Below are 53502 nucleotides of genomic sequence, written 5' to 3'. Positions count from 1 at the left end.
AATCGTCCGGCAACAGGCCTTCCGGCATGTTCTGGTAGGAGACGGGGCGCAGGAAACGCCGGATCGACATCGTGCCGACGCTCGTCGCGCCGAAATTCGTCGAGGCTGGGTAGGGGCCGCCATGCACCATGGAATCCACCACTTCGACGCCGGTCGGGAAGCCGTTGACCAGCACGCGGCCGGCCTTGCGCTCCAGGACCGGGCGCAGCCGCTTGGCATCCTCAAGGTCGCCCGCATCCATATGGATGGTCGCCGTCAGCTGGCCTTCGAACGTGCGGGCCAGCGCTTCCATCTCGTCGAGCGAACCGACGCGCACGACGAGGCCGAGCGGCCCGAAAACTTCCTCCGAAAGCGCATGGTCGGCGAGGAACTGGTTGCCGGAGATCTCGAAGAGGTTCGGCAGCGCGGTACGGCCGGTGGATTCGCTCGAAAACAGCGACTTCACCGTGTTGCGGCTTTCGAAACGCGCTTGGCCGTCGTGATAGGCCTTGGCGATTCCGTCGGTCAGCATGGTCTGCGGGCCGACCTTGCCGAGCGCCTCAACAGCGGCGGCAATGAAGCGGTCGGCGTCGGGGCCGTCCGTCACGATGGCGATGCCCGGATTGGTGCAGAACTGGCCGGCACCCATGGTGAGCGAGCCCGCCCAGCCCTGGCCGAGCCCTTCGGCGCGTGCCTTCAGCGCTTCCGGCAGCAGGAACATCGGATTGACCGAGCCGAGTTCGCCGAAGAACGGGATCGGCTCGGGCCGCGCGGCGCAGAGGTTGAACAGCGCCCGCCCGCCGGCGAGCGACCCGGTGAAGCCGACGGCCTTGATCAGCGGATGCTGCACCACGGCCTCGCCGACCTGACGGTTGCCGCCCTGGATGAGCGAGAAGACACCCGGATGCACGCCGGTCTTGCGGATCGCGGCTTCCACCGCTTCGGCGACGATCTCGCCCGTGCCCGGATGGGCGGAGTGACCCTTCACCACGACGGGGCAGCCGGCGGCAAGCGCTGCGGCGGTGTCGCCACCGGCGGTCGAGAAGGCGAGCGGGAAGTTCGAGGCGCCGAACACGGCGACCGGGCCGATCGGCCGCTGGATCAGGCGGATTTCCGTGCGCGGCATCGGCTCGCGATTGGGAAGGGCGGCGTCGAAGCGGCGGTCAAGGTAGTCGCCCTTCTCGATATGGTCGGCGAAGAGGCGCAGCTGGCCGGTCGTGCGGCCGCGTTCGCCCTGCAGGCGGGCTTCCGGTAGGCCGGTTTCCTGGCTGCCGATTTCGGTGATCGCGTCGGCGCGCGCCTCGATCTCGTCGGCAATGGCGCGAAGAAAACCGGCGCGTGTCGCGCGCGACGCATAACCGTAGCTGAGGAAGGCTTCTTCGGCCGCCTGCGCGGCACGATCGACCAGCGCCACGGTGCCGGTCGCGAAGCTGTGCGACGGCCCATGGGCGGGCGAGGAGGTGAAGGTGCTGTCGCCATCCAGCCATTCGCCGGCGACGAGGTGTTTACCGTTGGGAGTGAAAGCCATTTGACGTACCTTTCTCGGAGAATAGGGATTCGCCCCACGAGACTTCGGACGGGCGAATTGCACTTGTCGAAATCTTGTATACTCTATGTATGCAAATACTCAATCACCAACTGCCGCAGCCGGCATCAGCCTTGAGAGACGAACGATGACGCAAACCTCCACCTTGACGATTGCCGACCTCTACACGCGCGTCGAAGCGATCTTCCGCAAGGCCGGATTGAACGACGTGCAGGCCGGTGCGCTCGCCCGGGTGATCGTGGCCGGCGAGCGCGATGCCTGCAAATCGCACGGCATCTATCGCATCGAGGGCGCGCTGCGCACGGTGAAGGCAGGCAAGGTCAATCCGCATGCGGTGCCGGAGCTGGAGTTGAACGAGGGCACGGCCATCGTGAAGGTCAATGCGAATGGCGGCTTTGCCAACCCGGCCTTCGAGCTCGGCGTTCCGGCGCTTGCCGAGCGCGCCCGCAAGCTCGGCCTCGCCTCGCTCGTCATCAACGACTGCACGCACTTCTCTGCGCTTTGGCCGGAAGTCGAAGCGGTGACCAACGAGGGCCTGGCCGGCCTCGTCATGTGCCCGAGCTATGCGACCGTGGCGCCGACCGGCGGCAACAAGCCGCTGTTCGGCACCAACCCCTTCGCCTTCGGCTGGCCGCGTCCGAACCAGTCGCCCTATGTCTTCGACTTCGCCACCTCGGTCGCCGCCCGCGGCGAGATCGAGCTGCACCGCCGTGCCGGCAAAAAACTGCCGGAGGGTTGGGCGATCGACGCCGACGGCAACCCGACGACGGACCCGGAAGCGGCGCTCGCCGGCGCCATGCTGCCGTTCGGCGGCCATAAGGGGTCTGCCATCAGCACCATGATCGAGCTTCTCGCCGGCGTCATGATCGGCGACCTCACAAGCCCTGAAGCGCTCGCCCAGCTCGGCACGACGACGCTCGCGCCGGCCCATGGCGAGCTGATTATCGCCCTGTCGCCGGAAGCCTTCTCCGCCGGTCGCCCGGGCGATCCCTTCGCTCGCGCCGAAGTGCTGTTCGAGGCGATCGTCGGCCAGGGTGCGCGCCTGCCCTCGCAGCGCCGTTTCGTCGCCCGCAAAAAATCCGAGACGGACGGCGTCACGCTGACGGCCGCCGAGATCGAGCAGCTGGATCGTCTTGAGCAAAAGGGCCTCGACGCCGTGGCGTGATGGGCTTGGACCGCGACGGCCTTGCTGTCGCGGTTCTCACCCCTTTTGCAGGGCGAGATGGGCGCCGAGCCCGATGAGCACGGTCCCGCCCGCCTTGCGCACCAGCGCCTGCACCCCGCTCGACCGCTTCAGCCGCGCGAGGATCACATCCGCAAGCAGCACGCTGACCACGTCTGCGAAGGTGAAGATCAGGTTGACCACCGCGCCGAGAATGGCGAGCTGCGCCCAGATCGGCAGCCCGGCGGCGCTATCGACGAACTGCGGCAGGAAGGCGAGGAAGAAGATCGCCGTCTTCGGGTTGAGGATCTCGACCGTGACGCTCTCCACAAAAGCCCGCCGCCCGCCCTTCGCGACCGCACCGTTCTCCTCGCGCGTCTCCGTCGCGCGGAACAGCGAAATGCCGAGCCAGATCAGGTAGGCCGCACCCGCAAGCTTGACGCCGGTATAGGCGACCGGAACTGCATGAAACAGCGCGGAAAGCCCGGCAGCGGCCGCAATGATATGGGCGTAGGCACCGAGATGGATGCCGAACACCGCCATCAGTCCGGCCTTGCGCCCACCCGCCATCGTCCGGGCCGCGGCATAGAGCATCGCCGGGCCGGGAATGAAGGCAAAGATCGCCGTGGTGACGGCAAAGGCGAGCAGCACGTCCAGGGAAGGCATTTGGTGATCCTCTCGTTCGGTTCGGACGCGACCGTCGCAGAAGAGGGCCATTGCGGCAATCCCAAACGAACACCGCCCGCAGCGTTGGCTGCGGGCGGCAAGCAAGTCATGAAGGAACGGCCTGGATCAGGCGGCCTTGTAGGTCTGGACGGCGCCCGGCAGCTTGCTCCATTCGGCATACCAGGTGTCGAACAGCTTGAGCTGGGTTTCGACATAGCCGCGCTGGCTGTCGGAGAGCGCGTCGTCCTCATTGAAGTGCAGCGTGTATTCCGCGTCGCCCTTCAGCACCATCATGTGCTTGAAGTAGAGCACGAGGTCCGGGCCTTCGTCGAAGGAAGAGAGCACGCCGAGTGCCGATTCCAGCTCCAGCGCGCGGCTGCGGGCATCCGCATCGCCCTTGGCGGCGGCCTGGGCGAGGTTGCACATGTGGAGCACTTCCTTCGGCAGCACGCAGCCGATGCCGGTGATCGCGCCGACGGCGCCGCAATTGACGAAGCCGTGGAACACGCAGGTATCGACGCCGATCATCAGCGAGACGTCGTCATCGCGGCTGGTGATGTTTTCCGCCGCATAACGCATGTCGGCAGCGCCGCCGAATTCCTTGAAGCCGACGAGGTTCTTGTGGTCCTGGCGCAGCGCGAAGAACAGGTCGGCGCGGGTGGCGAAGCCGTAATAGGGGCTGTTGTAGATGACGGCCGGCAGGTCGGGAGCGGCCGACAGGATCGCCTTGAAATGGTTCTTCTGGGCGGTGACGACGGTGCCGCGCGACAGCACGCGCGGAATGACCATCAGGCCATGCGCACCGACCTTCTGGGCATGCGCGGCATGCGCCACGGCGGAGGCGGTGTTGACCGCGCCGGTGCCGACGATGACCGGGATGCCGGCCTTCACCAGGCGCTCGACGCCTTCCATGCGCTGCGCATCGGTTAGCAGCGGCCAGTCACCCATCGAGCCGCAATAGACGACGGCGGACATGCCCTTTTCGATGAGTTCCTTGCCCTTGCGCACCAGCGCGTCGAAGTCCGGGCTGCGGTCATCCTTGCAGGGCGTCATCAGGGCGGGGATCACGCCGGAAAAAATCTTGGCCTTCATGTCGGTCTCCTCTCGGGCTGTTCGGTCGGTCTGGCGGGCCGGCGCAAGGCCTCCCCCGTTTCATGATGAGGGTATAGCATCTTGTATTTTATTTGTCGACAAGAAAAATACAGGAAGATCACAAGGCGATGTCGAGCCTGTCGTTACGGCTGAACAGCTTCTGCACCTGCGCCACGATCTGCTCGGCATGCGCCTTGCCTAGCCGGTCGGCCGCCTCGACGTCGCGCGCCTCGATCGCGGCGATGATCTCCGCGTGTTCATCGACGAATCGCTGCGGAAACTGCTCTTCGTAGGACTGGTAGTAGAGCCTGAGAATCCGCCGCGCCTCGTCCAGAAGCCGGCGAAACAATCCGGTAAAATAGGGGTTGCGGCCCGCTTCGGCGATCGCGGCATGGAAGGCGACGTTGGTGGCGATCATCGCCAGCGTGTCGCGCGCCGCAACCGCCGCCGCATAATCCTCGTGAAAACCCCGAATGATCGGCAGGTCCTCCGGCCGGTGGCTCTGCGCCGCCAGCCGCGTCGTCACCCGGTACATCAGCACCAACGCGTCGAAGAGCGTGTTGAGGTTGAGGAAGTCGATATTCGAGACCATGGTGGAACGGTTCGGCAGGGTCTCGATCAGCCCTTCGCCGGCAAGCCGCACCAGCGCCTCACGGATCGGCGTGCGCGACATCTTGAACCGCTCGGCAAGCTGCACCTCGTCGACCGGGCTGCCGGGCGCGATCTTCAGGTCGAGGATCTCGTCGCGCAGAAGGTCGTAGACCATCTTTACGCCGGAGCCTCGCTTGCGTTCGGGCAGGGAATCGGTATCACTCATCGAAAAATCCTCTTGTCGACATAAGAAATACAATTCTCTGTCGGCTCTATCAATCGTTTTAAGGGAGCCCTTTGGCGAAAGCGCCGTCAAGCCGTCAGAAGGAATAGTTCGGCGCTTTGTCGCCGGGGTGCGGGCCGTAAATCGGCTCGCAGGGTGAAAACGTTCGAAAATCGGAGAAAGTGCCATGCGCAGCAGCAAGGTCATCCATATCGTCTCCTGCCACGCCGAGGGCGAGGTGGGCGATGTCATCGTCGGCGGCGTCGCGCCGCCGCCCGGCGCCACGCTCTGGGAGCAGCGCAACTTCATCGCCGAGGACAAGACGTTGCGCAATTTCGTGCTGAACGAACCGCGCGGCGGCGTCTTCCGCCACATCAACCTCCTAGTGCCGCCGAAGGACCCGCGCGCCACCATGGGCTTCATCATCATGGAGCCGGAAGATACGCCGCCGATGTCCGGCTCGAATTCGATCTGCGTCTCCACCGTGCTGCTGGACAGCGGCATCGTGCCGATGGTCGAGCCGGAGACGCACATGGTGCTCGAAGCGCCGGGCGGGCTGGTCAACGTCGTCGCCACCTGCCGCAACGGCAAGGCTGAGCGCATCACTGTCACCAACGTGCCCTCCTTCGCCGACAGGCTGGATGCCAAGCTGGAGGTCGAAGGCCTCGGCACGCTCACCGTCGACACCGCCTATGGCGGCGACAGTTTTGTGTTCTCCGACGCCCGCGCGCTCGGTTTTGCGATCACGCCGGACGAGGCGCGCGAGCTTGCCGAAACCGGCATCCGCATCACCAAGGCGGCCAACGAACAGCTCGGCTTCACCCATCCGGAAAATCCGGAATGGAACCACATCTCCTTCTGCCAACTCACGCTGCCGGTCGAGGAGCGCGACGGCGCGCTGCACGGCCGCAACACCGTCGTCATCCAGCCGGCAAAGCTCGACCGCTCGCCGACCGGCACGGGCTGCTCGGCGCGCATGGCCGTGCTGCATGCCCGCGGCCAGATCAAGGTCGGCCAACGCTTCTCCGGCTACTCGATCCTCGATTCGCGCTTCGATTGCCGCATCGTCGGCGAAACGACGGTCGGCGGCCGCCCCGCCATCGTGCCGGAAATTTCTGGTCGTGCCTGGATCACCGGCACGAGCCAGGTCATGCTCGATCCCGACGATCCGTGGCCGGCCGGTTATCGCCTGGCCGATACCTGGCCGCGCAAGCAATAATCCTTCTCTACCGGCGGCACCGCGCAAGCGTACGCCGCCGGAATTGCTTTGACCTTTTCCCGAAATCGCGATAATGACCAAGTCATCTGATGACTTGGTGATTTAAGATGCGCTCCCTCAGCAAGACCAACCTCGCCGACACCGCCGTCGAGGCGATCCGCACGGAAATCCTCCGCCAGCGCTGGACGATCGGCGAAAAGCTGCCGAACGAGGCGGCGCTGTCGGCCATGCTGTCGGTGAGCCGCGGCACGGTGCGTGAGGCGGTGCGCGTGCTCGTCTCGCAGGGCTATCTGGAGACGCGGCAGGGCTCCGGCACCTATGTGCTCTCAACCGCCGACACGAGCCGCCCGCTCACCATGGCACGGCGCGCCGGCCTGCGCGACCAGTTCGAGGCCCGCCTGGCGCTCGATGCGCAAGCCGCGCGGCTTGCAGCACTTCGCCAGACGCCGGTGGCGATCGCCGGGCTTCGCACCCTGCTCACTGAGCGCGGCAACTACGAGGGCGGCGAAAAGACGGCTTTCATCGCCCGCGATCTCGCCTTCCATCAGGCGGTGATCGCCGCATCGGGAAACAGCGTGCTGGTCGGCATGTTCGATTTCTTCTCGGCGCTGATCACCGAGACAATCGAGGCGACGCTCGGCGAGGACCTGCCGGAGCCGGACATGGCAGCCCATGCCGCGATCGTCGATGCCATCGAGAGCGGCGATCCGGATGCGGCGGATGCCGCCGTGCGCCGCTTCATGGCGCCCGTGCTTTCCGCCCTCGACCGGTTGCTGATGTCATGAGAAATCCCGACCCGACCGATCCCGGCGCCATCGACCTGATCGACGCTGAAGCCGACAGCGTGCCGGCGCCAGCACCGCACCGGCCGCCGACGCCCATAGCCCGCTTCCTGCTCGGCGCCAGCCTCGTGCTCATCGCCTTCAACCTGCGGCCCGTCTTCTCCAGCGCCTCGGCGCTGCTGCCGGAAATCCGGGACCATCTCGGCCTTTCCGCCACCGGCGCCAGCCTGCTGACGACGCTGCCGGTCGTCTGCCTCGGCCTGTTTTCGCCGCTGGCGCCGCGGCTTGCCCAGCGCATCGGCACGGAGCGCACGCTGCTCGCCGTGGTCTTCCTGCTGGCGCTCGGCACGGCGCTGCGTGGCCTTTCTTCCCTTCCGCTGCTGTTCCTCGGCACGGCGCTTGCCGGCGCCTGCATCGCGGTCGGTAATGTCCTGCTGCCCGGCCTCGTCAAACGCGATTTTCCGGACAAGGCGGCGCTGATGACGGGGTGCTACACCATGGCGCTCTGCGCCGGTGCGGCGGGTGCCGCCGGCCTGACGCTGCCGATCGAGCATGCGCTCGGCGGCTCGCTCGATGGTGCGCTGGCGATCTGGGCGGTGCCGGCGGTGATCGTCGGCCTGCTCTGGCTGCCGCAGGTGCTGTCCACGCGCATGCAGGCCAAGCGCGCGGGCTTCCGCGTCGAAGGCCTGTGGCGCGATCGGGTGGCCTGGCAGGTCACGCTGTTCATGGGCCTGCAATCGGCACTCGCCTATTGCGTCTTCGGCTGGCTGGTGCCGATCCTGCGCGAACGCGGGCTCGATGGCGTCACGGCCGGCGCCATCGTCTCCATGTCGGTGATGGTGCAGGCCGGCGCCTGCCTGGTCGCGCCGCACTTGGCCGTGCGAGGAAAAGACCAGCGGCTGATCAATGTCGCGCTCTGCGGCATCGCCGTCGTCGCCCTTCTCGGGCTGCTCTTCGCGCCGCTGTGGACGGTGTGGTTCTGGGCGGTGCTGCAGGGCATCGGGCAGGGCGGGCTGATCGCGGTGGCGATGACCGTCATCGTGCTGCGCACCCGCGATCCGCATGTCGCGGCGCATCTGTCCGGCATGGCGCAATGCGTGGGCTACCTGCTCGCCGCCATCGGGCCGCTCGTCGTCGGCCTCATTCGCGGCTGGACCGGCAGTTTTGCCTGGAGCGCGGTGCTCTTCGTGTTGCTCGGCCTCGGCGCCGCGGTGAACGGCTGGTTTGCCGGGCGCGCGCTTTATGTCAATGCGCGCACGGTGGAAACCGCGGGCTGAACGATGCCCGTCTCGGTCACGATGATGTCCATCGCAATGTCGTGCGGCTGCGGATAGATCGTCGCCAGCCGCGCCGCGCTGTAGCCGACGCCGATGACCCGCGGCCGTGCCGCCATGGCCGCCAACGTGCGGTCGAAGAAGCCGCCGCCATAACCGAGCCGGTAGCCGGCGGCATCGTAGCCGACGACCGGCGCGAGCACGATGTCCGGCAGGCAGGGGCGCGATTCAGCCGGTATGGGAATGTTCCAGACGCCGCGCGACAGCGCCTCGCCCGATTGCCAGAGGTGGAATTCCAATGGCCGCCCCTTCTCGACGACCACCGGCAGCGCCGTCCTGCCGCCGCGCTTCACCACTTCGTCAAGCAGGGGCCGAAGGTCCGGCTCGCCGCGAAAGGGCCAGTAGGCGCTGAGGATGCGGCCACTGACATCGCCGATTTCCGCCAGCACGCCGGCGGCGATCGCTTCTCCATGGGATGCCCGCACCTCCGCAGGCACCGCGAGCCGCGCCGCGATCAGCCGTTCGCGTTCATTTTTGCGCCAGCGATTGACATCGGTCCAGGTCTGCCGGTCTGGCACGCCCAGATAGGCCGGATCGACCTCGTGCATGAAGCAGGCCGGCGAGGCAAAGGTGGCGGGAACGTCGTCGTCATCCATGAAGTCGGCCTCCGTCGGGTGGCTTGCCGTCAGAATGCCCCCCGTCTCCTTATCTGGCAAACGAATTCGCCTCGCGCAGCACTTCGGCCAGCACCGCCGCATGGTTGAATTCCCGGTTGCGCGAGCCATAGAGCAGCGTGACCATGCCCACTGCCATGCGTGCGCGCAAAAGGTCCACGGCCGGGTTTTCCCGCAGCTCCGCGCGATAAATCTGCTGGAATTCCGCCCAGCGCTCCGGCCTGTGGTCGAACCATTTGCGTAGCTGCGATGTCGGTGTGAGGTCCTTCAGCCAGTCGTCGAACGCGGCCTTCTCCTTCGACAGGCCGCGCGGCCAGAGGCGATCGACGAGGATGCGCGCGCCGTCCGCCGGGTCGGGCGCGTCATAGATGCGCTTGATCTGCACGGGCATCGGCCTGCCTCCTGTCCTGCCCCCCATTTGAGAGCAGAAAGCGGCCCGTGCTTCAAGCCGGGCCACGGGGGCGGCGTTCGGCCGCGGCGGCTTGACTTTGCCGGCGGGCTCACGCCATCATGGCCGCATGACGATGACGCACTCCATAGCCCGGTTTCTGAAGCGGTTGTTTCCGCTCGCAGGACACTAGCCCCTCGGCTTGGACGCGTCGCGCCCCGGCCGTGGGGCGATAGCGGTTTCGTCGCGTGACGAGAACCGCGCCAGAAGAGCGCGACACATTCTCCTATTTTCCCTTTCCGCGCGCCTGCCGGGCGCCGCGAAACCGTGTCGTGAGGTTTTTATGATCACCAGGACCAAGGACAGGCGCCTGCCTGCCATCACCATCGCCCGCTCCGAACATGCCCGCCTGTCGAACCTCGCCGACATGCTGGCCGAGCGTGATCCCCATGCCGCCGAGCAACTCGCCGCCGAACTCGACCGCGCGAAGATCGTCGACGACGCGCGTATGGCGCCCGGCGTGATGCGCATGGGCTCCATCGCAGAATTCCAGATCGACGACGAGGCGCCGCAGAGCGCCGAACTGGTGTTCCCGAAGGATGCCGACATTTCCCTGCAGCGCATTTCCGTGCTGACGCCGGTTGGCGCGGCCCTTCTCGGCCTTTCCGCCGGCCAGTCGATCCAGTGGGCGGCGCGCGACGGCCGGGTGCGGCGCCTCAGCGTCATCGCCGTTCATGCTGCGGACGAAGCGCGCGCCTGCTGAAGGGTTTTGCCGGCCATGAAATTCCTCTCCTTCTCTGAAGTCGGGCGCATCGGAGGTTGCCTCGTCGCAGGATCGTGACCCCCTGCGCCGCACCCGCGGCCAGGGGGCTTCTCCACCATGGATTTCGGATGCCCCGCCAAACGTGCGGGCAGGATGGAGAATGGCGATGGGACAGGATCCCGCGATGCTCACGGCAAGAGACGGATATGTATTGGACAGGATGCTTCGGGAATGGCCGTCGCTCACGCCGGAATGGCTGGCGCTCCTGAAGCGGAAAATATCGGCCGGCTGGCTGCCCCTGGAGGCGCCCGCACCCGCCGATCTGGCGATGATTGATGCGCGCGTGTCGTTCCGCTGCGCCAGCGGGCTTACGGATACGCGTAGCCTCTGCCTTCCCGGCACCTATGCACCGGGCAGCGCCTTCCTGCCGATCACCACCTTCTATGGCCTTGCCCTTCTCGGCCTGCGTGAAGGCCAATCCATGGCCTTCGACCGGCCGGAGGGACGCCGCGACTGGATCGTGCTGGAGAAGGTGCTCTTCCAGCCGCTTGGCGTGGACCCTGCGCCCTTGGCGCCCAGGCACCCTTTCCGGCTGATCGCCGGCGGCCTCGTCGAGCGCGCCTTCACGGCGGCCAACGAAAACGGCCCGGGGAGGGGGCCGGGGCCGTCTGCTGCCTAAGGCGGGCGAAGACCCCTCAGATCACGCCGCGCGCGGCGTTTGTCAGATGCCCTGTCCGTGGCCGCCCATCAGGCCATTCGGGCCGGTCTGGGAGAGGCTTTTGGCGAGCGTGGCCAGAAGATCGGTCTGGGAGATGATGCCTACGACGTGGCTGTTATCATCGACGATGATGACGGCGTGGATGCGGCCGTCCGTCAGGCGCGGCAACAGGCCGATCGCCGGGTCGGAAGCGCTTGCGGTCGCGGCCTCGGAGACGGGAAGATGCGCGGCGGGCGCCATGGCGGCGAGTTCGCGCAGGCCCACGGTGCCGAGCAGGCGCCGCTCGCCATCGAGCACGGGCAGGGTGCGGATGTCGTGGTCGAGCAGCAGCGCGCGGGCCTCCTCGGTGGTCGCGTCGGCGGCGACCGTCACCACGTCGCGCGACATGATGTCGGCGGCGGTCAGTTCGCCGCGCTGGCGCAGCAGCGCCTGCATCTCGACCTGCCGGAGCAGCGTATCGAGGTCGGCCCGGCTGATGTCGAGCGTCTCGTTCAGGCTGGCAATGGCGGTGTCGATGTCCTCGCTATTGAAGCCGACGCGCAAGGCGGCCGGCGGATCGGCGGTCTTGTGCGTGTTGACGGGCGCGATCGCCTGGCGATGCGGGTACTGCCGCCCGGCCAGCCGGTGGAACATCATGCCGAGCGCCACGAGGATCAGCGAGTTGATGGCGATCGGCACGAGCGGAAACCAGAAGCCGGCGCGCGTGACGGCAGCACCCCCGATGACGGCCGTGAGGGCCGCGGCCCCGCCCGGCGGATGCAGGCAGCGGGTCAGCGACATGACCAGGATGGCGAGCGCCACGGCAAGGCCGATGGCGATGGTCGGGTCGGTCACGAGCATGGTGACGGTGACACCGACGAAGGCGGAGATCGTATTGCCGCCGACGATCGACCAGGGCTGGGCAAGCGGGCTTGCAGGCACCGCGAAGAGCAGCACGGCGGAGGCACCGATAGGCGCGACGATCAGCGGAAGATGCGGCCCCTGGCCCATGAAGAGGCCGCAGACGAGGCCGGTGAGGCAGATGCCGATCAGCGCTCCGAGGCAGCCGATCAGGCGTTCCTTGAGCGTGGCGCCGGCGAGAATGGGAAAGAAGAGCCGGAACTTGGACAGAATGCCCGGTTTCTGGGCATCGTGCTGGGGAGGGGCCACGATGATCCTGATCTTGAAAAGGCAGATGACTATTTTCTTGGCTTATGTGCCGATCACGCCGGGGACGCAAGGGAGATTTTGTCTCGCCCTGGAGGAGGACGAGAGCGGCGAATCGCAGGCAACAAAAAAGCCCGGCAAAGCCGGGCTTTTTGCAACATCCGGAAAATCCGGAGGCACACTGTCAGCAGCGGTTACGCCATCAAGAACCAGTCGGCATCGACGTCGGCCAGTGCGATTCCGTCGAGCAGGATCGATCCGCCACCCGATAGCTCGAGCACTGCGAAGCCGGCGGCGTTTTCTGTGAGCGTATAAGTCTGCCCACCAAAGTCGATGATATCGCGCCCACCTTCGAAATCGTGGATGACGTCGTTGCCCTCGGCCTTGCCGAAGATGAACATGTCCGCTCCTGCGCCGCCCGACAGTTCGTCATTGCCCAGGCCGCCGGTGAGGACATCGCGTCCGATGCCGCCGAAGAGGGCGTCGTTGCCGTCGTCGCCGAAGAGCCTGTCATTTCCTTCGCCGCCATAGATGGCATCTTTGCCGGCTCCGCCATGAACCGAGTCGTTCCCCGCACCGCCACCCAGGCGATCGTTGCCGTTGGCACCGTTGACCAGGTCATTGCCGTTGCCGCCCCATGCGACGTCGTCCCCTTCGCCACCGTCGATGGAATCGTTACCCTCGCCGCCAAAGATCAGATCCTTGCCACCGCCGCCGCGCAGATCGTCCACCCCGGCGCCGCCGCCAATCGTGTCGTCGCCAGTCCCGCCATTGACAAAATCGCTGCCGCCGCCAGCAAAGACGCGGTCATTGCCGCCCTTGGTGTCCAGCCAATCCGCGCCGTTCGTGCCGGGCATGAAGTCGTCGCCGTCGGTGCCAAAATCCGTCTCCGGGCGGGACGGCTTATGGTAATCCCAGCTGAAACCGAGCTTTATAAACTCCTCTGCACTTGGCGCATCAGAGAGATTGTTGAAGCCAGTCCCCACGTCGTTAAAATCGTAAAAGAAGAAATTCGCTTATAACGTGCCGATTAGCGAAGGGCTGCTTTGATCCAAATGACAGCGTCCCATCGCTGATTACGATTTGACGCGAGTGGGATGCGAACGATCTCGACCGGAACGAGGTGATTGCCGGCATTGCGGCCGCACCTCAAACGCCACGCTGATTCACCGGCATACCTCAGAGGCGTTCACGGAAACCCGAGGCGCCTGGCAACTGCTGAAACGTAAACCGGCGCCAGGTCGATTTGACCTGGCGCCGGAAAACAAAGCAATGAATGCTTGGGAATTTGGTGCCCAGAAGAGGACTCGAACCTCCACACCCTTTCGAGTACCAGCACCTGAAGCTGGCGCGTCTACCAATTCCGCCATCTGGGCGACGGAGAGCCATGTAGAAGGCCCGCACTCTTGTGTCAACAGGCTTTTTGAAGTTTTTGCAACAGCTTGGCGAAAACCGTCATTCGCGGCCGAGTGCCCATTCGCGAATGCGCGCCAGCCCGGCCGCGAGCAACCGGGCGGCGGCGGCCTCATCCTTGGCCTCCACATAGCAGCGCATTTCCGGCGCATTGCCAGAGGGGCGGAAGTGGATGACGCTGGCATCGTCCAGCGTCACGCGCAGCCCGTCGATATCGCTTGTCTTCATTGGCACGCCGATGGGGGCGAGGAAGGCGGAGAGCGCGCCGGCGCTTGATCGCAGCTCCGCCATCAGGGCGGCGCTGGTTTCGACGGGAAAGTGCTCTAGCCGGTCGCTGGCGGCCGCGGGCAGCGCGAAGCCGGCGGCGATCTGCGAGAGGGGCCGGTTTTCCGCAGCGGCGAGCGAGAGCACGGCGAGCACCGGCATCAGGCTGTCGCGGGTCGGCAACGGGGCGAGGGCATAGCCGTTCACGGTGAAGGGGGTGGCGGTCAGCGTGCCGCCATTCGCCTCGAAGCCGACGACGGCGGTTTCGCCGCTTGCGACCGCGTCGTTCATCGCGGCGATCACGAAGGGGGAGCCGACCCTGGTGCGCAGCACCTTGCCGGCGACGGCCGCCTCGATGCCGGAATTCGAGGTGACCGGCGTGGCCACAGCGGTCGCGCCGAGTAAGCGGCTGGCGATGAGGCCGACGAGATCGCCGCGGATCGGCGTGCCGGTCTCGTCGGTCACGAGCGGCCGGTCGCCATCGCCGTCGGCCGAAATGATGGCGTGCAGGCCGTGATGCACCGCCCAGCCTTGCAGGAGCGCGACGGTCTCGGCGGAAACCGCCTCCGTATCGACCGGGATGAAGGTCTCCGACCGGCCCAGCGCCACGACATCGGCGCCGTAGTGGATGAGCACCGTTGCGAAGAGGTCGCGGGCCACCGTCGAATGCTGGTAGACGCCGACCCGGAGGCCGGCGAGGCTGCCTTCCGGCAGCAGCGCGCGGTTGCGCGCGTCGTAGAGCGCCATGGCCTCGGCGTGCAAGTCGTCCGCTGCCTCCTGAACGGCGTCGAAAACCGCGTTTTCCGCGCGGATTGCCTCGGCGGCGGCGGTGATCGCGGCTTCGTCCGCCTTGTCGATCTCGCCGTCCGGCCGGTAGAATTTGATGCCGTTGCGGTCGGCGGGAATGTGCGAACCCGTCACCATCAGGCAGGCGGCCTTTCGCGCCAGGCCGGTCAGCGCGAGTGCCGGCGTCGGCAGCGCGCCGCAGTCGCGCGGGCGAAAGCTGGCCTTGCGAATCGCTGCGATCGCGATTGCCGAAATCGCCGGGCTGGAGGCGCGAAAATCGCGGCCGATGAGGATCTCGTCACCCTCTTGGGCGATGCCGGCGGCCAGCAGGTGGTGGGCAAAGGCGGTGGCATAGAGCGCGGTGGCAGGCCCTTCGAGATCGACCGACAGGCCACGCAGGCCGCTGGTTCCGAATTTCAGGCTCATGCGGTCACCTCGTGTCTCTTGCGGGCCGGTCCTCTCAAGGCGCGGCGCGACCATGAATAAAACAAAATGCGTGAACGTAATGCAAAGCAGGGACGTGACAGGGAAGTATCCCGCCAGGAACAGTGAGGATCAACATGTTGAAGATTCGAAATCTCGTTTTCGGTTGCGCGATGGGGATTGCCTCCGCGATCGCGCCCATGGGGGCGGCTCAGGCCGTGCCTCTCGCCGTACCGAAGGTTGAGACGAAAAGTGACGTCACGCAGGCGCAGGTGCAGTTCTGCTACGGCTACGGCTGCGAACGTCGTTACAATCGTCGCCACTATCGCCCGTATTACGGTGAGCGACGCTATTATCGTCCGCGCTACGAGCGGCCGCGTTATTATGGTGGGCGCGGGGCGCATGTCGAATGGTGCTCCAACCGCTACCGCACCTACGACCCTTATACCAACCGCTACCATGCCGGCGGCGGCGTCTACCGCCTGTGCTATTCGCCTTATCGGTAAGCGACAAGCGACCTTGGGTCATCCAACGAACGGCGGGCTTCTTGCCCGCCGTTTGTCTTTCAGCCGGGCGTGCTGTCGGCCACGCGGTCAGTATGGCCGAGATCGCGGTCGGGTTCGATGACGTCGCGCACGCGCTGCTTCAGCTCCTTCGGCCCGGGAAAACCGCCGTCGCGCTTGCGCTCCCAGACGAGCGCATCGCCGACGCGGATCTCGAAATTGCCGCCGGTTCCGGGAATGAGCGCCACCTCGCCGAGCGATCCGGAAAAGGTCGACAAAAGCTCCTGCGCCATCCAGCCGGCGCGAAGCAGCCAGTTGCACTGGGTACAGTAGAGAATGGAAACGCGCGGCTTTTCCCCGGTCATGGTCACCTCCTGTCGATAGGGCAAAGCATATAGCAGGGCGGCCCGCTTGGCACGCGATCCGTTCACAACAATGTCAACTCAATTTATCAGGTTTTACCGCCGGACATCTTGTCGCAGCAACGGTCCTGTCGGAGAGGTGTTGCACTGCAACATACAGACAGGACATCCCATGACGGACTTTTCCACCTCCCGCCCGCGCCTCATCATCCCCTCGCTCGGCAGCATCTATTCGGCGCTTGGCGAAAGCGCGGAAACGATCCTGCGCGTGGCGGCCGGCCTGCTTCTTGTCACGCATGGCTACGGCAAGATCCTGAACCCCTTCGGCGCGAGCGGCATGGTGGAAAGCCTCGGCTTCTATCCCGGTGCCTTCTGGTCACCACTGCTGGCCGCCACCGAATTCTTCGGCGGCATCCTGATCGCCATCGGCCTCTTCACGCGCCCCGCCGCCTTCGCGGCGATGATCGTGCTGGCCGTCACCGTCTATTTCCACGGCATCGTGCAGGCCGAAGGCCTGATGGGCGCGGAAAAGTCCATCCTCTGGGCGCTGATCATGTTCTATTTCGTCATCCGCGGCGCAAACAGCCACTCAGTCGACGCCAAGCTCGGCCGTCAGTTCTGATCCGTCTCCTAGAGTATGTCTGGTTCAGTCTGAACCAGACATACTCTAGATTCTTTTGTTTCCGTTTGTCTTTTCCGAAAAACCGGCTTCCACTTTTCCCTGACAAACGCTAGCGCGGCTGTGGCCTTTCCCGCAGCCGCGCCTTGACGAGCGCGACCAGCGTCTCGCCGTCATAGGGCTTGCGGGCGACGGGAATGACCTCGAAGCCCGCGACGCCATCGCGGTGGATCTCGCCCACGGTGGTGAACAGCAGCGGAACGCGCGCCTCGATCAGCCGTTCGATACGCGCCGTGATCCGCGTCGCGTCAAGCGGCACGTCGAGCAGGCACAGGTCGATATCCGCCAGCGCCGCCGCATCCCACTGGTCGAGCTGTTCCGGCCGCAGCAGTGAAATGCGGCAATCGAGCGCCGCCTTGATCAGATATTCCGCGTCGAGCGCAATCAGGAATTCGCGTTCGGCGATCAAGATGTGCGGAAGAGATGGTTCCATGGCGCCGCACTCCTCATCCATGCGAACAGCCGGAATCACCGGCGGTTTTGGAGGCGGAATGTGAGCTGAGGACGGTGCACTGTCATTTAAAAAAGACATAGTGTTTCGCTGCACGGAACAAGTGTGCACGCTTCACGTTCAGCAAGCCAGCCCGGCGCTCCGGGCTGCGAACGGAAGGGGCAAAACAATATGGCGAGCAGCACGGCGGGCAACCATCCCTCGAAATGGCGCACGCCCTGCCATCAGTGTCCCTTGCGAGACCTGTCAGGCTTTCGCGATTTTTCCGCCAAGGAACTCGACTTCGTCTCGCAGTTCAAAAGCGGCGAACTGTCGAGCGAGCGCGGCGCCACTATCCTCGTCGAGGGCATGCACAGCGCCCATCTCTTTACCGTGCTATCCGGCTGGGCCTTTCGTTACAAGCTGCTGCCGGATGGCCGCCGGCAGATCATGAACTATGTGCTGCCCGGCGACTTGCTTGGCCTGCAAGGCAGCCTGATGGGCGAGATGGACCATTCCGTCGAGGCGCTGACGCCGGTGACGCTCTGTGTCTTTGAACGCTCCAAGCTGGAGCGCCTGTTCGAGCGCCATGCGTCGCTCGGCTACGACCTGACCTGGATCGCCGCGCACGAGGAGCGCATCCTCGACGAGCATCTGCTCAGTGTCGGCCGGCGCACAGCGCTGGAGCGCACGGCCTATCTCCTGTCCTTCATCCACCAGCGGGCACATTCGGCCGGCGTCAATGGCGGCCGGCGTGTTATTCCGATCACCCAGCAGCATGTCGCCGATACGCTCGGCCTGTCGCTGGTGCACACCAACAAGACGCTGCGCAAGCTTTCAGAGCGCAAGCTGATGCGCTGGCAGGACAAGGGCTGCGAAATCCTCGACGGGGACGGCCTTCAGGCTCTCGCCGGCTGGGAAGGGCTGAAAGAAGGTGCGCGCCCCTTTATCTAGCGCTTTTATAGGCGCAATTCCGGACGCAAAACCGCTTCACACTTTTGCTGGAAATTGCTCAGGCCACGTCCCAGTGCAGCGGGAACATCGGGTCGAATACCGTCACCGGCCCCGCCCCCGTCTCGATCTTTGCCGGGAAGGCGACGGGTTCGGCCCGCTTCACCAGCCGGATTGTCTCCTCGTTGACCGGCAGGCCGTACCAGGCCGGGCCGTTCAGCGAGGCGAAGGCTTCGAGCGTGTTGAGTGCGCCGTCCTGTTCGAACACATGGGCGAGGCAGCTCATCGTGTTGATCGAGGTGTAGATGCCGGCACAGCCGCAGGCGCATTCCTTCAGCGGATCGACATGCGGCGCCGAATCGGTGCCGAGGAAGAAGCGGGCATCGCCGGAGGTGGCGGCCGCGCGCAGCGCCAGCCGGTGCTCCTCGCGCTTGGCGACAGGCAGGCAATAATAATGCGGGCGGATGCCGCCGACCAGGATGGCGTTGCGGTTGATGATCAGGTGATGCGTGGTGATCGAGCCGGCGAGGTTCGCGTTCGCGGCCTTGATATAGTCGACGCCGTTTTTCGTCGTGACGTGCTCCATGGTCACGCGCAATTCCGGCAGGCGGCTGCGCAACGGGTCCAGAACCGTCTCGATGAACACGGCCTCACGGTCGAAGATATCGACCTCCGGCGTCGTGACCTCGCCGTGAACGCAGAGCGTCAGGCCGATTTTCGCCATGCGCTCCAGTACGGGCATGGCCTTGTCCATATCGCGCACGCCGCCATGGGAATTGGTCGTCGCACCGGCCGGATAGAGTTTCACGGCGCGGATCAGGCCGCTTTCGTAGCCGGCTTCCACGTCGTCGGGATTGGTGTGCTCGGTGAGATAGAGCGTCATCAGCGGCTCGAACCGGTCGCCCTTGGGAAGGGCGGCGAGGATTCGGTCGCGATAGGCAGCGGCATCCGCGGTGGTGACGACCGGCGGCACCAGGTTCGGCATGATGATCGCGCGGGCGAAATGGCGGCTCGTGTCGCCGATCACGCCTTCCAGCATGGCGCCGTCGCGCAGGTGCAGGTGCCAGTCGTCCGGCCGGCGGATGGTCAGTTCAGTGGTCATCGGTCATCTCCCGCGTGTTGCGGCTGCGATAGCATCCGCGGGCGACAACGACAATCGCCTCAGAAGGTGTCGATGGTGAGATCGGCTGGGCGCGAGTTCTCCAGGATGCGCTTTCCGTTCGGCAGGTCGTTGCCGTAGAGCTTCCAGCCGATCTGGTCCTCCGGCAGCGCATAGCCCATCCAGCGCCGGCGCAGCCGCTCCTCCAGCACGGGGTAGGGCGGACCGACGAAGATGGTGAAGTCGAACTTGCCGTCGAGCCCGTCCCAGGGCGCCTCCTTAAAGAGCAGATAGTTGCCCTCGGCGAGGATGAAGCGGGTTTCGCGCGGGATGGCGCGGGCGGCATTGATGGCGATCTCGCGCGACCGGTCGAAAACCGGCACCAGCACTTCGCCCTCCGCCCGTTTCAGCGCCGTGACGATATCGATGAAGCCGCGGCCGTCGAAGGATTCCGGGGCGCCCTTGCGCGGCAGCAGGCCGCGCTCGGCGAGAATGCCGTTGTCCATGTGAAACCCGTCCATCGGCAGGATTTCGGCGCTTTCGCCGCGGGCGATGAGCCCGTCGCGCAAGGCCTCGGCCAGCGTCGATTTTCCCGCGGCCGGCGGGCCGGCGAGGCCGACGAGGAAGCGGCGCGCGTCCCCCGCGCGCCGCTGGAGTGCATCCACGATGGTGGTGGGCGAGATCATGCGGCAATCGCCTCCGCCGGCAGCTTGGCGCCGGTCATGAAGGCGACGGCGTCGGACATGGTATAGTCCTTCGGGTTGATGACCGTCAGCCGCCGGCCGAGCCGGTGGATGTGGATGCGGTCCGCCACCTCGAAGACATGCGGCATGTTGTGCGAGATCAGCACGATCGGAATGCCACGCCGGCGCACGTCGAGGATGAGCTCCAGCACGCGCCGGCTCTCTTTTACGCCCAGCGCCGCCGTCGGTTCGTCGAGAATGATAACCTTCGAGCCAAAGGCGGCCGCGCGCGCCACGGCGACACCCTGGCGCTGGCCGCCCGACAGCGTCTCCACCGCCTGGTTGATGTTCTGGATGGTCATCAGCCCGAGTTCCGAAAGCTTGTCGCGGGCGAATTTCTCCATCGCCGAACGGTCGAGCTTGCGGAACCATTGGCCCATGACGCCGGGTTTGCGCAGCTCGCGGCCGAGGAACATGTTGTCGGCGATCGAGAGCGCCGGCGAGAGCGCGAGGTTCTGGTAGACGGTCTCGATGCCGGCCTTGCGTGCCTCGATCGGCGAGCGGAAGTTGATCACTTGGCCCTGCAGGCGGATTTCGCCTTCGTCCGGCGTGATGGCGCCGGAGATCGCCTTGATCATCGAGGATTTGCCGGCCCCGTTGTCGCCGATCACGGCGAGGATTTCGCCGGGATAGAGGTCGAAATCGGCATGGTCGAGGGCGGTGACGCGGCCGTAGCGCTTGACGAGACCGCGCGCTGTGAGAATGGGTTCCATCAGCCTGCTACCTTTCTGATCCACTGGTCGATTGCGACTGCCGAGATGATGAGGACGCCGATCAGGAGATAGGTCCATTGCGGGTCCGTGCCGATGAGGCGAAGGCCGAGCGAGAAGACGCCGACGATCAGCGCGCCGAAGATCATGCCGAGGATGGAGCCGCGCCCGCCGAAGAGCGAGATGCCGCCGATCACCACGGCGGTGATCGATTCGATATTGGCGAACTGGCCGGCGGTCGGCGAGACCGAACCGATGCGGCCGATGAGCGCCCAGCCGGCGAGCGCGCAGATGAGGCCGGACAGCGTGTAGATCGAGACCAGCATGCGCTTGACGTTGACGCCGGCGAGTTCCGCCGCGTCCGGGTCGTCGCCCACCGCATAGACATGGCGGCCCCAGGCGGTGTGGTTCAGCACGTACCAGAGCAGCGCCACGAGCAGCACCATGGCGATGACGCCATAGGTGAAGACCGCGCTGCCGAGCTTGAGGTTGTTGCCGAAGAACTGGAGGAGCGGCGCCTGCGAGGAAATGTCCTGCGAGCGGATCGTCTCGTTGGCCGAATAGAGGAAGTTCGAGGCGAGGATGATCTGCCACATGCCGAGCGTGACGATGAAGGGCGGCAGTTTCATGCGGGCGACGAGCAGGCCGTTGATATAGCCGCAGAGCGCGCCGCAGGCGAGCCCGCAGAGGACGGCGACCGTCGGCGGCAGGCCGTAGCGGAAGGTGAACTGGCCCATCACGACCGAGGACAGCACCATGATCGCGCCGACTGACAGGTCGATGCCGGCCGTCAGAATCACCAGCGTCTGCGCCGCGCCGACGATGCCGACGATAGCCACCTGCTGGAGGATCAGCGTCAGCGTGAAGGCGGAGAAGAACTTTCCGCCGAGAATGACGCCGAAGATGGCCACCGACAGTACGAGCACGATGAGCGGTACGGCCGCCGGGCTCGAATGCAGAAAATGCTGGAATTTCTGGATGGGCGTCTTGTCGTGCGTGTCGAAGGATGCGACCTGCGTCGCGCTACCGGACAGCACCTTCTCGAATTCCTGCGATGGCTGTGAGGCCGTCGTTGTCTCAGTCATGATCCAGTTCCTCCCCTTCCGGGTGCCGACCGTCGCGGCTTTGCCGGATGAAATGGTGTACGGACGCACCGATCGGGCGCTTTTCGCGCACCTGCCGCCATTTTTGGGCGGTCTCCTCCCCAAGCGGTCCCGGCTGTCGCCATCGCCTGCCGAAGAAGGGTGCCCATGTCTTGTGCGAATGTCAAAGCAGGGTGCGTTTCACGCGGACCCCATCCGTCCGTAGCGGAATGCCGGCCCGGTCAGCCCGGGCCGGCGTGGTGGGGCATCAGCCCCAGCACTTGTCCTTGCCGGCCTTGGTGTCGATGGATTCGACGCCGGCCGCCGGCTTGTCGGTCACGAGCGTCACGCCCGTGTCGAAGAAGTCCTTGCCTTCGGTGGCCTTCGGCTTTTCGCCGGTGTCGGCGAACTTCTTGATGGCCTCGATGCCGAGTGCCGCCATCATCAGCGGGTACTGCTGCGAGGTCGCGCCGATGACGCCGTCCGCGACGTTCTGCACGCCCGGGCAACCGCCGTCGACGGATACGATCAGCACGTCGCCTTCCTTGCCGACGGCCTTCAGCGCTTCATAGGCGCCGGCTGCTGCCGGTTCGTTGATGGTGTGCACGACATTGATGGACGGGTCCTTCTGGAGAAGGTTTTCCATGGCGGTGCGGCCGCCTTCCTCGTTGCCGTTGGTCACGTCATGGCCGACGATGCGGGCATCGTCTTCATCGCCGATCTTGCCGATGTCCTTAACGTCGATGCCGAAACCCTTCATGAAGCCCTGGTTGCGCAGCACGTCGACCGACGGCTGCGAGGGCGTCAGGTTGAGGAAGGCGATCTTGGCGTCCTTGGCGGCGTCGCCGAGGGTGGCGGCAGCCCACTTGCCGATCAGTTCGCCGGCGAGCAGGTTGTCGGTGGCGAAGGTCATGTCGGCGCTGTCGACCGGCTCCAGCGGCGTGTCGAGCGCGATGACCAGCAGGCCGGCATCACGCGCCTTCTGCACGGAGGGAACGATGCCCTTCGTGTCGGAAGCTGCGATCAGGATGCCCTTCGCGCCGTCCGCGATGCAGGTCTCGATTGCCGCGACCTGGCTTTCCGAGTCACCGTCGATCTTGCCGGCATAGGCCTTCAGCGTCACGCCGATTTCCTTGGCCTTGGCTTCGGCGCCTTCCTTCATCTTGACGAAGAAGGGGTTGGTGTCGGTCTTGGTGATCAGGCAGGCGGTGGTGTCGGCGGCGAGAGCCGGCGAGGAGAAGGCGACGCCGAGCGCGAGCGCGCCGAGAGCGGCGGAAATGATGGTTTTCTTCATGGTAATCCTCCCAAGGACAGAACGGGATGCGCCCCTCTCCTGGGGCCATCCGGTCGCAGGGTGGCCAGCAGCTCCTCCGCCGGCAGACCTCGCTTCCGACCGTGAAAAGAGCACCAAAAGAAATCGCTGTCAATAAATAAATCGAATTGAATTATTAATCCAATGTGTCATGCTCCAGCAAAACAAAGGCGTGTCGTTTCCGGTGGAAGAGCGGAACGGCAGCCGATAAGAGGACGGGAGAGGCGCAGGACGCCGCGACCGGCACGGGAGGAGACGATGAGAAAGAATGCCGCGACGGCACCCGCCGTGCCGGCCGAAATCCTCGACCCGAGCGGGGGCGCCAACCAGGTGCGCGTGCGGGCCTATAACGAGCGCCTGGTCATGTCGCTGGTGCGACGGCACGGCAGCCTCTCCAAGGCCGAGATCGCGAGGCGCAGCGGCCTTTCCGCCCAGACCGTGACGGTCATCATGCGCGCGCTGGAGGCCGAAGGCCTGCTGATGCGCGGCGCGCCGATGCGCGGCAAGGTCGGCCAGCCCTCCGTGCCCATGCGCCTCAATCCGGATGCCGTCTATTCCTTCGGCCTGAAGATCGGCCGCCGCAGCGCCGATCTCGTCATGATGGATTTCGTCGGCGGCATCCGCCGGCAGGTGCGCCGCACCTTCGCCTATCCCATGCCCGGCCCGCTGCTCGCCTTCGTGCAAGAGGGGCTGGCCGAGCTGGAAGCGGCGATCACCCCGCAGGAGCGCGCCCGCATCGCCGGTTTCGGCGTCGCGGCGCCCTTCGAGCTCTGGAGCTGGGCAAGCGAGGTCGGCGCGCCCCAGGCCGACATGGACCAATGGCGCGGCGTCGACCTGGAGGCGGAGATCGCCCGGCGCGTGCCCTATCCGGTCGTCTTGCAGAACGACGCGACCAGCGCCTGCGCCGCCGAGCTCGTCTTCGGCCTCGGCCCGCAATATCCGGATTTCCTCTATCTGTTCATCGGCTCCTTCATCGGCGGCGGCGTGGTGCTGAATTCCGCGCTCTTCACCGGCCGCACCGGCACGGCCGGCGCCATCGGACCCCTGCCCGTGCAGGGCCGCAATGGCGAGACCGTGCAGCTCCTGAAGATCGCCTCGATCTACCGGCTGGAGAACCTTCTGCGCGAGCACGGCATCGATCCGAAGCCGCTCTGGTATTCGCCGGACGACTGGATCGAATTCGGCGCGCCGCTCGAAATCTGGATCGACGACATGGCGGCGGCGCTCGCTCAAGCAGTCGTGGCGTCGGCCTCCGTCATCGACTTTTCGGCCGTCATCATCGATGGCGGCTTTCCGGCCTGGGTGCGCGAGCGCGTGGTTGCCGCGACGCGCGCCGCCGTCGCCCGCCTCGACCTGCAAGGCGTCACCCTGCCCGAAATCCTCGAAGGCGCCGTCGGCAGCCACGCCCGCTCGATCGGCGGCGCCAGCCTGCCGCTGTTCTCCCGCTATCTTCCCGACCAGAACGTCCTCTTCAAGGAGCTTGCCTGAATGCTGAAAGGTATCGACCCCATCCTGAGCCCGGAGCTGCTCGCCACGCTGCGTGCCATGGGCCACGGCGACGAGATCGCCATCGTCGACGGCAATTATCCGGGCGTCGAACATGCCCGCCGCCTCATCCGTCTCGACGGCGTGCCGCTTCTACCCGTGCTCAACGCCGTGCTCTCGGTGCTGCCGATCGACGATTTCGTCGACGAGGCGATCTTCCGCTCCACCTTCCGCCAGGAGCGCGACACGCTGCAGCCCGTGCACCACGAGATCATCGATTGCTGCGCCCGCCGCGAGCCGACACGTACCGTCGTGCCGCTGGTCGGCGCCGATTTCTACAACCGTGTCCGCGCCGCCCATACGCTGGTGCAGACGAGCGAGCCGCGGCTCTATGCAAACGTGATCCTGCGCAAGGGCGTCATCTATCCCTGACCCTGTTCCATCCGGAACAGCGGGCGGCGGGGCGATGTGGGAAAGTCTGATCACTGGATGAGAGAGGCTCATCCAACAGATCAGACCCACCAATCAGGAGAGACCCCATGCGCAAGTTCATCGTTTCCGCCACCGTTGCCCTCGTTGCAGCCGTTTCCTTCGCCGCTCCCTCGCAGGCCGGCTACTACAGCTACGGCTATGAACCCTATTGCTTCATCAAGAAGGTGAAGTCCTACGACTACTACGGCAATGTTATCATCAAGAAGATCAAGGTTTGCCGTTGATTTCTTCCTTCCGCCGATCCTCCCCGCCTTGCCCGGCTCGAAAGAGCCGGGTTCTTTCTATTTTGGACCCTTGAACGAAGCGAAAGGGCGTGATTGTGTCGCGTCCTATCGAAAAGCAGGAGTTTCACATGCGGGTGCTGGTGGTGGAAAACGACAAGGTGACCCTTCTCGGTCAGATCGGTGTCGCGCTGGAAGAGGCGGGCGCCGAGATCGAGATCTGCCGGCCGCATGCCGGCGACGCCATCCCAGCGGACGAGACGAACCATGACGCCATCGTCGTGATGGGCGGCCCGCAGAACGCCCGCGACGACGAACGCCACGCCTATCTGCCGGCGCTGGCCGGGCTGATGCGCCGCTTCGGCGATGCGGAGAAATCCGTGCTCGGCGTCTGTCTCGGCAGCCAGCTCCTGGCGCGCGCCTATGGCGCGGAAAACCTGATCGGCACGGCGCCGGAATTCGGCTGGTGCACGGTCGCGCTGACGAAGGACGGTGCCGGCGACCCGGTTCTTTCGGCCGCCAGCGCTGCCTTCCCGATCTTCCAGTGGCATAGCGACACCTTTGCGCTGCCGGAAGGTGCCGTGCGGCTTGCCACTAACGGCGCCGCGGAAAACCAGGCCTTTCGCATCGGCCGCGCCGTCTACGGCACGCAGTTCCATTTCGAAGCGAGCCGCGCGGTCGTCGATGAATGGGTGAGCACGTTCGGCGCCCTCATTCCGACGCTTGCGCCCGGCTGGCTCGAACAGCGCGAGACGCTCGCCGCCGAAAACGGCCCCAGCGCCGACGCCACCGGCCTTGCCATCGCCCGCGGCTGGGTCGCCACCATCGCCGCCGCCGAGTCCCGCCGCGTCGCCTAGTTGTTTGAGATTGCCGCGGCGAAGCGTGTCGCCGCGGCCTGCAGCACCTCCGGCGCAAAGCCGGAAAAGCCGATGACCAGACCCTGCCGTGGCGCGTTGGTGACGGCCATGGACGACAGTGCCCTCACACCGAGCCCAGCCCCCCGCGCAATCTCCGCCGCCGCCGTATCGGCAAGCGAATCAGGCAGGCCGGCGACCAGGTGCAGGCCCTGGTCGGGCACGGCGACAGAGAGGTTTTTTGCCGCCGAGAGCCCCGCGACCAGCGCATCGCGCGCCGCCTGCGCATGCCTTCGGGCGCGGCGCAGATGGGCGGCGAAATGGCCTTCGCGCAGGAGATCGGTTAGCGCCGCTTCGGCAAGCGTCGGCGGGCTGCGGTCCGTGCGGCTGCGCAACGCCATGATGGTTTCGAGCAGTGGATCCGGGATGACGGCATAGCCGAGGCGCAGCCCCGGAAACAGCACCTTGGAGAAGGTGCCGAGATAGATGACGCGGCCGCTGTCGTCCATGCCCTGCATGGCGGCGAGCGGCGGGCCGGCAAAGCGGAACTCGCTGTCGTAATCGTCCTCGATGATCCAGCCGCCGGTCTCGCGCGCCCAGTCGATGAGGGCGAGCCGGCGGCGCATACTCATGGTCACGCCGAGCGGAAACTGATGCGACGGCGTCACATAGACCGCCCGCGCCCCCGCCGTCGCGAGCGATATGTCGGCGCCCTCGGCATCCACCGCGAGGCCTGAAAGGTCGAGGCCCGCGCCGGCAAAGGCGGCCCGGGCGCTTGGATAACAGGGGTCCTCGACCATCACCCGGTCGCCCGGCTGAAGCGCGCTCCGGATGACGAGGTCGATGCCCTGCTGCGTACCGGTCGTGATGACGATCGACCGCGCCTCGCAGCGCACGCCGCGTGCCTGCCGCAGATAGGCCGCGACCGCCTGGCGCAGCGCCGCCCCGCCACGCGGATCGCCATAATAAAAGTGTTCCGGGCCGGGGCGGGCGAGATGGCGCGCCAGCAGCGTGCGAAACAGGTTGAGCGTACGCGCATCGGCCATCGCCACGCCGAGCGTGCCGGGCAGCGGCATTTTCGCCTCGATGTTTGCGGTTTCCGTAGGCGTGGCCGGCTTCACGACGGGCACCCGGTCGGCGACGAAGGTGCCGGCGCCCGTGCGCGCGACGGCATAACCTTCGGCGATCAGCGTTTCGAAGGCGGCGACGACGCTGCCGCGCGCGATCTTCAGCCGTCCCGCAAGGTCACGCGACGGCGGCAGCTTGCTGCCTGCCGGAATGGCTCCCGCCTCGATCAGCCGGCGCAGCTCCCGGTAAAGCGCCGGCGTGCGTTTGCCCGCCGCGGGCAGCACGGGAATGAGCGATGACCAATCCGGCATATTGGTCCGGATTTTTTGGTCAGAATTGGTGCTTTTTCGATCCAATGGCATGGCGCACCATGACGGCACCCTGTTTGAAAGGCAAGACCGCATGCGTGCAGAAACCGAAACCGCCGCCTATCCCATCACCCCGCGCAACCGCGTCAGGCGCATGCATGAGCGCGGCAGCTACGACCGCCAGGCCGTGCACGCCATCCTCGATGCGGCCATGCTCTGCAACGTCGCCTATGTCATCGACGGCCAGCCCTATGCGACGCCGACGCTGTTCTGGCGCAAGGGCGATACGCTCTACTGGCACGGTTCGTCGGCCAGCCGCATGCTGCGCCATCTCAAGGCCGGCACGCCGGCCTGCCTCACCGTCGCCCATCTCGACGGGCTGGTGCTGGCACGCTCCGGCTTTAACCATTCGGCCAATTACCGCTCCGCCATGTGTTTCGGCACCGCACGCCTCGTCGAGGATTCTGACGAAAAGATCGAGGCGATGCGCGACGTCGTCGACCGTTTCTATCCCGGTCGCAGCGCGCTGCTGCGGCCCATCACGCCGCAGGAGGCCAAGGCCACGACGATCATCGCCATGCCGATCGACGAGGCCGCCGCGAAAGTGCGCGCCAAGGGCGTGGGAGACGACGAGGAGGATTTCGCCCTGCCGATCTGGGCCGGCGTCATCCCCGTGACGACCGTGCTCGGCGCCGTCGAAACCTGTCCCCGGCTCTTAGAAGGCGTCGAACCGCCAGAAATGCTCGGCCTTTTCCCGCCGGGCGGACGGCTGGATACGTCGCTCCTCGCCGGCCAGGAAGCCTACGAAGACGCTTAGCCGGCTACCAAGAGACGGCGGTAGGACCAGCGTCGTTTCGGCCGGGATGACGCAGGCGTGATCGCGGCCGGTGGCAGGATGGCTTGCCACCGGCGCGCGCAGCCGCTAGAGAACCCGCGCGCTGGACGACCAGCGCGTTGTTCGTTCCGGGGACGGCCCCTTATCTCGCAGTCGAGATAGGATGGCCCCGCGTGAACCCTTCACTCCCTACCGTTCCAAAATCAGCCGCACGCCTGTCGCGTGCCGTGCATCGCCGCGCCGCGATCACGGCGCGCGTATTGTCCGTGCGTCCTGCTGCCTTTCCAAGGAAATCCGATGCCCGGACCCATTGAGCAATTCGAGATCAAGCCGCTTGTGCCCTTCCAGATCGGCGGGCTCGACCTGAGCTTCACCAATTCCGCCGCCACCATGGTGCTGACCGTCGTGGCCGCCAGCGCTTTCCTGCTCCTCACCACGCGCCGGCGCGGGCTGGTGCCCGGTCGATGGCAGGCCAGCGCCGAGATGATCTACGAATTCGTCGCGGCGACGCTTCGGGCCAATGCGGGCGAGCAGGGCATGCGTTTCTTCCCGCTGGTCTTCTCGCTCTTCCTGTTCATCCTCGTCGCAAACCTCGTCGGCATGTTCCCCTATGCCTTCACGGTGACGAGCCACCTCATCGTCACCTTCGCGCTCGCCATGCTGGTCTTTGCCACGGTCACCCTTTACGGCCTGTTCAGGCACGGCGGCGGGTTCCTGAAACTGTTCGTGCCGGAGGGCGTGCCGCTGATCCTGACGCCGATCATCGTGCCGATCGAGGTGATCTCCTATCTCTCCCGCCCCGTCAGCCATTCCGTACGCCTCTTCGCCGTCATGCTGGCCGGTCATATCACGCTGAAAGTCTTCGCCGGCTTCGTCGTCTCGATGGGCGACCTCGGCACGCTCGGCATACTGGGCGCGGTGCTGCCGCTTGCCATGACCGTTGCGCTGACGGCGCTGGAACTGCTGATGGCGATCATCCAGGCCTACGTCTTCACCATGCTCACCTGCATGTACCTGAACGACGCGCTGCATCCCGGCCACTGAGACAGACCCGGCCCGTGCCGAAACGGCACAAAGCCGGGATTTTCCCGTTCACGCGATGGAAAGGCCCATGCCGTAAAAAGGCATCGCATCAACGAGGCCTCCGCAATGCAGATCACCGGCATCATGAACACGGCCCGTCAGGGCATGGCGACGGAAACCGCGCGGGTCGGCACGGCCGCCCGCAACATCGCGAGCGGCACCGGCGATCCGGCAAAGGACATGCTCGATCTGGTTTCGGCCGAAATCGGCTTCCGCGCCAACGCCGCCGTCTTCGAGACGGGCGCGGACCTCTGGGAGGTCCTCGCGACCATCAAGCGGGATTAGCGCAAAGAAAAAGGGAGGCCAGAGCCTCCCTTTGTTATTCGTCGCCCATCTTGAGCGCCGCAATGAACGCTTCCTGCGGGATTTCCACCTTGCCGAACTGGCGCATGCGCTTCTTGCCGGCCTTCTGCTTGTCGAGCAGCTTGCGCTTGCGGGTGGCGTCGCCGCCATAGCACTTGGCGGTCACGTCCTTGCGCAGGGCAGAGATGGTCTCGCGGGCAATCACGTTGCCGCCGATGGCGGCCTGGATCGGGATCTTGAACATGTGCTTGGGGATCAGCTCCTTGAGCTTCTCGCACATGTCGCGGCCACGCTTTTCGGCGGCCATGCGGTGCACCATCATCGACAGCGCATCCACCGGTTCGCCGTTCACCAGGATCGACATCTTCACCAGATGGCCTTCCTGATGGTTGGTGATGGCGTAGTCGAACGAGGCATAGCCCTTGGAAATCGACTTCAGCCGGTCGTAGAAATCGAAGACGACTTCGTTGAGCGGCAGGTCGTAGGTCAGCATCGCGCGGGTGCCGACATAGGTGAGTTCCACCTGGATGCCGCGGCGGTCCTGGCAAAGCTTCAGGATGCCGCCGAGATAATCGTCCGGCGTCAGGATGGTGGCGCGGATCCACGGCTCGTGGATTTCCGAGATTTTCACGACATCCGGCATGTCGGCCGGGTTGTGCAGCTCGCGCTCGCTGCCATCCGTCATGAACAGCTTGTAGACGACCGAGGGTGCGGTCGCGATCAGGTCGAGATCGAATTCGCGCTCGAGGCGTTCCTGAACGATTTCGAGATGCAGCAGCCCGAGGAAGCCGCAGCGGAAACCGAAGCCGAGCGCGGCGGAGGATTCCATTTCGAAGGAGAAGGACGCGTCGTTGAGGCGCAGCTTGCCCATGGCGGCGCGCAGGTCCTCGAAGTCGGCGGCATCGACCGGGAACAGGCCGCAGAACACCACCGGCTGCGCCGGCTTGAAGCCCGGCAGCATGTTGGCGGTCGGGCGCTTGTCCTCGGTGATCGTATCGCCGACGCGGGTATCGGCCACTTCCTTGATGGAGGCCGTGATGAAGCCGATCTCGCCCGGGCCGAGCGCCTCGACGGTGACCATCTTCGGCGTGATGACGCCGACGCGTTCCACCTGGTACTTTGCGTCCGTGCCCATCATGCGGATGGTCTGGCCCTTTTTCAGCACGCCATCGAGAATGCGCACGAGCACGATGACGCCGAGATAGGTGTCGTACCAGCTATCGACCAGCAGCGCCTTCAGCGGCGCGGTCTCGCCGCCCTCGCTCTTCGGCGCGGGCAGCTGGTGGACGATCGCTTCCAGCACGTCGGGAATGCCGAGACCGGTCTTGGCCGAAATCAGCACGGCCTGCGATGCGTCGATGCCGATGACCTCCTCGATCTGCTCGCGGATGCGGTCAGGCTCGGCCGCCGGCAGGTCGATCTTGTTGAGGACGGTCACGATCTCGTGGTTGTTGTCGATCGCCTGGTAGACATTGGCGAGCGTCTGCGCCTCGACGCCTTGCGAGGCATCCACCACGAGAAGCGAACCTTCGCAGGCCGACAGCGAGCGCGACACTTCGTAGGCGAAGTCGACATGGCCGGGCGTGTCGATGAGGTTCAGGACATAGGTCTCGCCATTGTTGGCGACATAGTGCAGGCGCACCGTCTGCGCCTTGATGGTGATGCCGCGTTCCTTCTCGATATCCATGTTATCGAGGACCTGTTCCGACATTTCGCGCGCGGCAAGGCCGCCGGTCGTCTGGATCAGACGGTCGGCGAGCGTCGATTTGCCGTGGTCGATATGGGCCACGATCGAAAAATTGCGGATATGGTCGAGGGGCGTCGAAGAATTGGTGCTCATGCGCGCCATATAGCAGCGGCCGAGATTCCCGCAAAGCGGTAAATGAACCGTTGTATGACCGGGATGTCCGCTATTCCCGGGCGTTTTCGCCCTCGACGAGCGCGCCGGCATTCGGCACTTGCGCACTTCTGATTTCGAAGCTTTCCCGCGCCGCGACCGGCACGGTCTCGCGACGGCGCAGCCGGTGGGCGACGAAGGCGGCGTAGAGGAGTGCTACGGCCATCGCGGCATAGATGAAGGTCTTGGGTCCATAGATGGGGGTGAGCGCCGTGACCGCCAGCGGCACCAGCGTCGCAGACGCCGACCAGGCGACGAGCAGGGTGGAGGCGAGCGGCACGAAATCCTCCGGGTCCGTGCGGTCGTTGGCGTGCGCATTGGCGATCGAATAGACGCTTTCGACCGCACCGGCCCACAGGGCGAAGACCAGCATCAGGATGAAGAACGCCTGGAAGGAGACGAAAAGCGCCGCGACCGCCGTGCCTGCGATCAAAAGGCAGGTGAAGATCAGCACGATGCGCCGGTCGATGCGGTCGGACAGCGTGCCGAGCGGATATTGCACGAAGATCAGGCCGAACTGCATGACGAACATCAGGAGCGCCACGTCCGTCTGGCCGACATTGTTGGTGGCGGCATAGATCGGTGTAAAACCCTGCACGACCATGGAAAGCCCGCCGGCGGCGAGAACGCCGATGAGCGCCACCGGCGAATTGCGCCACGTCATGGCGAAGTCGACGCTGACGCGGGCGGGTGCCGGCGGGGTGGGCAGCCGCGTCAGGCCGATCGGCAGAAGCGCGATGGTGGTGACGAAGATGGTCACGAGCGGCGCGAGATTGCCGTCGGCCGGCATCTGTCCGAACAGCCATGCGCCGACGCCAAGCCCCAGCACATAGGCCATGTAGAAGAACGACATGGCCTTGCCGCGCCAGCGGTTGTCGGCCGCATGGTTCAGCCAGCTCTGCGTGATGATGAAGTTGGAATTGCCCGCCATGCCATAGATGCAGCGCGCCAGCACCCAGAGGAGCGGGTTGACGCCGAGCGCCACGAGGAAGGCGGCGATGATGACGAGGGCGAGCGAGCAGGAGAAGGCGCGGGCATGGCCGACGCGCCGGATGACCGGGCCGGCGATGACGCAGCCGACGAGCCCGCCGAAGGCGATGGCCGTGACCGCCGCACCCGGCGCCCAGGAGGGTGCGACGGCGCGCGACAGGACATAGGGCACATAGGCGAGCATGATGCCGTTGCCGATGGCCACGAAGGTCATCGAAACAACGATGGCGGTGATGGAGAAGAGCGACGATGCCCGTTGCGTCACACCTGTCATCCGTCCGTCCTCCCGATTCTGCCGCGCCACCTTATCCGCCTGCCCGGTGTCGCATTGTCGCCGGAGCGGCATGGCCGGAATTTATTTTCAGATCGGCTCATGTCGGTTGACTCCATTATAAGAGATAATTATTCCATAATAATGGAAAACGAAACTGACCCCCTGGAAAGCGCCATCGGCGAGCGGCTGCGGCTGTTGCGCACCGCGCGCAACCAGACGCTCGACGACCTCGCAAATGCCTCGGGCGTCAGTCGGGCGATGATTTCGCGCATCGAGCGCGGCGAGGCGAGCCCGACGGCGCAGCTGCTCTCACGGCTCTGCGCCGCACTGGACCTGACGCTCTCCGCCTTCTTCGCCTTTTCGCAAGGCGACGGCGAACCGCTGTCGCGGCGCGAGAAACAGACGGTCTGGCGCGATCCGGAGACGGGCTACCAGCGCCGCGCCGTCTCGCCGCCGAACACCGCTTCGCGCGTCGAGGTGATCGACGTGGAATTTCCGGCGGGTGCCCGCATCGCCTATCCGCCGGAGACAGCGAAGGCGGGCATGACGCAGCATGTCTGGCTGTTTTCCGGGCTTCTGCGCATGACGATCGCCGGAACGGTACACGACCTTGAGCCCGGGGATTGCCTCTACATGAGCATCACCGAGGGCCATGTCTTCGAAAATCCCGGCACCGAGCCGGCCCATTATGCCGTGGTGCTGGACCGCGGCCGCAACTGAGATAATCGAGGAAACGATGAGCGACATAAGGCTGCTCGATCATGAGGAAACCCGCGCCCGGCTGGGCGAGCTTGCCGAAGTGCTGTCGGATTGCGTCACCGGCGGCGCCTCCGTCGGCTTCATGGCGCCCTATGGGCCGGCCGATGCGCTGCCCTTCTGGGAGGGTGTGGCCGCCGCGGTCGGCGAGGATGCGACCCTGCTTTTCGCCGCCGAGCGTGCAGGCCGCATCGTCGGCACCGTGCAGGTCGGCATTCGCCAGATGCCGAACCAGCCGCACCGGGCGGATCTGAAGAAGCTGCTGGTGATGGAAAGCGAGCGCGGCCGCGGCCTCGCCCGCGCCCTGATGTCGGCCGCCGAAACGGAAGCCGCCCGACGTGGCAAGACCGTGCTGGTGCTCGACACCGCCACCGGCAGCCCCGCCGAGACCGTCTACGAGAAGCTCGGCTGGCAACGCGCCGGTGTCATTCCGGACTATGCGCTCTACCCCGATGGCCGCTATTGTGCGACGACGTTTTTCTACAAGCGGATCGGGGAGGGCGCTTAAGCCTCGGCACCAAGCCCCGTTCCACCTCTTTTATGGACACGGGACCCATGACCTTTTCTCCCTTCGACCACCCTTATCTTTCCGGCCTTCTGGGTGACGGCGAGATCGCCGCGCTGTTTTCGGCTGCTGCCGAACTGGAAGCCATGCTCGCCTTCGAGGTGGCTCTGGCGAAAGCGGAAGCCGCAGAGGGCATCATCCCCCAGGACGCCGCCCTGGCGATTTCGGACGCTGCGCACCGCTTCTCCCCCGACATTGCGAGCCTGCGGGCAGCGACCGCCCGCGACGGCGTCGTCATTCCGGATCTGGTGCGCCAGCTGCGCGCCGCCGTCGGCGAGCCGCACGGCAAACACGCCCATGTCGGCGCCACCAGCCAGGACGTCATCGACAGCGGTCTGATGCTGCGGCTTGCGCGCGTTCTGCCGATCCTCGAAAGCCGGCTGGAGGCGCTTGCCGCCGGCCTCGATGGCCTCGCCGCCGAATTCGGCGACCGGCCGCTGATGGGCCGCACCCGCATGCAGGCGGCAATCGAGATCACGGTCAAGGACCGCATCGAATCGTGGCGGTCACCGCTCGCGCGCCATGCTGCCCGGCTCAAGGACTTCGCCAAGGACGGTCTTGCCGTGCAGTTCGGCGGCGCGGCTGGCACGCTGGAAAAGCTGGGCACCAAGGGGCCGGCGGTGTGTGCGGCGCTCGCCCGCGAACTCGGCCTCGCCGATGCCCCCCAGTGGCACAGCCAGCGCGACCGGATCGGCGACCTTGCCGGCCTTCTCGCGGCCATTACCGGCAGCCTCGGCAAGCTCGGCCAGGACATGGCGCTGATGGCCGACCGCGGCGACGAGATCGCGCTTGCCGGCGGCGGCGCTTCCTCCGCCATGCCGCACAAGCAGAACCCGGTCGGCGCCGAAGTGCTCGTCACGCTCGCCCGTTTCAATGCCGCCCAGCTCGGCGGGCTCGCCCAGGCCGCGGTGCACGAGCAGGAGCGCTCGGGGGCGGCCTGGACGCTCGAATGGCTGATCCTACCGCAGATGGTCGCTGCCACCGGCGTATCCCTTCGCCTCGCCGGCGAGCTCATCGACTCCGTCAAGCGGCTGGGGGCGGCATAGGTCAAATTCATAATTTATAAGTTATGAATTTTACGGATATTTTCATTTTACATCACCGTTTCATCTGGCAATCTGGCAAAACGCTCTTTTGCGACTGGACCGGGCAACGGCTGGGAGGCCGGCCCATCAGGGAGGAAAACATGAAGAAATTTGCGATCGCCGCGCTGGCGGCGGCACTCATGGGCGGCGTTGCCCAGGCCGATACGATCAAGGTCGGCGTCGTCGGGCCGTTTTCCGGCCCCTTCGCGCTCCAGGGCAAGAATTTCAAGGCCGGCATCGACGCTTACATGGCGCTGAACGGCAGCACGGTCGGCGACGATACGATCGAGATCATCTACCGCGACATCCCGACCGCCGACCCCGCCCAGTCCAAGGCGCTGTCGCAGGAACTCGTCGTCAAGGAAGGTGTGCAATATTTAGCCGGCTTCTATTTCACGCCGGATGCCATGGCCGCCACGCCGCTGCTCGAACAGGCGAACGTGCCGATGGTGGTGATGAACGCCGCCACCTCGGCCATCGTCACCAAGAGCCCCTTCGTGGTGCGCACCTCGTTCACCACCTGGCAAACCTCGACGCCGATCGCCAAGGTCGCCTTCGACGGCGGCACGAAGAAGGTCATCTCGGTCGTCAGCGATTACGGCCCGGGCGTCGATGCCGAAGCCGCCTTCAAAGCCGGGTTTGAAAAGGCAGGCGGCGCGGTCGTGGAGGCGATCCGCATGCCGCTTCAGACGAACGACTTTTCGCCGATCATGCAGCGCATCAAGGATTCGGGCGCCGAGGGCGTCTTCGCCTTCCTGCCTTCCGGCCCGACGACGCTCGGCTTCGTCAAGGCCTTCAACGAAAACGGCCTCAAGGATGCCGGTATCAAATTCTTCGCGCCCGGCGACTTGACGCAGGAATCCGACCTGCCGGCGCTCGGCGAGGCAGCCCTTGGCCTCCAGACCACGTTCCACTACGCCGTCTCGCACGATTCCGCGGAAAACAAGAAGTTCGTCGAAGCCGCCGCCAAGGCGATCGGCAACCCCGCCGAACTCTCCTTCCCGGCGGTCGGCGCCTATGATGGCATGCATGTCATCTACAAGATGATCGAGGCGACCGGCGGCGAGCAGGACGCGGCCAAGGCCGTCGAGGCAGTCAAAGGCCTCTCTTGGGAAAGCCCGCGCGGGCCGGTGACGATCGATCCGGAAAGCCGGCACATCACGCAGAACATCTATCTACGCGAAGTGGCCAAGGCGGAGGACGGGACCTACTACAACAAGGAAATCCAGACGTTTGAAAAGCAGGGCGATCCGGGTCTGGCGGCTGCGAAGTAGCCCTATTTTCGTGGGGTTGCGCTTGGGATGTGGATCCTCGGGTCAAGCCCGAGGATGACGAAAGAAGAGAGCGATGGCGGATCAGGGCGATCGCTTTACATACCGCACGGCGAGGCCATCCCCTCGTTTGGCTTGCGACCTCTCCTCCCCACCGTCATCCTCGGGCTCGACCCGAGGATCCACCCGACCCGGCACGCCTTGTAAGATTAAATTGCCGACACCAGGACGGAAACATGCAAACGGTCTTCAGCATCGGTGTCGATGCCCTTGCCTATGGCATGGTGCTCTTCGTCATCTCCATCGGGCTTTCTGTCACCATGGGCCTGATGCGCGTCGTCAACCTGGCGCATGGCGCCTTCGCGATGATCGGCGGTTACATCGCCTCCTATGCTGCGCGCGACCTCGGCCTCGCCTACGCGTTTGCCGTCCTCATCGCCGTCGTCGGCACCATCCTCATCGCCATCCCAATCGAGCGATTGCTCTATCGCCGCATCTATGGCCAGCCGGAGCTGACGCAGGTGCTGATGACGATCGGCATCACCTTCTGCATCATCGGCATCGCCAACTATGTCTTCGGCCCGACGCTGAAAACCATCCCGACGCCGGAAACCCTTAGGCAATCCGTCAGCCTTGGCTTCCGCACCGTCTCGGCGCACCGCCTCTTCGTCATTGCCTGCGGCCTCGCGGTGGCGCTTGACCTCTGGTATTTCATCGAGCGCACGGCCTTTGGCGTGAAACTGCGCGCCGCCGTCGACAATGCGGCCATGGCCGCAGCACTCGGCGTCAAGACGCAGGTCGTCTATGCCGTCAGCTTCGCCGTCGCCGTCGGTCTGGCCGCCTTCGGCGGTGTGGTCGGCGCGGAACTGCTGCCGATCGAGCCCTATTATGCGCTGCGCTACATGGTGACCTTCCTCGTCGTGGTCTCGGTCGGCGGCGCTGGCTCCATTCCCGGTGCGCTCGCCGCCTGCCTGCTGCTCGGCGCTATAGACACGACGGGGCGTTACCTCATGCCGGAATTCGGCGAGTTCTTCTTCTATCTCGCAGTCATCGCCATCGTCTGGATTTTTCCGCGCGGCCTCGCGGGGAGGGCGAAGTGATGGCGCTGCTGACGACCTCCCTCTCCACAACCGGCGACCGCCGCGCCCGGCTGACGCGCGACGCGATCGGCGTTCTCGTCATCGCCGCCTTCGCCCTCGTCGGCTATTTCCTCTTCCCGAACAATCTGGCGCTGCTCACCCGCATCACCGCGATCGCGCTGCTGGTCCTCTCGCTCGACCTCGTCACCGGCTATTGCGGCGTCGCGACGCTCGGCCATGCCGCGCTCTTCGGCGCCGGCGCCTATGGCGCGGGCATCGCGGCCGCGCATTTCGGCATCACCGACCCGATCGCCATGCTCGCCGTCGGCATCGTTTCCGGCGCGATTGCAGGGCTCATCTCCGGCGTCGTCGTGCTCCGCGCGCATGGCCTGCCGCAGCTCGTGCTCTCCATCGCCATCATCCATCTCGCGCATGAGGCCGCCAACAAGGCGTCCGGCTGGACCGGCGGCAGCGATGGTCTTGCCGGCATCATGCCGGATGCCGTCTTCGGCCTTTGGCAGTTCGATCTCTGGGGCCGCACGGCCTATGTCTTCGGCATCGTGTTGCTCATTGTCGCCTTCGTCATTCTGCGCCAGATCGTGCGCTCGCCCTTCGGCATGCTCTGCCGCGGCATCCGGCAGGACCCGGTGCGCGTGCGCGCCATGGGCGCCTCGGTGCACGGCACGTTGATCAAAATGTACGCCATTTCCGGCGCCGTGGCTGGCGCCGGCGGCGCGCTCAACGCCATCTCGACGCAGGTCGTCGGCCTCGACAGCCTCTCCTTCACGCTGTCGGCCGAAGCCCTCGTCATGCTCGTGCTCGGCGGCACCGGCTCGCTCTACGGCGCGCTGATCGGCACGATCACCTTCATGTGGTTCGAGGACGTCGTTTCCGCGGCAAACCCCTTCCACTGGCTCACCATCGTCGGCGCGCTTTTGATCGCCGTCGTGCTCTTCGCGCCGAAGGGCCTTTATGGCTCCGTCGCCGCCTATTTCGAACGCCGCGGGAGGAAGGGCCGATGAGCGCGATCTTCGACGTCCGAAACCTCAGAAAGATGTTCGGCGGCCTGGCCGTCACCAATGATGTCTCGCTCTCGATGGCGCCGGGCGACCGCGTCGCGCTGATCGGCCCGAACGGCGCCGGCAAGACCACCTTCGTCAACCTCGTCACGGGCAATATCCTGCCGAATTCCGGCACTGTGACGCTCGGCGGCGAGGATGTTACGCGCCTCGGGCCGACCCAGCGCGTGCGCCGCGGCCTCGTGCGCTCCTTCCAGGTCACCCGCCTTTTCTCCGAGATGACGCCGGAGGAGCATGTGTCGCTGGCCATCCTCCAGCGCGAAGGCCGTTCGGGAAAAATGTTTGCGAGCCACCGCGCCATGCCGGATGTCATGGACGAGGCCCACGCCCTGCTTGCAAAACTCGGCATCGCGCACCTGGCCAGCCACCGCGTCAGCGAGATCGCCTACGGCCAGCAGCGCCTGCTGGAACTCGCCTTGGCGCTGGCGCTGAAACCCAAGGTGCTGCTGCTCGACGAACCCGCCGCCGGCGTGCCGCAGAGCGATACGGCGCGCATCGAACAGGCGATCGCCGACCTGCCGGCCGATCTCGCCGTGCTGATGATCGAACACGACATGGACCTCGTCTTCCGCTTCGCCAAGCGCGTCATCGTGCTGGCGGCGGGCGAGATCATCTTCGACGGATCGCCGGATGCGGTGACGAAGGATGCCCGCGTCCGCCAGGCCTATCTCGGGAGTTATGCCGATGCCCGCAGCGTCGCTTGAAATCGCCGCCCTTTCCGCCGGCTACGGCCCGACGCGCGTGCTCGAGGACATTTCCTTCTCCGCCGGCGCCGGCCGAAAACTCGCCGTGCTCGGCCGCAACGGCATGGGAAAATCCACCCTCTTCGCCACGCTCGCCGGCCAGACGAAACGCTACGGCGGCGAAATCCGCCTCGGCGGCCAGCCGATCGAGGGGATCGACAGCGCATCGCGCGCCCTAAAAGGCCTCGGCTACGTGCCGCAATCGCGCGACGTCTTCCCGACGCTGACCGTCGAGGAAAACCTCTTCGTCGGCCTGAAGGCGCGGCCGCGTTCGGCGATCGAGGAGGCTTATGCCATGTTCCCGCGCCTCAAGGAGCGGCGCAAAAACCTTGGCTCGCAGCTTTCCGGCGGCGAACAGCAGATGCTGACGACCGCCCGCACCATCCTCGGCCAGCCCTCTGTACTGCTACTCGACGAGCCGCTGGAAGGCCTCGCCCCCGTCATCTGCGAGGAACTGATGGCCGCTTTCGGCACGCTCGCCGCCTCCGGCGAAATGACCATCCTGCTGGTCGAGCAGCGCATCCAGAGCGCGCTCGATTTCGCCGACGCTGTCATTATCCTCGAACGTGGCCGCATCGCCTGGACCGGCACGCCGGCAGCACTCGCCGCAGACCAGCACACGGTCGAAACCCTGCTCGGCGTCGGCGGCCTGCACTGAGCCGCAGGCGCCTGTTCCACGCGGAACAGCGGAGGTCGGGGTGATGTGGGAAAGTCTGATCACTGGATGAGAGAGGCTCATCCACCCGATCAAACCCACCAATCAGGAGAGACCCCCATGCGCAAGATCATCGTTTCCGCCACTGTCGCCCTCGTCGCCGCTGTTTCCTTCGCCGCCCCGTCGCAGGCCGGTTACTACAGCTACGGCTACAAGCCGCATTGCTTCGTCAAGAAGATCCATTCCTACGACTACTACGGCAACCTGATCGTCAAGAAGATCAAGATCTGCAAGTAAGCGTCACGCCCACTGACCTCCCCGAAGGCCCGGATGTCCCCTGCATTCGGGTCTTTTGCCGCCGAGGTCAGATATCGAAGAATACCGTTTCCTTCTCGCCCTGCAGGTGGATGTCGAACCGGTAGCGATCGCCGTCGGCAGTCGCGATCAGCGTCGGCACGCGCACGCGGTGTTCGATGCGGGCAAGCACGGGGTCTTCGGCATTGGCCGCTTCCTCATCGCCGAAATAGAGACGCGTGTTGAGGCCGAGATTGATGCCGCGGGCGACGATCCAGAGCGAGATATGCGGCGCCATCGGGCGGCCGTCCCTGAAGGGCACGCGGCCGGGCTTGATCGTCTGGAAGCGGTATTCGCCCGTTTCGCCGTTCGTCGCGCAGCGGCCCCAGCCGGAAAAATTGGGGTCGGCGCTGCCGCGCAGTTCCGAGGGGCTGTTGTAGAGGCCGGCGGCATCCGCCTGCCAGATCTCGATCAGCGCATCGCGCAGCGGCGTGCCGGTGCCGTCGAACACGCGGCCGGTGATGGTGATGCGCCGGCCGAGCGTCTTGTCGTTCACCATGGTGGTGCCGAGATCATTCTCGTAGACGCCGCCGATGCCGGCGAAATTTGGCGTCAGGCCGATATGCACATAAGGCCCCGCGGTCTGGGAGGCGCTCTCCTTGAGCGTGCCGAGAGTCTGAACCATCAGTTGCCCTCCATCCGATTTTCGAAGAGCGTCGAGCGGCGGCCGCGCAGCACGATGTCGAACTTGTAAGCGCGCGCATCCATCGGGATCGTGTTGCCCCAGTCGAGCGCCGCGACGAGCTGCTCGATCGCCGCCTTGTCCGGAATGGTCTGCACGATGGGACACTTCCAGATCATCGGGTCGCCTTCGAAATACATCTGCGTGATCAGCCGCTGGGCAAAGCCGTGGCCGAAGACGGAGAAATGGATATGCGCCGGGCGCCAGTCGTTGACGCCGTTCGGCCAGGGATAGGGGCCGGGCTTGATGGTGCGGAAGGCATAATGGCCGTCTTCATCGGTAATGGTGCGCCCGCAGCCGCCGAAATTCGGATCGAGCGGCGCCAAGTAGCTTTCCTTCTTGTGACGATAGCGCCCGCCGGCATTGGCCTGCCAGAATTCGAGCAGTGCGCCCGGCACGGGTCGCGCCCGCTCGTCGAGTACGCGGCCGTGCACGATGATGCGCTCGCCGATGGCGCTTTCGCCGGCTTTGGCGAAATTGTGGATTAGGTCGTTGTCGAGGTCGCCGAGGATCGAATGGCCGAAGACCGGGCCGGTGATTTCCGAAACCGTGCCGTCGAGCGCCAGCAGCGCCTTTTGCGGCGAGCGCAGTACGGAGGTCTTGTAGCCCGGCGTCAGCCCCGGCGGGTGCCACTGGCGATCGCGGGAAAAGAAGGCGCCCGTTTCGGGCTTTCTGTTGGAAAGGTCCGTCATTGTCAGGCCGCCTTTTCCGCGTCCAGTTCCTCGAAGACATGCTTAGCGATCTTGATCGCCCGGTTCGCCGCCGGCACCCCGGCATAGATCGCCACATGCAGCAGCGCCTCGGCGATGTCCTCGCGGCTTGCCCCGGTGTTGACGGTCGCCCGCACATGCATCGCCACCTCCTCGTCATGACCGAGTGCCGCGAGCAGCGCGATCGTCACCATCGAGCGCTCGCGTTTCGACCAGCCCGGCCGCGACCAGACCGTGCCCCAGGCGCCTTCGGTGATCAGCTCCTGGAAGGGCTGGTCGAAGGCTGTCGCGGCAGACGAGGCGCGGTCGACGTGATGATCGCCGAGCACCGCGCGGCGGGTCACCATGCCCTGGCGGTAGCGATCGGAAAAGGTATGGGCATCAGCCATTTGGCTCGTCTCCGGCAGGTAGGGTGGCGATGAAGGCGCGGATCATCTCGGTCAACATTTCCGGCTGCTCGACGCAGGGAATGTGCCCGGCATCCTTGATGACTTCGTAGCGGGCGCCGGGGATGAGCTTTGCCATGGACAGCACGAGATCCGGCGGCGTCGAACCGTCCTGGTCGCCGACGATGCAAAGGGTCGGGACAGAGATGCGCTTGGTGGTTTCGGTAAGATCCGCATCGCGCACCGAAGCGCAGGTGGCGGCGTAGCCGACAGCGGACTGGCGGATCAGCATGGTGCGGTAGCCGTGGTAGGCGGCGTTCTCCGGGCGGCGGAAGGCCGGCGTGAACCAGCGCTCCATGATCTGGTCGGCAAGGCTCTCGATGCCCTTCGTCTCGACGCTTTCGATACGGGCGTTCCACATCTCCGGGGTGCCGATCTTGTGCGCCGTATCGCAGAGGATCAGCGCCTTGACGAGATCCGGCCGCTTTGCGGCAAGCCCCTGCGCGATCATGCCGCCGACGGAGAGGCCGCAGATGATCGCGTCCTTCACGGCAAGCCGGTCGAGCAGCGCTGCGAGATCGAGCACATGATCGTCGATCGAATAGGGCACCTGGCCGAGGTCGGAGAGGCCGTGCCCGCGCTTGTCATAAGTGATGATCGGGAAGTCGCCGGCAAGCCGCACCACGACGTCGCGCCAGATGCGGAAATCGGTACCGAGCGAATTGGCAAAGACGATGACCGGCCGTCCGGCGGGGCCGCCGATCAGCTGATGGTGCAGGATGACGTCGTTGACGGTCGCGAATTGCAAGGCTCTCTCCTCCGATCTTTACAGATTGATCCCTTGATCTGGTTAGGTAAAATGATATTTCATGCCGTTTCGTTAACTTGGGGGTTATGAAAACTGTGGTCGATAGCCGTATCAAGTTCCGCCATCTGCAAACCTTTGTCGAGGTGGCGCGCCAGAAGAGCGTGATGAAGGCGGCCCAGCTCCTGCACGTCAGCCAGCCCGCCGTGACCAAGACGATCCGCGAGCTGGAGGAGGTTCTGGGCGTCGCCGTCTTCGAGCGCGACGGCCGCGGCATCAAGATCACCCGCTACGGCGAGGTTTTTTTGAAGCACGCCGGCGCGGCGCTGACGGCGCTCCGCCAGGGTTTCGATTCCGTCTCGCAGGCGCTTTCCGGCGATTCCCCGCCCATCCGCATCGGCGCGCTGCCGACGGTCTCGACGCGCATCATGCCGAAGGCGATGCGGCTCTTCCTGGAGGAGGGCACCGGCGCGCGCATCAAGATCGTCACGGGGGAGAATGCCGTTCTGCTCGAACAGTTGCGCGTCGGCGATCTCGACCTTGTCGTCGGCCGGCTTGCGGCGCCGGAGAAGATGGCGGGGTTTTCCTTCGAGCACCTCTATTCCGAACAGGTGGTGTTCTGCGTGCGCGCCGGCCATCCGCTGCTTGCCGCCAGCAGCGCCGTCTTTGCCGGGGTCGATGCCTATCCCGTTCTGATGCCGACGCGCGCCTCGATCATCCGCCCCTTCGTCGAAAGTTTTTTGATCACTCACGGCATTGCCGGTCTACCGAACCAGATCGAGACCGTCTCCGACGCCTTCGGCCGCGCCTTCGTGCGGGAGAGCGATGCGATCTGGATCATTTCGGAAGGTGTCGTTGCGGCGGATATCGCGGAAGGCGCGCTTGCCGCCCTGCCCATCGATACCAGCGGCACGAAAGGCCCCGTCGGCCTCACCATGCGCACCGACGCCGTGCCCTCCCTGCCGCTCGCCATCCTCATGCAGACGATCCGCGAGGTGGCGGGCACGGTGTCGCCGGCGGGTTGAGACGCCGCCGCGCCTCCGCTAGAAGAGGTTATGGCAAACAAACTCGATCCGTTTCGCGCCGCAATCGTCGCGCGTCATCCCCATCTCGCGACGGCCTCCTTCCGGCTGCTGCCGGGCGGCTGGCATTCGCGCGCGGTCGCGGTGGACGAGCGTCTCGTCTTCAAATTCCCGCAGGGTGCGGAGGCGGAGCAGGCACTGCGCCGCGAGGCTTCGATCCTCGCCGCCGTGCGCCCGCATGTGACGATGCGCGTTCCGGATTTGCGCCTGCACGAGAATGATCCGCTCTTCTCGGAGCACGCGATCATTCCCGGCGAGCATCTGGAGACGGCACAATATGAGGCGCTACCGGACTCCGCGCAGCAGCAACTCGCCGACACGCTCGCCCGCTTCTACGCTGAGCTCCATTCCCTCAATCGCGACGTGATGGCAGCGGCCGGTGCGCGGCCTGTCGAGCGCTGGCTCGATGCGAACGCAATCGCCGCCGGTGCCCTGCCGCTTCTGCCGGAGGCGCTGCACGACTTCGCGGAGAAAACGATAGCCGGCTGGCGCGCCCTGCCGCCGGACCCTTATGGCGAGACCTACGGCTTCTTCGACGGCCACGGCTGGAACATGGCCTTCGACCACGCCGCCAGCCGGCTGAACGGGATCTATGATTTTGCCGATTCCGGCTTCGGCCCGCTGCACCAGGATTTCATCTATTCGAATTTCATCAGCCCGAACCTGACCGCGCGCATCATCGACGGCTACGAGCGCCTGACCGGCCGCCCGCTCGACCGCGTCCGCATCCATCTCCTCACCGGCGTGCACCGCCTCTGGGAACTGGCCGCCCTTGCGGACGCGCCGGAACATCACGCGACGATGATCGCCTCGGTCACCGCCTGGGCCGCGCGTCAGTAGGGCAGACCGACGTAGTTTTCCGCCAGCACCGTCTCCGCCGCGCGCGAATGGGTGAGGTAGTCGAGCTCGGCCTCCTGGATTTTCTGGTCGAAATCGCCGGTCTCGGGAAAGCGGTGCAGCATGGTGGTCATCCACCAGGAGAAACGGACGGCCTTCCAGACCCGGGCGAGCGCGCGTGCCGAATAGGCATCGAGGCCGGCATTGGAGCGGTCCTGATAATGTTCCATCAGGCTGGAAAACAGGTAGTGCACGTCGCTCGCCGCAAGGTTCAGGCCCTTGGCGCCGGTGGGCGGCACGATATGCGCCGCATCGCCGACGAGGAACAGCCGGCCGAAACGCATCGGCTCGGCGACAAAGGAGCGCAAGGGCGCGATCGATTTCTCGAAGCTCGGACCGGTGATCATCGCGTCTGCATGATGGGCGGGAAGCCGGCGGCGCAGCTCGTCCCAGAATCGGGTGTCGGACCACGCCTCGATCTTGTCCTCCAGCGCGGCCTGGATATAGTAGCGGCTGCGCGTTTGCGACCGCATGGAACAGAGCGCGAAGCCACGCGGATGGTTGGCGTAGATCAGCTCCTCGCTCACCGGCGGCACTTCGGCGAGAATGCCGAGCCAGCCGAAGGGATAGACCTTTTCGAAGGTGCGGATCGCCGTCTCCGGCACCGCTTTGCGGCTCGCGCCATGAAACCCGTCGCAGCCGGCGATGAAATCGCAGTCGATACGATGCGTGAGACCATCCTTTTCATAGGTCACATAGGGCGCGGCGCCATTGAAATCGTGCGGCGTGACATTCGCCGCTTCGTAGATCGTAAGCCGGCTATCGGCTTCGCGCTGTTCGATCAGGTCGCGTGTCAGCTCCGTCTGGCCATAGACCATCACGCGCTTGCCGCCGGTGAGATCGAAGAGGTCGATGCGGTGGTCGCGGCCGTCGAAGGCCAGCGAAAACCCGTCATGCGGCAGACCCTCGGCGCGCATACGGCGGCCGACGCCCGCCTTTTCCATCAGCCCGACCGTGCCTTCCTCCAGCACGCCGGCGCGCACGCGGCTCAGGATATGCGCCTTGCTGGAGCGGTCGAGGATCACGGTCTCGATGCCGGCATTGCCGAGCAGTTGCCCGAGCAGCAGGCCCGATGGACCCGAGCCGATAATGGCGATCTGAACACGCATGACATCCTCCCGAACTGGCATTGCGCAAATTGTCAGGAGGAGGGCGGGTGCGGGCAATGGACGGATCGGTCTCGAACTTGTACAAATCGAACATCGCGAACCGATGGCGCCGGCATGACCAGACACGTCCCGACCTATGATCTCTACGGCGAACGCACCGGAAATGCGCCGGATTTCTGGTTGCACTGCGAAACGATCCCGTCGCGCAGCAGCCTCCACCGCTATGAAATCGGCCTGCACCGGCACCAGAGCTTCTTCCAAATCCTGTACATTTCGGCGGGATCGGGCGATGCGCTGTTCGGTGCCGGGAAGGCGACGCTGACGCCGCCCGCCGTCGTCACCGTGCCGCCTAGTGTCGACCACGGCTTCCGCTTCTCGCGCGACGTGGATGGCCACGTCTTCACCATGCTCGCCTCGCATCTGCGCCTTGCCGGCGAGGCGGGGCGCTTCGCGGCAGAGCCGCGTGTGACGCCGCTCGATGCCGGCGATCCGGACGGCGCCTTCGTCATCGCGACGCTGGAACGGCTCGCCGCCGAGTGGGCGGCCCGGCGCAACGGCCGCACGGACCTGATGGAAGCCTATCTCTCCTCGGTACTGACGCTGACGGCGCGGCTTTCAGGCCGCGACGATGCGCCGGAGGGCGCTACGGCGCGACGCATGGAGCACCTGAACGGCCTGATACAGCAGCATTTTCGCGCCCAACGGCCCGTCGGTTTTTACGCGGAAAGACTCGGCATTTCGCCGACGCACCTCAACCGAATCGTCAAGGCGGCGACGGGGCTCTCGGCGCATGCCTATATCGGCCGCAAGATGATCGACGAGGCGAAGCGCGAACTGGTCTTCACCGAAATGCCGGCGCAGGAAATCGGCCTGCGCCTTGGCTTTGCCGACCCCGCCTATTTCTCGCGCTATTTCCTGCGTGAGACCGGGGAGACGCCGCGTGCCTGGCGGCTGCGCGAACGGGCGCGGCTCGCTGCTCAGTCGTCGGAATAACGTTCTTCGCGCCACGGGTCGCCGCGCATGTGATAGCCGTTGCGCTCCCAGAAACCGGCCTGGTCACCGGGCAGGAAATCGATGCGCGTCAGCCACTTGGCGCTCTTCCAGAAATAGAGATGCGGTACGACGAGGCGCATCGGCCCGCCATGTTCGGTTGAGATCGGCTTGCCTTCCCAATGGGTGGCGAGAATTGCGTCTTCGGCGGCGAAATCGGCCAGCGGCAGGTTGGTCGTGTAGCCGTCATAGCTCGTCAGCATCACGAAATCCGCCTCCGGCCGCGGCATGACGAGGTCGAGAAGGTCGCGGGTGGAGACGCCCTCCCAGCGGTTGTCGTAGCGCGACCACGTCGTCACGCAATGGATGTCCGAAAGTTTCTGGCTCTGCGGCAACGCCAGAAAATCCGTCCAGCTGAAGGATGTCGGGTTTTCCGCCCCGCCCTTCACGTCGAGCCGCCAGCTTTCCGGGCGGATCACCGGCTGCTGGCCGAGATCGAGCACCGGCCAGTTCTTTACCAGATGCTGGCCGGGCGGCAGGCGGTCGGTCTCCGGCCGTGCGATGCGGCCTGTCAGGAATTTCCCCTCATCCGCCCATTTGCGCTTGGTACGGGTGAGCTTGCTGTCGTCGTCGCGCATGGTAGTCTCCTGCTGCACTGCAACAGGTGGGGTCGCCCCCTGACCTCTGTCAAGGCCGACTCAGGCGAGCACCTGCCGCAGCGCCGCCTGCACCTCGCGCATCGCCGGCAGGTAGCGCTCGACCATATCGTCGGCGGTCGCAAGCGCTGCCGGCGCGCCGATATTGAGCGCCGCGACGACCCGGCCGCGGGCGTTTTCCAGCGGCACGGCGATGGAGCAGAGGCCGATTTCCAGCTCCTGGTCGATCACCGCATAGCCCTGCCGGCGCACGCGGGCAAATTCCGCCATCAGGTCGTCCGGCTCGGTCTTCGTGAACGTCGTATTCGCCTGCCGGTCGGAGGCCTCCACGATGGCGCGCGCGTCGGCCTCGTGCAGCGCTGCAAGCAGCACGCGGCCCATCGAGGCGCAATAGGCGGGCAGCCGCGAGCCCGGCATCAGGTTGATCGACATGACGCGTTTTTGCGCCGCGCGCGCCACATAGACGATCTCCGTGCCATCGAGCACCGAGGCCGATGCGCTCTGGCCGACCTTTTCGGAGAGCTGGTCGAGATAGGGCTGCACGAGCCGCGGCAGCGGCGTCGCGGAAAGATAGGCATGGCCGAGCCGCAGGATTTTTGGCGTGAGCTCGAAGAATTTGCCGTCATAGGCGGCATAGCCGAGTTCGGCGAGGGTCAGCAGGCAACGCCTTGCCGTCGCCCGGTCGAGGCCCGTCTCCTTCGAGACATCGGTGATGGTGAGCCGCGGTTTTGTCTCACCGAAGGCCTCGATGACCCTGAGCCCCTTGGCAAACCCGCCGATGAAATCCGTTTCCCGCATTGTGACCTCGCTTTTCTCTAGTTTGTGCGTTTATTGAACAAAAGTCAAATAACGCACAAAATGCCTTGCCGCTTTTCCCCTTCGGATTTACCTCTGCTGCAACAACGGGAGATTTTACATGGACAAGACCATCAAAAGTCTGGCGGAGGCGGTGGCCGGCATCGGCGATGGCGCCACGGTCATGATCGGCGGGTTTGGCGGCTCGGGCGCCCCGATCGAGCTGATCCACGCGCTCATCGACAAGGGCGCCAAGGACCTGACCGTCATCAACAACAATGCCGGCAACGGCCGCATCGGTATCGCCGCGATGATCGATGCCGGGCTGGTGCGCAAGATGATCTGCTCCTTCCCGCGCTCGACCGATCCGCGCGCCTTCACCGACCGGTATCTGGCCGGCGAGATCGAGCTGGAACTGGTGCCGCAGGGCACGCTTGCCGAGCGCATCCGCGCCGGTGGCGCCGGTATCCCCGCTTTCTACACGCCGACGAGCTATGGAACCGAGCTCGCCAAGGGCAAGCCGACCGCCGAATTCGATGGCCGCATGTATGTGCAGGAGCGCTGGCTGAAGGCGGATTTCGCGCTCGTGAAGGCGCATGTCGGCGATACGCACGGCAACCTCACCTACAACAAGGCAGCCCGCAATTTCGGCCCGCTGATGTGCATGGCGGCGGCAAAGACCATCGTGCAGGTCGGGCAGCTGGTGAAGCCGGGCGGCATCGAGCCGGAACACGTCGTCACCCCCGGCATCTTCGTCGACGGCGTCGTGGAAGTGACGGATGCCCGGCAGGAAGAAGATCTCATCCGCGCAGGAGTGGCCTACGCATGACTGTCGATACACGCGAAGACATCAAGCTTTCCAACGCCCAGATCGCCTGGCGCGCGGCACAGGACATTGCCGATGGCGCCTATGTGAACCTCGGCATCGGCTTTCCCGAGATGGTGGCGCGCTACCAGCCGGCGGGCCGCGAGGCGATCTTCCACACGGAAAACGGCCTGTTGGATTTCGGCGAGGCGCCGCCGGCCGGCGAGGAGGACTGGGACCTCATCAATGCCGGCAAGAAGGCCGTGACGCTGAAGCCCGGCTCCGCCTTCTTCCACCATGCCGACAGTTTTGCCATGGTGCGCGGTGGCCATCTCGACGTCGCGATCCTCGGCGCCTACCAGGTGGCGGAGAACGGCGACCTTGCCAACTGGCGCGTCGGCTCCAAGGGCGTGCCGGCCGTCGGCGGGGCGATGGACCTCGTGCACGGCGCCAAATCGGTCGTCGTCATCACGGAGCACGTCACCAAGAACGGGGAGCCGAAACTCGTCGAAAAATGCACCTTCCCGCTCACCGGCGTCGGCTGCATCACCCGCATCTATACGAGCCATGCCGTGATCGATGTGACCGGCGGCCGCTTCGTGTTGCGCGAAAAGCTGGCGGGCATGACGACCGAAGAATTGCAGGCTATGACGGGCGCGAAACTCCATGTCGATGGCCCCGTCGCCGATCTCGTCGTGCCGGAAATCTGAGGCCGGAAATCTGAGGAAAGACCATGAGCGAAGCCTATATCTGCGACTATATCCGCACGCCCATCGGCCGTTTCGGCGGCTCGCTCTCGTCGGTACGCGCCGATGATCTCGGCGCCATCCCGCTGAAGGCGCTGATGGCGAAGAATGCCGGCATCGACTGGGAAGCGGTTGACGACGTCATCTTCGGCTGCGCCAACCAGGCGGGCGAGGACAATCGTAACGTCGCCCGCATGTCCTCGCTGCTCGCCGGCCTCCCGGTGTCCGTGTCCGGCACGACGATCAACCGGCTCTGCGGCTCCGGCATGGATGCCGTCATCGCCGCCGCCCGCGCCATCAAAGCGGGCGAGGCGGAGCTGATCGTCGCCGGCGGCGTCGAGAGCATGAGCCGCGCGCCCTTCGTGATGCCCAAGGCCGAGACGGCCTTTTCGCGCAACGCGGAGATCTACGACACGACCATCGGCTGGCGCTTCGTCAATCCGCTGATGAAGAAGCAATACGGCGTCGATTCCATGCCGGAGACCGGCGAGAACGTTGCCGAAGATTTCAAGGTGTCGCGCGAGGACCAGGACGCTTTTGCAGTGCGCTCGCAGGCGAAGGCCGCCGAAGCGCAGGCGAACGGGCGGCTGGCGAAGGAAATTACACCCGTCACCATCCCGCAGCGCAAGGGCGATCCGGTGGTCGTCGAGAAGGACGAACATCCGCGGGCGACCACGATGGACGCGCTCGCCAAGCTCGGCACGCCCTTCAAGAAGGAGGGCGGCACGGTGACCGCCGGCAATGCCTCCGGCGTCAACGATGGTGCGGCCGCGCTGATCATCGCCTCGGAGGCGGCGGTCAGGAAATATGGCCTGACCCCGATCGCCCGCATCCTCGGCGGCGCCATGGCAGGTGTTCCGCCGCGCATCATGGGCATCGGTCCGGTCCATGCGACGCAGCGTCTCTGCGCCCGCCTCGGCCTGAAGCCGTCGGACTTCGATGTCGTCGAACTCAACGAAGCCTTTGCCTCCCAGGGCCTGGCGACGCTCCGCGCACTTGGCATCGCCGACGACGCGGACCACGTCAACCCGAACGGCGGCGCCATCGCGCTCGGCCACCCGCTCGGCATGTCCGGCGCCCGCATCACCGGCACGGCGGCGCTGGAACTGCAGCTGACCGGCAAGAAACGCTCGCTCTCCACCATGTGTATTGGCGTGGGGCAGGGCATCGCGGTGGCGCTGGAGCGGGCTTGAGGCTGCGATAGCCCCTCATTCTAACCTTCTCCCCGCTAGCGGGGAGAAGGTGGCGGTAGCCGTATGAGGGGCTGCTTCGCCCACCGCATTGACACGGCCCCGCCGCTCCGGCACGCATGCGGAGCAACCCTTCCGCTTCGATGACGGCCCGCCATGTCCAAGACCACCCGCGCCACCCAGGCGCTCGCCAAGTCCGGCACTTCCTTCACCGTCCACACCTACGACTACGACCCGACCGCAGATCGCGTCGGCATCCAGGCCGCCGAGGCGCTGGGGGAGGATCCGTCACGGGTTCTCAAGACGCTGATGGCGGAGGTGGATGGCAAGCCGGTCTGCGTCATCGTGCCGTCGGATTGCGAGGTCAGCATGAAAAAGCTGGCCGCCGCCTTCAAGGGCAAGTCGGCGAACATGATGAAACCGGCGGATGCCGAGCGGCTCACCGGTTTCGTGGTGGGCGGCATCAGCCCCTTCGGCCAGAAGAAGCAGGTGCGGACGGCAATCGAGGAAGCGGCACTCGTGCATGACGCCGTCTATATCAACGGCGGGCAGCGCGGTTTGCAGGTGCGGCTGGCGCCGCGCGATGCGCTTGCCGCGCTGAAGGCGATTTCGGCGCCGGTCATCGCCTGATTGCGCCTTCTCTTCCGGCGACAAGCACACTAAGTTTCCTTTATCCATTTTGAGAACAGACAGGCATGCCATGACCTATCCCGAAAATTCCGCCCCCGCCATCGATCCGCAAAAGCTCGACAAGCTCGCCGAAGTCGCAGTGCGCGTCGGCCTTCAGCTCCAGAAGGGTCAGGATCTCGTGGTGACGGCGCCGGTCGCCGCCCTGCCGCTCGCCCGCCTCATCACCAAACACGCCTATATGGCCGGCGCGGGTCTCGTCAGCACCTTCTATTCCGACGAAGAGACGACGCTCGCCCGCTATCATCATGCGCCGGACGAGAGTTTCGACCGCGCCAGCGACTGGCTCTACGAGGGCATGGCCAAGGCCTATGCCAATGGCGCGGCGCGCCTTGCGATTTCCGGCGACAATCCGATGCTGCTCTCCGGCGAGGACCCGGCGAAGGTCGCCCGGGCCAACAAGGCGAACTCCACCGCCTACAAGCCGGCGCTGGAGAAGATCGCCAATTTCGACATCAACTGGAACATCGTCTCCTACCCGAACCCCTCCTGGGCCAAGCAGGTCTTCCCGAACGACCTGGAGGAGGTGGCGGTCGAAAAGCTCGCCAACGCCATCTTTGCCGCGTCGCGCGTCGACGTCGCCGATCCGGTCGGTGCCTGGCGGGCGCACAATGCCAATCTTGCCAGCCGCTCGGCCTGGCTCAACGGCGAGCGCTTTTCCGCCCTGCACTTCACGGGGCCTGGCACGGACCTGACGGTCGGCCTTGCCGATGGCCATGAATGGCACGGCGGCGCCGCGACGGCGAAGAACGGCATCACCTGCAACCCGAACATCCCGACCGAAGAGGTCTTCACCACCCCGCATGCGCTGCGCGTCGAGGGTCATGTCTCCTCCACCAAGCCGCTCTCCCACCAGGGCACGCTGATCGACGACATCCAGGTGCGCTTCGAGGGCGGCCGCATCGTCGAGGCGAAGGCCTCAAAGGGTGAGGCGGTGTTGAACAAGGTGCTGGAGACCGACGAGGGCGCGCGTCGTCTCGGCGAAGTGGCGCTCGTGCCGCATTCCTCGCCGATTTCGGCGAGCGGTATCCTGTTCTACAACACGCTGTTCGACGAAAACGCCTCCTGCCACATCGCGCTCGGCCAGTGCTATTCGAAGTGCTTCCTCGACGGCGCAAGCCTTTCGCCGGAGCAGATTCGCGCGCAGGGCGGCAATGAAAGCCTCATCCATATCGACTGGATGATCGGCTCCGACAAGGTGGATATCGACGGCATCCGTGCGGACGGCAGCAGCATGCCCGTCATGCGACGCGGCGAGTGGGCATGACCCATATCGGCGTGATCGGCGGTGGCGGATGGCTGGCCGGGGCTCTGCTCCGGCCCGTGCTTGCCGATCGCATCGTCAAACCGGCCGATCTCGTGCTGTCCTCGCGCTCCGGCAATATTTCCGGCTTCGAAGCCTGGCCGGGCGTGCATATGACGACGGACAATTCCATTCTGGTGGATGCGTCCGACATCATCGTCTTCTCCGTCCGCCCGTCGGATCTCGATGAGATCGACCTCGATCTTCGCGGCCGTTTCGTCATTTCCGTCATGGCGAGCGTCTCGGTGGACGAGATCACCGACCGGTTTGGCGCACGGCGCA

60 protein-coding genes and 1 tRNA gene (2 of these 61 only partly in view) are annotated in these 53502 nt (G+C 65.4%); 34 read left to right on the top strand and 27 right to left on the bottom strand.

Annotated features, from left to right (window positions below; genetic code table 11):
* Positions 1 to 1507, bottom strand: the 5' portion of a protein-coding gene (locus AC1Q6Z_RS16220) for an aldehyde dehydrogenase (NADP(+)) (RefSeq protein WP_492648555.1). Its footprint begins 11 nt before the window's first position; only the first 1507 of its 1518 coding nucleotides appear in the window; the start codon lies at positions 1505 to 1507; its stop codon lies off the left edge, out of view.
* Positions 1508 to 1652: 145 nt separating this feature from the next.
* Between AC1Q6Z_RS16220 and AC1Q6Z_RS16215 the strand changes: the two genes are divergently transcribed.
* Positions 1653 to 2690 carry an Ldh family oxidoreductase gene (locus AC1Q6Z_RS16215; protein ID WP_492648554.1) on the top strand — a complete coding sequence of 346 codons (1038 nt, stop codon included), beginning with the start codon at positions 1653 to 1655 and terminating at the stop codon, positions 2688 to 2690.
* Between the two features lie 36 nt (positions 2691 to 2726).
* On the opposite strand, the gene AC1Q6Z_RS16210 is transcribed toward AC1Q6Z_RS16215, so the two are convergent.
* The 3 genes from AC1Q6Z_RS16210 to AC1Q6Z_RS16200 form a co-directional block, all read right to left on the bottom strand.
* Complete coding sequence (locus tag AC1Q6Z_RS16210) at positions 2727 to 3353, bottom strand: LysE family translocator (protein WP_492648553.1); 627 nt, start codon at positions 3351 to 3353, stop codon at positions 2727 to 2729.
* Between the two features lie 126 nt (positions 3354 to 3479).
* Entirely contained in the window at positions 3480 to 4445 is a 966-nt protein-coding gene (locus tag AC1Q6Z_RS16205; RefSeq protein ID WP_492648552.1) for a dihydrodipicolinate synthase family protein, read from the bottom strand.
* Positions 4446 to 4563: 118 nt separating this feature from the next.
* Positions 4564 to 5262, bottom strand: a complete 699-nt coding sequence (locus AC1Q6Z_RS16200; protein ID WP_435266853.1) for a GntR family transcriptional regulator — start codon at positions 5260 to 5262, stop codon at positions 4564 to 4566.
* A gap of 184 nt (positions 5263 to 5446) precedes the next feature.
* Here AC1Q6Z_RS16200 and AC1Q6Z_RS16195 point away from each other — a divergent pair, with 184 nt between their 5' ends.
* The 3 genes from AC1Q6Z_RS16195 (at position 5447) to AC1Q6Z_RS16185 (ending at position 8537) form a co-directional block, all read left to right on the top strand.
* Complete coding sequence (locus tag AC1Q6Z_RS16195; protein ID WP_492648551.1) at positions 5447 to 6478, top strand: trans-3-hydroxy-L-proline dehydratase; 1032 nt, start codon at positions 5447 to 5449, stop codon at positions 6476 to 6478.
* 107 nt (positions 6479 to 6585) lie between these two features.
* Positions 6586 to 7263, top strand: a complete 678-nt coding sequence (locus AC1Q6Z_RS16190; RefSeq protein ID WP_492648550.1) for a FadR/GntR family transcriptional regulator — start codon at positions 6586 to 6588, stop codon at positions 7261 to 7263.
* Positions 7260 to 8537: a CynX/NimT family MFS transporter gene (locus AC1Q6Z_RS16185; protein WP_492648549.1), complete on the top strand. Its 1278-nt coding sequence runs from the start codon at positions 7260 to 7262 to the stop codon at positions 8535 to 8537. Before AC1Q6Z_RS16190 ends, AC1Q6Z_RS16185 begins: the two co-directional genes overlap by 4 nt.
* Here the strand turns inward: AC1Q6Z_RS16185 and AC1Q6Z_RS16180 are convergent.
* Both AC1Q6Z_RS16180 and AC1Q6Z_RS16175 read right to left on the bottom strand, forming a co-directional pair.
* Positions 8501 to 9190, bottom strand: coding sequence for a 5-formyltetrahydrofolate cyclo-ligase (locus AC1Q6Z_RS16180; protein ID WP_492648548.1), 690 nt, complete (start codon positions 9188 to 9190; stop codon positions 8501 to 8503). The two genes, AC1Q6Z_RS16185 and AC1Q6Z_RS16180, sit on opposite strands and share 37 nt — an antisense overlap.
* A gap of 49 nt (positions 9191 to 9239) precedes the next feature.
* A complete protein-coding gene (locus AC1Q6Z_RS16175) occupies positions 9240 to 9599 on the bottom strand; it encodes a DUF488 domain-containing protein (protein WP_492648547.1) in 360 nt (119 codons plus the stop codon).
* 340 nt (positions 9600 to 9939) lie between these two features.
* Between AC1Q6Z_RS16175 and rnk the strand changes: the two genes are divergently transcribed.
* Together rnk and AC1Q6Z_RS16165 are read left to right on the top strand one after the other, a co-directional pair.
* Positions 9940 to 10359, top strand: coding sequence for a nucleoside diphosphate kinase regulator (gene rnk / locus AC1Q6Z_RS16170; protein ID WP_492648546.1), 420 nt, complete (start codon positions 9940 to 9942; stop codon positions 10357 to 10359).
* Positions 10360 to 10570: 211 nt separating this feature from the next.
* Positions 10571 to 11038 carry a GreA/GreB family elongation factor gene (locus AC1Q6Z_RS16165; protein ID WP_492648545.1) on the top strand — a complete coding sequence of 156 codons (468 nt, stop codon included), beginning with the start codon at positions 10571 to 10573 and terminating at the stop codon, positions 11036 to 11038.
* Positions 11039 to 11080: 42 nt separating this feature from the next.
* Here AC1Q6Z_RS16165 and AC1Q6Z_RS16160 read toward each other — a convergent pair whose 3' ends face one another.
* From AC1Q6Z_RS16160 to AC1Q6Z_RS16145, 4 genes are all read right to left on the bottom strand, one after another.
* The gene (locus AC1Q6Z_RS16160) at positions 11081 to 12232 is read right to left on the bottom strand and encodes an HPP family protein (protein ID WP_492648624.1); all 1152 of its coding nucleotides are present in this window, start codon (positions 12230 to 12232) and stop codon (positions 11081 to 11083) included.
* A 185-nt stretch (positions 12233 to 12417) separates the two neighbouring features.
* The gene (locus AC1Q6Z_RS16155; RefSeq protein WP_492648544.1) at positions 12418 to 13209 is read right to left on the bottom strand and encodes a calcium-binding protein; all 792 of its coding nucleotides are present in this window, start codon (positions 13207 to 13209) and stop codon (positions 12418 to 12420) included.
* 303 nt (positions 13210 to 13512) lie between these two features.
* Positions 13513 to 13599: transfer RNA gene (locus AC1Q6Z_RS16150), tRNA-Leu, on the bottom strand.
* Positions 13600 to 13678: 79 nt separating this feature from the next.
* Positions 13679 to 15112, bottom strand: a complete 1434-nt coding sequence (locus AC1Q6Z_RS16145; RefSeq protein ID WP_492648543.1) for a phosphohexomutase domain-containing protein — start codon at positions 15110 to 15112, stop codon at positions 13679 to 13681.
* 134 nt (positions 15113 to 15246) lie between these two features.
* Between AC1Q6Z_RS16145 and AC1Q6Z_RS16140 the strand changes: the two genes are divergently transcribed.
* A complete protein-coding gene (locus tag AC1Q6Z_RS16140) occupies positions 15247 to 15615 on the top strand; it encodes a BA14K family protein (protein ID WP_256118248.1) in 369 nt (122 codons plus the stop codon).
* Between the two features lie 59 nt (positions 15616 to 15674).
* Here AC1Q6Z_RS16140 and AC1Q6Z_RS16135 read toward each other — a convergent pair whose 3' ends face one another.
* Positions 15675 to 15977, bottom strand: a complete 303-nt coding sequence (locus AC1Q6Z_RS16135) for an Rdx family protein (RefSeq protein WP_256118247.1) — start codon at positions 15975 to 15977, stop codon at positions 15675 to 15677.
* Between the two features lie 169 nt (positions 15978 to 16146).
* Between AC1Q6Z_RS16135 and AC1Q6Z_RS16130 the strand changes: the two genes are divergently transcribed.
* On the top strand, positions 16147 to 16596 hold the full coding sequence (locus AC1Q6Z_RS16130; protein WP_492648542.1) for a DoxX family protein: 450 nt from the start codon (positions 16147 to 16149) through the stop codon (positions 16594 to 16596).
* 109 nt (positions 16597 to 16705) lie between these two features.
* Here AC1Q6Z_RS16130 and AC1Q6Z_RS16125 read toward each other — a convergent pair whose 3' ends face one another.
* Positions 16706 to 17086: a response regulator gene (locus AC1Q6Z_RS16125; RefSeq protein WP_492648541.1), complete on the bottom strand. Its 381-nt coding sequence runs from the start codon at positions 17084 to 17086 to the stop codon at positions 16706 to 16708.
* A gap of 189 nt (positions 17087 to 17275) precedes the next feature.
* On the opposite strand from AC1Q6Z_RS16125, the gene AC1Q6Z_RS16120 reads away from it, so the two are divergent.
* A complete protein-coding gene (locus AC1Q6Z_RS16120) occupies positions 17276 to 18037 on the top strand; it encodes a Crp/Fnr family transcriptional regulator (protein WP_256118244.1) in 762 nt (253 codons plus the stop codon).
* A gap of 58 nt (positions 18038 to 18095) precedes the next feature.
* Here the strand turns inward: AC1Q6Z_RS16120 and pyrC are convergent, their stop codons facing one another.
* The 5 genes from pyrC to AC1Q6Z_RS16095 form a co-directional block, all read right to left on the bottom strand.
* The gene (gene pyrC / locus AC1Q6Z_RS16115) at positions 18096 to 19136 is read right to left on the bottom strand and encodes a dihydroorotase (RefSeq protein ID WP_492648540.1); all 1041 of its coding nucleotides are present in this window, start codon (positions 19134 to 19136) and stop codon (positions 18096 to 18098) included.
* Positions 19137 to 19195: 59 nt separating this feature from the next.
* On the bottom strand, positions 19196 to 19819 hold the full coding sequence (locus AC1Q6Z_RS16110) for a nucleoside triphosphate hydrolase (RefSeq protein WP_492648539.1): 624 nt from the start codon (positions 19817 to 19819) through the stop codon (positions 19196 to 19198).
* Positions 19816 to 20589 (bottom strand): ATP-binding cassette domain-containing protein, encoded by a 774-nt coding sequence (locus AC1Q6Z_RS16105; RefSeq protein ID WP_435266839.1) that lies wholly within the window; start codon positions 20587 to 20589, stop codon positions 19816 to 19818. The genes AC1Q6Z_RS16110 and AC1Q6Z_RS16105 overlap by 4 nt, the downstream gene beginning before the upstream one ends.
* Positions 20589 to 21671: an ABC transporter permease gene (locus AC1Q6Z_RS16100; RefSeq protein WP_492648538.1), complete on the bottom strand. Its 1083-nt coding sequence runs from the start codon at positions 21669 to 21671 to the stop codon at positions 20589 to 20591. Before AC1Q6Z_RS16100 ends, AC1Q6Z_RS16105 begins: the two co-directional genes overlap by 1 nt.
* 265 nt (positions 21672 to 21936) lie before the next feature.
* On the bottom strand, positions 21937 to 22962 hold the full coding sequence (locus tag AC1Q6Z_RS16095) for a sugar ABC transporter substrate-binding protein (RefSeq protein ID WP_439614787.1): 1026 nt from the start codon (positions 22960 to 22962) through the stop codon (positions 21937 to 21939).
* A gap of 276 nt (positions 22963 to 23238) precedes the next feature.
* On the opposite strand from AC1Q6Z_RS16095, the gene AC1Q6Z_RS16090 reads away from it, so the two are divergent.
* From AC1Q6Z_RS16090 to AC1Q6Z_RS16075, 4 genes are all read left to right on the top strand, one after another.
* Complete coding sequence (locus AC1Q6Z_RS16090; protein WP_492648537.1) at positions 23239 to 24468, top strand: ROK family transcriptional regulator; 1230 nt, start codon at positions 23239 to 23241, stop codon at positions 24466 to 24468.
* Positions 24469 to 24897, top strand: a complete 429-nt coding sequence (locus AC1Q6Z_RS16085) for an RbsD/FucU family protein (RefSeq protein WP_256118238.1) — start codon at positions 24469 to 24471, stop codon at positions 24895 to 24897.
* Between the two features lie 107 nt (positions 24898 to 25004).
* Positions 25005 to 25181 (top strand): hypothetical protein, encoded by a 177-nt coding sequence (locus AC1Q6Z_RS16080; protein ID WP_319322159.1) that lies wholly within the window; start codon positions 25005 to 25007, stop codon positions 25179 to 25181.
* Positions 25182 to 25309: 128 nt separating this feature from the next.
* Complete coding sequence (locus AC1Q6Z_RS16075) at positions 25310 to 26035, top strand: type 1 glutamine amidotransferase (RefSeq protein WP_492648536.1); 726 nt, start codon at positions 25310 to 25312, stop codon at positions 26033 to 26035.
* Here AC1Q6Z_RS16075 and pdxR read toward each other — a convergent pair.
* Positions 26032 to 27411, bottom strand: a complete 1380-nt coding sequence (pdxR, locus tag AC1Q6Z_RS16070; protein WP_492648535.1) for a MocR-like pyridoxine biosynthesis transcription factor PdxR — start codon at positions 27409 to 27411, stop codon at positions 26032 to 26034. The two genes, AC1Q6Z_RS16075 and pdxR, sit on opposite strands and share 4 nt — an antisense overlap.
* A 91-nt stretch (positions 27412 to 27502) precedes the next feature.
* On the opposite strand from pdxR, the gene AC1Q6Z_RS16065 reads away from it, so the two are divergent.
* From AC1Q6Z_RS16065 to AC1Q6Z_RS16055, 3 genes are all read left to right on the top strand, one after another.
* Positions 27503 to 28225 carry a pyridoxamine 5'-phosphate oxidase family protein gene (locus AC1Q6Z_RS16065; RefSeq protein WP_492648534.1) on the top strand — a complete coding sequence of 241 codons (723 nt, stop codon included), beginning with the start codon at positions 27503 to 27505 and terminating at the stop codon, positions 28223 to 28225.
* A gap of 315 nt (positions 28226 to 28540) precedes the next feature.
* On the top strand, positions 28541 to 29287 hold the full coding sequence (locus AC1Q6Z_RS16060) for a F0F1 ATP synthase subunit A (protein WP_492648533.1): 747 nt from the start codon (positions 28541 to 28543) through the stop codon (positions 29285 to 29287).
* A 105-nt stretch (positions 29288 to 29392) separates the two neighbouring features.
* Entirely contained in the window at positions 29393 to 29611 is a 219-nt protein-coding gene (locus tag AC1Q6Z_RS16055) for a hypothetical protein (RefSeq protein ID WP_492648532.1), read from the top strand.
* Positions 29612 to 29645: 34 nt separating this feature from the next.
* On the opposite strand, the gene lepA is transcribed toward AC1Q6Z_RS16055, so the two are convergent.
* Entirely contained in the window at positions 29646 to 31478 is a 1833-nt protein-coding gene (lepA, locus tag AC1Q6Z_RS16050; protein WP_492648531.1) for a translation elongation factor 4, read from the bottom strand.
* Between the two features lie 61 nt (positions 31479 to 31539).
* Entirely contained in the window at positions 31540 to 32790 is a 1251-nt protein-coding gene (locus AC1Q6Z_RS16045) for an MFS transporter (RefSeq protein ID WP_492648530.1), read from the bottom strand.
* Between the two features lie 141 nt (positions 32791 to 32931).
* Here AC1Q6Z_RS16045 and AC1Q6Z_RS16040 point away from each other — a divergent pair, with 141 nt between their 5' ends.
* From AC1Q6Z_RS16040 to AC1Q6Z_RS16000, 9 genes are all read left to right on the top strand, one after another.
* A complete protein-coding gene (locus AC1Q6Z_RS16040; RefSeq protein ID WP_492648529.1) occupies positions 32932 to 33510 on the top strand; it encodes a helix-turn-helix domain-containing protein in 579 nt (192 codons plus the stop codon).
* Between the two features lie 16 nt (positions 33511 to 33526).
* Positions 33527 to 34054 carry a GNAT family N-acetyltransferase gene (locus AC1Q6Z_RS16035; protein ID WP_492648528.1) on the top strand — a complete coding sequence of 176 codons (528 nt, stop codon included), beginning with the start codon at positions 33527 to 33529 and terminating at the stop codon, positions 34052 to 34054.
* 47 nt (positions 34055 to 34101) lie between these two features.
* The gene (locus AC1Q6Z_RS16030) at positions 34102 to 35157 is read left to right on the top strand and encodes a 3-carboxy-cis,cis-muconate cycloisomerase (protein ID WP_492648527.1); all 1056 of its coding nucleotides are present in this window, start codon (positions 34102 to 34104) and stop codon (positions 35155 to 35157) included.
* Between the two features lie 140 nt (positions 35158 to 35297).
* Positions 35298 to 36470: an ABC transporter substrate-binding protein gene (locus AC1Q6Z_RS16025; RefSeq protein ID WP_492648526.1), complete on the top strand. Its 1173-nt coding sequence runs from the start codon at positions 35298 to 35300 to the stop codon at positions 36468 to 36470.
* A gap of 233 nt (positions 36471 to 36703) precedes the next feature.
* The gene (locus tag AC1Q6Z_RS16020) at positions 36704 to 37567 is read left to right on the top strand and encodes a branched-chain amino acid ABC transporter permease (RefSeq protein WP_492648525.1); all 864 of its coding nucleotides are present in this window, start codon (positions 36704 to 36706) and stop codon (positions 37565 to 37567) included.
* Positions 37567 to 38568 carry a branched-chain amino acid ABC transporter permease gene (locus AC1Q6Z_RS16015; protein WP_256118225.1) on the top strand — a complete coding sequence of 334 codons (1002 nt, stop codon included), beginning with the start codon at positions 37567 to 37569 and terminating at the stop codon, positions 38566 to 38568. The genes AC1Q6Z_RS16020 and AC1Q6Z_RS16015 overlap by 1 nt, the downstream gene beginning before the upstream one ends.
* Positions 38565 to 39329 (top strand): ABC transporter ATP-binding protein, encoded by a 765-nt coding sequence (locus AC1Q6Z_RS16010; protein WP_492648524.1) that lies wholly within the window; start codon positions 38565 to 38567, stop codon positions 39327 to 39329. The genes AC1Q6Z_RS16015 and AC1Q6Z_RS16010 overlap by 4 nt, the downstream gene beginning before the upstream one ends.
* Positions 39310 to 40026, top strand: coding sequence for an ABC transporter ATP-binding protein (locus tag AC1Q6Z_RS16005; RefSeq protein WP_492648523.1), 717 nt, complete (start codon positions 39310 to 39312; stop codon positions 40024 to 40026). Before AC1Q6Z_RS16010 ends, AC1Q6Z_RS16005 begins: the two co-directional genes overlap by 20 nt.
* A gap of 117 nt (positions 40027 to 40143) precedes the next feature.
* The gene (locus tag AC1Q6Z_RS16000) at positions 40144 to 40320 is read left to right on the top strand and encodes a hypothetical protein (RefSeq protein ID WP_256117961.1); all 177 of its coding nucleotides are present in this window, start codon (positions 40144 to 40146) and stop codon (positions 40318 to 40320) included.
* A 67-nt stretch (positions 40321 to 40387) separates the two neighbouring features.
* On the opposite strand, the gene pcaG is transcribed toward AC1Q6Z_RS16000, so the two are convergent.
* From pcaG to pcaD, 4 genes are read right to left on the bottom strand one after another with little or no spacing between them, the layout of a single operon-like run.
* Positions 40388 to 41002: a protocatechuate 3,4-dioxygenase subunit alpha gene (pcaG, locus tag AC1Q6Z_RS15995; protein WP_492648522.1), complete on the bottom strand. Its 615-nt coding sequence runs from the start codon at positions 41000 to 41002 to the stop codon at positions 40388 to 40390.
* Entirely contained in the window at positions 41002 to 41751 is a 750-nt protein-coding gene (gene pcaH / locus AC1Q6Z_RS15990; RefSeq protein WP_492648521.1) for a protocatechuate 3,4-dioxygenase subunit beta, read from the bottom strand. Before pcaH ends, pcaG begins: the two co-directional genes overlap by 1 nt.
* 2 nt (positions 41752 to 41753) lie before the next feature.
* A complete protein-coding gene (pcaC, locus tag AC1Q6Z_RS15985; protein WP_435266817.1) occupies positions 41754 to 42158 on the bottom strand; it encodes a 4-carboxymuconolactone decarboxylase in 405 nt (134 codons plus the stop codon).
* On the bottom strand, positions 42151 to 42963 hold the full coding sequence (gene pcaD / locus AC1Q6Z_RS15980; protein ID WP_492648520.1) for a 3-oxoadipate enol-lactonase: 813 nt from the start codon (positions 42961 to 42963) through the stop codon (positions 42151 to 42153). Before pcaD ends, pcaC begins: the two co-directional genes overlap by 8 nt.
* 95 nt (positions 42964 to 43058) lie before the next feature.
* Between pcaD and pcaQ the strand changes: the two genes are divergently transcribed.
* Both pcaQ and AC1Q6Z_RS15970 read left to right on the top strand, forming a co-directional pair.
* On the top strand, positions 43059 to 43985 hold the full coding sequence (gene pcaQ, locus AC1Q6Z_RS15975; RefSeq protein ID WP_492648623.1) for a pca operon transcription factor PcaQ: 927 nt from the start codon (positions 43059 to 43061) through the stop codon (positions 43983 to 43985).
* 30 nt (positions 43986 to 44015) lie between these two features.
* Positions 44016 to 44882, top strand: coding sequence for a phosphotransferase family protein (locus AC1Q6Z_RS15970; RefSeq protein ID WP_492648519.1), 867 nt, complete (start codon positions 44016 to 44018; stop codon positions 44880 to 44882).
* Here AC1Q6Z_RS15970 and pobA read toward each other — a convergent pair.
* On the bottom strand, positions 44876 to 46048 hold the full coding sequence (pobA, locus tag AC1Q6Z_RS15965; RefSeq protein WP_492648518.1) for a 4-hydroxybenzoate 3-monooxygenase: 1173 nt from the start codon (positions 46046 to 46048) through the stop codon (positions 44876 to 44878). The two genes, AC1Q6Z_RS15970 and pobA, sit on opposite strands and share 7 nt — an antisense overlap.
* 114 nt (positions 46049 to 46162) lie before the next feature.
* Between pobA and AC1Q6Z_RS15960 the strand changes: the two genes are divergently transcribed.
* A complete protein-coding gene (locus AC1Q6Z_RS15960) occupies positions 46163 to 47041 on the top strand; it encodes a helix-turn-helix domain-containing protein (RefSeq protein ID WP_492648517.1) in 879 nt (292 codons plus the stop codon).
* Here AC1Q6Z_RS15960 and AC1Q6Z_RS15955 read toward each other — a convergent pair.
* Together AC1Q6Z_RS15955 and AC1Q6Z_RS15950 are read right to left on the bottom strand one after the other, a co-directional pair.
* Positions 47026 to 47676, bottom strand: a complete 651-nt coding sequence (locus AC1Q6Z_RS15955; protein ID WP_492648516.1) for a sulfite oxidase-like oxidoreductase — start codon at positions 47674 to 47676, stop codon at positions 47026 to 47028. The two genes, AC1Q6Z_RS15960 and AC1Q6Z_RS15955, sit on opposite strands and share 16 nt — an antisense overlap.
* Before the next feature lie 60 nt (positions 47677 to 47736).
* A complete protein-coding gene (locus AC1Q6Z_RS15950; protein ID WP_492648515.1) occupies positions 47737 to 48492 on the bottom strand; it encodes an IclR family transcriptional regulator in 756 nt (251 codons plus the stop codon).
* A 118-nt stretch (positions 48493 to 48610) separates the two neighbouring features.
* Here AC1Q6Z_RS15950 and AC1Q6Z_RS15945 point away from each other — a divergent pair, with 118 nt between their 5' ends.
* The 6 genes from AC1Q6Z_RS15945 to AC1Q6Z_RS15920 all read left to right on the top strand — a co-directional run.
* The gene (locus AC1Q6Z_RS15945; RefSeq protein ID WP_439625807.1) at positions 48611 to 49318 is read left to right on the top strand and encodes a 3-oxoacid CoA-transferase subunit A; all 708 of its coding nucleotides are present in this window, start codon (positions 48611 to 48613) and stop codon (positions 49316 to 49318) included.
* Positions 49315 to 50004 carry a CoA transferase subunit B gene (locus AC1Q6Z_RS15940; RefSeq protein WP_492648514.1) on the top strand — a complete coding sequence of 230 codons (690 nt, stop codon included), beginning with the start codon at positions 49315 to 49317 and terminating at the stop codon, positions 50002 to 50004. Before AC1Q6Z_RS15945 ends, AC1Q6Z_RS15940 begins: the two co-directional genes overlap by 4 nt.
* 23 nt (positions 50005 to 50027) lie before the next feature.
* Positions 50028 to 51233 (top strand): 3-oxoadipyl-CoA thiolase, encoded by a 1206-nt coding sequence (gene pcaF / locus AC1Q6Z_RS15935; RefSeq protein WP_492648513.1) that lies wholly within the window; start codon positions 50028 to 50030, stop codon positions 51231 to 51233.
* A 153-nt stretch (positions 51234 to 51386) separates the two neighbouring features.
* Positions 51387 to 51860 carry a Cys-tRNA(Pro) deacylase gene (gene ybaK, locus AC1Q6Z_RS15930; protein WP_439625801.1) on the top strand — a complete coding sequence of 158 codons (474 nt, stop codon included), beginning with the start codon at positions 51387 to 51389 and terminating at the stop codon, positions 51858 to 51860.
* Positions 51861 to 51930: 70 nt separating this feature from the next.
* A complete protein-coding gene (locus AC1Q6Z_RS15925; protein WP_492648512.1) occupies positions 51931 to 53184 on the top strand; it encodes an aminopeptidase in 1254 nt (417 codons plus the stop codon).
* Positions 53181 to 53502, top strand: partial view of a pyrroline-5-carboxylate reductase family protein gene (locus tag AC1Q6Z_RS15920; RefSeq protein WP_492648511.1) — the 5' portion only. It continues 467 nt past the right edge of the window; only the first 322 of its 789 coding nucleotides appear in the window; it begins with the start codon at positions 53181 to 53183; its stop codon lies off the right edge, out of view. The genes AC1Q6Z_RS15925 and AC1Q6Z_RS15920 overlap by 4 nt, the downstream gene beginning before the upstream one ends.

Source organism: Shinella sp. GW835-FHT14H05, assembly GCF_058793575.1.
Note: the sequence above shows the minus strand (reverse complement) of the source record. Positions and strands in the feature narration are given on the sequence as shown.

Coding starts and splice junctions, on each gene's coding strand:
- AC1Q6Z_RS16020 (WP_492648525.1), top strand. CDS start 36,704: ATGCAAACGGTCTTCAGCATCGGTGTCGATGCCCTTGCCTATGGCATG.
- AC1Q6Z_RS16200 (WP_435266853.1), bottom strand. CDS start 5,262: ATGAGTGATACCGATTCCCTGCCCGAACGCAAGCGAGGCTCCGGCGTA.
- AC1Q6Z_RS15955 (WP_492648516.1), bottom strand. CDS start 47,676: ATGCGCGACGACGACAGCAAGCTCACCCGTACCAAGCGCAAATGGGCG.
- AC1Q6Z_RS16005 (WP_492648523.1), top strand. CDS start 39,310: ATGCCCGCAGCGTCGCTTGAAATCGCCGCCCTTTCCGCCGGCTACGGC.
- AC1Q6Z_RS16195 (WP_492648551.1), top strand. CDS start 5,447: ATGCGCAGCAGCAAGGTCATCCATATCGTCTCCTGCCACGCCGAGGGC.
- pcaC (WP_435266817.1), bottom strand. CDS start 42,158: ATGGCTGATGCCCATACCTTTTCCGATCGCTACCGCCAGGGCATGGTG.
- AC1Q6Z_RS16040 (WP_492648529.1), top strand. CDS start 32,932: ATGGAAAACGAAACTGACCCCCTGGAAAGCGCCATCGGCGAGCGGCTG.
- AC1Q6Z_RS16100 (WP_492648538.1), bottom strand. CDS start 21,671: ATGACTGAGACAACGACGGCCTCACAGCCATCGCAGGAATTCGAGAAG.
- AC1Q6Z_RS16030 (WP_492648527.1), top strand. CDS start 34,102: ATGACCTTTTCTCCCTTCGACCACCCTTATCTTTCCGGCCTTCTGGGT.
- AC1Q6Z_RS16090 (WP_492648537.1), top strand. CDS start 23,239: ATGAGAAAGAATGCCGCGACGGCACCCGCCGTGCCGGCCGAAATCCTC.
- AC1Q6Z_RS16110 (WP_492648539.1), bottom strand. CDS start 19,819: ATGATCTCGCCCACCACCATCGTGGATGCACTCCAGCGGCGCGCGGGG.
- AC1Q6Z_RS15940 (WP_492648514.1), top strand. CDS start 49,315: ATGACTGTCGATACACGCGAAGACATCAAGCTTTCCAACGCCCAGATC.
- AC1Q6Z_RS16180 (WP_492648548.1), bottom strand. CDS start 9,190: ATGGATGACGACGACGTTCCCGCCACCTTTGCCTCGCCGGCCTGCTTC.
- AC1Q6Z_RS16045 (WP_492648530.1), bottom strand. CDS start 32,790: ATGACAGGTGTGACGCAACGGGCATCGTCGCTCTTCTCCATCACCGCC.
- AC1Q6Z_RS15970 (WP_492648519.1), top strand. CDS start 44,016: ATGGCAAACAAACTCGATCCGTTTCGCGCCGCAATCGTCGCGCGTCAT.
- AC1Q6Z_RS16060 (WP_492648533.1), top strand. CDS start 28,541: ATGCCCGGACCCATTGAGCAATTCGAGATCAAGCCGCTTGTGCCCTTC.
- AC1Q6Z_RS16130 (WP_492648542.1), top strand. CDS start 16,147: ATGACGGACTTTTCCACCTCCCGCCCGCGCCTCATCATCCCCTCGCTC.
- AC1Q6Z_RS16135 (WP_256118247.1), bottom strand. CDS start 15,977: ATGACCGGGGAAAAGCCGCGCGTTTCCATTCTCTACTGTACCCAGTGC.
- AC1Q6Z_RS16075 (WP_492648536.1), top strand. CDS start 25,310: ATGCGGGTGCTGGTGGTGGAAAACGACAAGGTGACCCTTCTCGGTCAG.
- AC1Q6Z_RS16105 (WP_435266839.1), bottom strand. CDS start 20,589: ATGGAACCCATTCTCACAGCGCGCGGTCTCGTCAAGCGCTACGGCCGC.
- AC1Q6Z_RS15945 (WP_439625807.1), top strand. CDS start 48,611: ATGGACAAGACCATCAAAAGTCTGGCGGAGGCGGTGGCCGGCATCGGC.
- AC1Q6Z_RS16065 (WP_492648534.1), top strand. CDS start 27,503: ATGCGTGCAGAAACCGAAACCGCCGCCTATCCCATCACCCCGCGCAAC.
- AC1Q6Z_RS16095 (WP_439614787.1), bottom strand. CDS start 22,962: ATGAAGAAAACCATCATTTCCGCCGCTCTCGGCGCGCTCGCGCTCGGC.
- pyrC (WP_492648540.1), bottom strand. CDS start 19,136: ATGACCACTGAACTGACCATCCGCCGGCCGGACGACTGGCACCTGCAC.
- AC1Q6Z_RS16085 (WP_256118238.1), top strand. CDS start 24,469: ATGCTGAAAGGTATCGACCCCATCCTGAGCCCGGAGCTGCTCGCCACG.
- AC1Q6Z_RS16015 (WP_256118225.1), top strand. CDS start 37,567: ATGGCGCTGCTGACGACCTCCCTCTCCACAACCGGCGACCGCCGCGCC.
- AC1Q6Z_RS15925 (WP_492648512.1), top strand. CDS start 51,931: ATGACCTATCCCGAAAATTCCGCCCCCGCCATCGATCCGCAAAAGCTC.
- AC1Q6Z_RS16025 (WP_492648526.1), top strand. CDS start 35,298: ATGAAGAAATTTGCGATCGCCGCGCTGGCGGCGGCACTCATGGGCGGC.
- AC1Q6Z_RS15960 (WP_492648517.1), top strand. CDS start 46,163: ATGACCAGACACGTCCCGACCTATGATCTCTACGGCGAACGCACCGGA.
- pcaF (WP_492648513.1), top strand. CDS start 50,028: ATGAGCGAAGCCTATATCTGCGACTATATCCGCACGCCCATCGGCCGT.
- ybaK (WP_439625801.1), top strand. CDS start 51,387: ATGTCCAAGACCACCCGCGCCACCCAGGCGCTCGCCAAGTCCGGCACT.
- AC1Q6Z_RS16140 (WP_256118248.1), top strand. CDS start 15,247: ATGTTGAAGATTCGAAATCTCGTTTTCGGTTGCGCGATGGGGATTGCC.
- AC1Q6Z_RS16175 (WP_492648547.1), bottom strand. CDS start 9,599: ATGCCCGTGCAGATCAAGCGCATCTATGACGCGCCCGACCCGGCGGAC.
- AC1Q6Z_RS16190 (WP_492648550.1), top strand. CDS start 6,586: ATGCGCTCCCTCAGCAAGACCAACCTCGCCGACACCGCCGTCGAGGCG.
- AC1Q6Z_RS16120 (WP_256118244.1), top strand. CDS start 17,276: ATGGCGAGCAGCACGGCGGGCAACCATCCCTCGAAATGGCGCACGCCC.
- AC1Q6Z_RS16145 (WP_492648543.1), bottom strand. CDS start 15,112: ATGAGCCTGAAATTCGGAACCAGCGGCCTGCGTGGCCTGTCGGTCGAT.
- AC1Q6Z_RS16010 (WP_492648524.1), top strand. CDS start 38,565: ATGAGCGCGATCTTCGACGTCCGAAACCTCAGAAAGATGTTCGGCGGC.
- AC1Q6Z_RS15950 (WP_492648515.1), bottom strand. CDS start 48,492: ATGCGGGAAACGGATTTCATCGGCGGGTTTGCCAAGGGGCTCAGGGTC.
- AC1Q6Z_RS16035 (WP_492648528.1), top strand. CDS start 33,527: ATGAGCGACATAAGGCTGCTCGATCATGAGGAAACCCGCGCCCGGCTG.
- lepA (WP_492648531.1), bottom strand. CDS start 31,478: ATGGCGCGCATGAGCACCAATTCTTCGACGCCCCTCGACCATATCCGC.
- AC1Q6Z_RS16215 (WP_492648554.1), top strand. CDS start 1,653: ATGACGCAAACCTCCACCTTGACGATTGCCGACCTCTACACGCGCGTC.
- AC1Q6Z_RS16210 (WP_492648553.1), bottom strand. CDS start 3,353: ATGCCTTCCCTGGACGTGCTGCTCGCCTTTGCCGTCACCACGGCGATC.
- AC1Q6Z_RS16000 (WP_256117961.1), top strand. CDS start 40,144: ATGCGCAAGATCATCGTTTCCGCCACTGTCGCCCTCGTCGCCGCTGTT.
- AC1Q6Z_RS16205 (WP_492648552.1), bottom strand. CDS start 4,445: ATGAAGGCCAAGATTTTTTCCGGCGTGATCCCCGCCCTGATGACGCCC.
- pcaH (WP_492648521.1), bottom strand. CDS start 41,751: ATGACGGACCTTTCCAACAGAAAGCCCGAAACGGGCGCCTTCTTTTCC.
- pcaG (WP_492648522.1), bottom strand. CDS start 41,002: ATGGTTCAGACTCTCGGCACGCTCAAGGAGAGCGCCTCCCAGACCGCG.
- rnk (WP_492648546.1), top strand. CDS start 9,940: ATGATCACCAGGACCAAGGACAGGCGCCTGCCTGCCATCACCATCGCC.
- AC1Q6Z_RS16080 (WP_319322159.1), top strand. CDS start 25,005: ATGCGCAAGTTCATCGTTTCCGCCACCGTTGCCCTCGTTGCAGCCGTT.
- pdxR (WP_492648535.1), bottom strand. CDS start 27,411: ATGCCGGATTGGTCATCGCTCATTCCCGTGCTGCCCGCGGCGGGCAAA.
- pobA (WP_492648518.1), bottom strand. CDS start 46,048: ATGCGTGTTCAGATCGCCATTATCGGCTCGGGTCCATCGGGCCTGCTG.
- AC1Q6Z_RS16055 (WP_492648532.1), top strand. CDS start 29,393: ATGCAGATCACCGGCATCATGAACACGGCCCGTCAGGGCATGGCGACG.
- AC1Q6Z_RS16185 (WP_492648549.1), top strand. CDS start 7,260: ATGAGAAATCCCGACCCGACCGATCCCGGCGCCATCGACCTGATCGAC.
- AC1Q6Z_RS16125 (WP_492648541.1), bottom strand. CDS start 17,086: ATGGAACCATCTCTTCCGCACATCTTGATCGCCGAACGCGAATTCCTG.